Here is a 57,671-nt window from a genome sequence, read left to right on the forward strand (position 1 = left end):
TCTTGACCTTCTCCACGTCCTTGAATTCTGGCTGGGCCAGCATCTTGGTGGCGACGGCGGGGAGGATCCGGTCTTCCTTGTCGTCGTCCACCACGCCCTCGAACACCTTCAGCAGGGGCCATTTTACTTTTGTGCCGAAAATCGCTAGAGTAGGGGAAGCGGAATAGCATGGATTCGGGGAGTGATTGGCATATGGAACAGCAGAAGGAATTGGAGCAGGCGGGAGCAGGACAGATGGGGCACAGCAGCACCAATGAGCGGGCTTGGAACAGCGGGCCGTACCAGGCTTGGGTGTCCCGGTATGGGGAGCCGCCGGAAGCGGCGGAGAAGGTGAAGCGGGATCCGGAGGCCCGGCTGAAGGGCTTGTACCCGTATATGGACGGGCTGCAGGGCAAGAAGGTGGCCAATCTGTTGGGATCCCACGGGAGCAAGGCCGTGGCTATGGCTCTGCTCGGGGCGGAGGCTACGGTGGTAGACATCGCCTCGGAGAATGCCCGGTATGCCCGGGAGCTGGCTGCCGCTGCCGGAGTGCCTTTGCGCTATGTGGTCTCGGACGTGCTGGAGCTTCCGCCGGAAGAGCGGACGGGCGATTATGATCTGGTGCTGATGGAGTTCGGCATCCTGCATTATTTTGTGGACCTGGCTCCCTTGATGGATGTGATCCGGGGGCTATTGAAGCCGGGAGGGCGACTTCTGCTTCAGGATTTCCACCCGGTGACGACCAAGCTGATCAGCTCCAAGGGTACGACCGCCAACATCCGCAAGCACAAGGTAACCGGCGATTACTTCGATGCGTCCATCCGGGAGGTGGACGTGGCTTACGGCAAGTTCCTGTCGGATGAGGAGCGGTCGGCGCTGCCCAAGGTGAAGCTGCGGTACTGGAACCTGGGAGAGATCGTGACCGCCGTAGCCCGCGCCGGGCTCATGATCCGCCAGCTGGTGGAGGAACCGAACCAGTCCTCGGACGTGTTCGACAAGGGCATCCCGAAGTCGTTCACGCTGGTGGCTGACAAAGTGTAAGAAGCGGAGCGGGAAGCGTTTCGCGGTTCTTCCAGCCGTTACATCTGAGGCACGAAGCCGATCAGGCTGTGGACCTTGGGATGCAGGAGAACCACGATGGGGCCGAGCAGGGAGTCCAGCTCCGTATGGAAGGTGACGGAGACCAGTTCCTTGTTCATCAGCCGGTCCCGGTTCTTGGGTGGAAGGAGCAAGGCGCCTTCATACCGAACGATGGTGACCTCTCCCGTCCTCCAATCGATCCCGGATTTGCCATCGGAGATAGCGACTAGACTTTTCCAAGCGGCTTTGAGGCATTCTTGCCTTTCTTTCTCGGTCAACTTGAGTGGCTCCAGGCCGATACCGGCAGGTCCTCGACACAGGAGAACCGCCAGCAGGATTGCAGTCCCGCCCCACAGGAGCTTACGGATCATCGCCTGCACCTCCTATCAATGGGTTGATAACCGATAGACGCAGCTTCTGCGGCAATTGTTACGGGTCTGGAACAAACAGGCATCGGAATCGAACCATTTACCACCAAATAGACGGCTGCTTCTTAAAAGCTGTCAGCGAAAGGCCGCCCCCCGCGTGCAGATGCATGTGCGGGGCGGTTTTTTTGGCATGCCGGAACTCGCATCATCTGTAAATACCTGCCCATAATGTCGGGTTAGCCGCCTTATCCCGGTGCAGCCGGTTTGTTATACTGAGCACGCGAATCCATAGATGATCCAAATCCAGGCAGAGCCCGCGGAAGGAGGAAGGCTGCACACCAAGATGTAAGGGGTTACAGCGAAAGGATATCCGGGTCCAAGGTTCGAAAGGAAAGGGGAATCTGACAAATGCCAAAGCTTAGACAGAGCATAGTATGGTTCATGGTGGTTATGATGGTGGCGGGGCTTATGCCTGCCGCATGGGGGATCCCTGCGTTGTCTGCGGCAGCGGCGGGCAGCGGCTCCGGAGCATTGGGACCGGCCGCCATCTCGGCGTATGCCCAGCCTGCACGTTATGCCGTCTCGACCAACTACAGGCTGAAGGCGAACGGAGTGGAGATCCCGGTCGTGAAGGCCTACAATGACTATGATTACGCCCACTTCTCCGCTTCGGAGGGGCCGATTACGTATGAAGTGACCATACTGAACACGGACAAGGTGCATGAGTATTCCATCAGTCCGAAGAAGCTCGGAATTACCCCCGACAGTGTAGTGGGGACCAAGCTGACCTTCACGACCCAGAAGGATGAATACCTGATCGTGATGATGAACGGCCGGACGACCCGGCTGGTCATTGCAGCGGACCCGGCGGAGACGGATGTGCCGCCCTCCTCCGGCGCCGGGGTGTTCAACATTACCGAAGTCCCATACGGTGTGGCGCCGAATGCCGGAGCTGCCGCTGCAGCGGGTGTGACGGCGGCCCTGCAGCGGGCCATCGATGACGCAAGTGCTTATGGGACGGCCCAGGGTAACGGTATACAAGGGATCGTCTATGTACCGGCCGGAGAGTATTATGCGGGGAACCTGGTGCTGAAGAGCAATATGGCCCTGTACCTGCAGCCCGGGGCCGTGCTGGTGGGTACGGGGAAGACCGCGGACTACACCGAGCACTGGTTCAAGCAGTCCATGGGCCGCCCGGCGACCTGGTGGATCTCTACGGCGTTCGACTCCGACAATATCAAGATCTACGGACGGGGCACGCTGGACGGGAACGGCAAGGCCCTCGTCGATGACAAGACCACCAACGGCAAAGGGATGATCAACAACCTGGTCGTACCGATCGCCACCTCCCGCTTCAAGATGGACGGTGTGATTGTCCGGGAGTCCTCTGCCTGGTCGGTCATGCCGGTCCGCTCCAACGATCTGGAGTTTACGAACCTGAAGCTGTTCAACAGTCTCAGCATGTCGGAGAACGATGGCATCGACATCGTGGAATCCCAGCGTGCCGTCATCCGCAATTCCATCGGCATCGCGCTGGATGACCCTTATTCCACCAAGTCCTGGAAAGAGGATACGGACATCGCCTCAGGCCGGGTGCCGTGGCCGGGCAGTCCGGAGCCGGTCCGGGATGTGGTGTTCGAGGATCTGATCTCGTGGACCGTGTGCTACGGCTATAAGATCGGGCAGGGCGTCATGCAGGATCAGGAGAACATCACCTTCCGGGATGGAGTGGTGTACAAAGCGGCTGTCGGCTTCGCGGTTCATCACAAGTACGGGGCGGGGGCAGTGCGCAACGTGCTGTTCGAGAACATGGACGTGGAGGATATCAGCGGCAAAAATGACGACAACAGCGCGTGGATGACCCTGTTTACCGTCAACAACGGCGGCAATGGGGCTGGCCCGATTACCGGCGTGACCGTGCGGAACATCACGGTGCGGGATGCCGGGGAAAGCTTCGGCAAGATCAAGGGAGTGGAGGGGGCTCTGATCACCGGCCTGACCTTCGAGAATGTCTACATGCCGGGCAGCGTACAGCCGGCTAAGACGCTGCAAGCGATGAATTTCCTGGATAAGGAGTATTACGGCGGCGTCACCATCCTGCCGGTACAGGATCCGGAGCCCCGGCCCAAGACGAATCTGGCGCTGAACCGGCCTGCGGTCATCTCCTCCAATGACGGCTCCGCCGATACGGCTCCTCTGGCGGTGGACGGCAACCTCAATACCCGCTCCGGCACCAAGCGCAACGTGGACCCGGGCTGGATCTACATGGATCTCGGCAGCGTCAAGCGGGTCAACGAGGTCCGGCTGATCTGGGAAGCGGCTTATGGCAAGAGCTATAAGATTCAGGTCTCCAACGACGCGAATCAATGGACGGATGTCTACAGCACTACTGCCGGCAAGGGCGGGACGGAGACCATCAGCATCACCGAGACCGATGCCCGGTATGTCCGGATGTATGGGACGGTGAGAGCCACCCAGTACGGCTATTCACTCTGGGAATTCGAGGTTTACGGGCCTGAGGTGCTGCCGGACCGGATTGATCTGGACCGGACGTCGCTGTCCATGCTTCCCGGAGAGACGGAGCGGCTGACGGCGAACGTGCTGCCCGAAGGAGCCACGAACCGGGGCGCTTTCTGGAGCAGCAGCAATGCAAGCGTCGCCTCCGTGGATGCTAACGGTCTGGTCACGGCCCGTGCGCTGGGCAGCGCCGTTATTACGGCCAAGACCCAGAACGGCGAATGGAAGGCAACTGCAGCCGTTACGGTGAAGGGGCTCGATACTCCGGTGATGTCGGCTCCCGGCGTTGGGGACGGCTACGCCGTACTGAACTGGAGGGCCGTGGATAAGGCGGCGGGCTATCAGATATTCAAGCGGGAGGCGGACGGCACGTACGGGGCGGCGGAAGCCACGGTGAGTGGAAGCGTCTACAGCTACAAAGCGGAAGGGCTTGCCAACGGGACACCGTATTCCTTTGTCATTCAAGCGACTCATCCGTCCGGCAGCAGCGCTCTGTCCAACGAGGTGACGGTCATCCCGCTTCCGCCTGAGCCGGGAGCGCCGGTCTTGACCGCCGCCATACCGGGCGACCGGCAGGTCTCCCTCCAATGGGAGCCGGTGGAAGGCGCATTGGGCTACCACATCTATGCGAGCGAAACCCCGAGTGTCTATGACGCGCTGCCAATAACGGTAAGCGGCTCCGTGTATACGTACCGGGCAGAAGGGCTGGCGAACGGAACTGGCTATTATTTTGCCGTACGGGCATGGAACATCGGAGGTGACGGCCCACGGTCCAATGAAATGTCTGCCACACCGAAAACGGTCCCTGCGGCACCTGTTGAGGTCCGGGCGACCGCTTCCGACGGACAGGCTGTCCTTACGTTTGCAGTACCGGCCGATAACGGGGGAAGTCCCGTAACCGGCTATGAGGCGGTATCCAGCCCGGGGCAGATCACGGCAACGGGGACCGCCAGTCCGATCACCGTGACCGGCTTGACCAACGGGGTGTCCTATACGTTTACCGTGAGGGCGGTTAACAGCGAAGGAGCGGGAGCGTATTCGGCCGCTACCGAACCGGTCACTCCGGCTGCGGCTTCCAGCGGTGGAGGCTCGGGAACAGGGACCGATAGCGAATCGAACAGCGGTCAAGGTCCTGCCGCGACTCCTTCCGGCACGCCGGTGACGAACAGACTGGAGACGGAGTGGGGCACAGAAACTCCAGGCACCTCCAACGGACGTTCGGTGAACGTGATCCGGGTGGACGCGGAGAAGCTGGAATCGAAGCTGGCGAACGTCCGGGATGGCGAGGTTCTGCCGATTTCGGCCATCACCAGAGCGGATCTGATCGTCGGAGAGCTGGACGGTGCGATGCTTCAGAGCTTGGCAGCCCAAAAAGCGGGGATCGAGCTTCAATCGATCTACGGGTCCTACACGCTTCCTGCCGAAGAGATCCGGCAGCAGGTGCTGCAAAACCTGCCCGGGGGGCAAACCGACCCGGGGGCGCTGAAGCTGCGTCTTGAGATCGGCAGGCCTTCGGATCAAGAAGTCCGTAGGGCGGAGCAAGCCGCCTCGCAAGGCGGGTACATCGTGGCGGTTCCGCCGGTTCATTTTGCCGTGAAGGCGGAAGTGAAAGGGCAGGAGGTGGAGATCTCCCGGTTCGAGGGGTATGTGGAGAGATCGATTACGCTGCCGGAGACCGTCGCACCTGAGCGGATCACCACCGGTGTGGTGGTGGAGGAGGACGGAACCATCCGCCATGTGCCGACCCGGATCACTGTGAAGGACGGCCGTTATTACGCCAGCATCAACAGCTTGACCAACAGCACGTATGCCGTGGTCTGGAATCCCGTCCGATTCCGCGATATGTCCGGGCATTGGGCCGAAAAAACGGTGAACGCCATGGGCTCCCGGCTGATTCTGAACGGGCTGGAGGACGGACGGTTCAACCCGGACCAAGCCGTCACGCGGGCGGAGTTCGCCGCTATGCTGGGCAGAGCTCTGGGCCTGAAGCCGGTACAAGATCAGGGTACCGCCCCGTATGCAGATACTCCGGCATCCGAGTGGTACGCGGGGATTCTGCGGGCTGCCGGCACCTACGGGCTGGTTAGCGGGTATGCGGACGGCACGTTCCGTCCCTCGGACACCATCACCCGGGAGCAGGCCATGGTCATGCTGTCAAGAGCCATGGAGCTGACCGGTCTGCGAGGCAAGCTTCCGAAGTCGGAGGGTACGGCACGCCTGGCATCGTATCAGGACCAGGACCAAGCCTCGGCATGGGCGCGGGAAGGGATTGAAGCGGCCCTGCAAGGGGGGATCGCCGGTGGCAAGACGGACCGGACCCTGGAGCCCCTGGACCTGCTGACCCGGGCGGAAGCGGCCGTGATGCTGGAGCGGCTCTTGCAGAAATCCGATTTGATCTGATAAAGCGAACGGCACAGATTGATTGAACAAAAAGAAACAGCCCGCTGCAGATGCAGCGGGCTGTCGTTCATATTCGCTTAGCGCTCCAGATCCTTCACGCCGGAATAGATCAGGTCGTACAGGTGCTCCACCTGATCCTCCTCGATGCAGGAGAAGGCGACGCGCAGGTCGGTCTCGCCCAAGGCGATGGTACCCACGCCGTATTGATCCAAGAGATGGAGGCGAAGCTGCTCGGCATCCACCGTCTTCAGCTTCAGACACATAAAATAGCCGGAGTTGAAGGGATAATAGTCCCAGGCCCCTGCATATTTGCCGCTGTCCAGAACTGCCTTAACCTTGTTGGCCCGGCCCTTCATGATGGCGAACTTCTCCGCACGCTGGGCGGCGAAGTCCGGGGACTGCAGCGCCTTCAGCACGAAGGTCTGGGATGGATGCGGGCCGCTGGAGATGGTGGCGCGGATGATGCCCATGGTCTTCTGCTCTAGCGCAGCCAGCACGGCCTCGTTGGGGTTGGCATAGGTGATGAAGCCGACTCGGAAGCCCCATACATACTCTTCCTTCGTCGCGCCATCCACCTTGACCGCCAGCACCCGGGGATGCAGATTGGCCAGGGCGCCGAACAGCGATTCATGCAGCGATTCCTCGAAGAAGAGGCCGAAGTAGGCATCGTCGGTGACGACGACCACGTTGATCCCCGCTTCCGCTCCAGCACGGATTGCCTCGACGATCCTGCGGCCCTCCTCGGCGCCTGGCGTGTAGCCGGTAGGGTTGTTCGGGAAGTTCAGAACGACGACGGCTTTGCCCTTGTCCTTCTGGGCCAGGATGGCTTCCTTCAAGCCTTGGTCGTTGAACCGGTTCTGTTCGTTATAGAGCGGGTAGTAGACCATCTCGGCGCCGCGGCGGATGGAGAAGGTCAGCTCGTAGTTCTCCCAGTTCTTGTCCGGGATGATGACCGCGTCGCCGGATTTCACGAACAGGTCGGCTACGATGCTGAGTCCATGAGTCAGCGCATTGGTGGCGATGGGATTGCCGAAGCTCTTTCCCTCCAAGGAAGGATTGTCGGAAATCATCTTGGCTCTCCATACGGTGCGCAGCTCCGGCTTGCCCGCGGGCGGAGCGTATTCGTACAGGTCCTTCGGTTCATAAGCGGAGAGAGTTTCCTGTAGCACCTTCAGGTGCATAGGCTTGCCGTTCTCCAGCGCAGTACCGATGGTGGCATTGTAAGTCTTAGCCTTGGCTTTCGCTTCAGCCGATTGGCTCAGAATGCCTTCCTTCGGAAAATAGATCAGCCGGCCGAGACCGGAGAGCATCTCGTGGACGTGAGGGCTGTTTTGCTGGATGGTTTCGTTCAACTTCTGGGCAAGAGGGTGCATGCAGGTCATCCTTCCTCTGATTGGTTAAACATTAGGCAATATTATACCACTTTCGCGTCAATGCGTCACTCTGTTGAAATTGTGAAAAATTGAGACGATGTGGCTTTTCGAAGGGAAATATGGTACCATATGAACGTATAAATATGTTCTTATGAACATGAATGAACGTTCATTAACCTTTTTATTAGGAGGAATTACGGACATGATGGAGATCCGCTACGGCACCCACCCGAATGACGTAAAAAACTATGACACAGACAAGCTGCGCCATGAATTCCTGATCCAGAACCTGTTCGTAGCCAACGAGCTCCGCCTGGTATACAGCCATAACGACCGCTTCATCACCGGCGGCGCGGTTCCGACCACCGGCACCGTGAAGCTGGACGCTCCCAAGAAGGACATGGGCGCGGACTTCTTCCTGGCCCGCCGCGAGCTGGGCATCATCAACATCGGCGCCAAAGGCACCGTAACCGTAGACGGAACCGTCTATGAGCTGGAGAACAAGGACTGCCTGTATGTGGGCCTCGGCGCACAAGAGGTGCTCTTCGCCAGCGCGGACGCCGCCAACCCGGCCAAGTTCTATCTGAACTCCACTCCGGCCCACAAGGAATACCCGACCGTCAAGGCCTCCCAGAAGGAAGCCAACCCGCGCCACCTGGGCTCCATCGAGACCTCCAACGAGCGCACCATCTACCAGTACATCCATGAGAAGGGCATTCAGAGCTGTCAGCTCGTTATGGGTCTGACCCAGCTGAAGCCGGGCAACATGTGGAACACCATGCCTTGTCATACCCACGAGCGCCGCATGGAAGTCTATCTGTACTTCGATATGCCGGAAACCGGCGTTGTGTTCCATATGATGGGCCAACCGCAGGAAACCCGTCACGTCATCATGCGCAACGAAGAAGCCATCATCTCCCCGAGCTGGTCCATCCACTCCGGCGTTGGCACCGCAGCTTATACCTTCATCTGGGGTATGGCCGGCGAGAACCAAGCCTTCGACGACATGGACGGCGTGCCGATGACGGAGATCCGTTAATCCGAGCCGAATTGAAGAGCCTTTCCCGACATCGGGAAGGGCTCTTTTTTGATGGTTGACATGCTTGGGGGATTTGGTATTCTTGGAGGGGAACGGAAGACTCATCGGATAAGGAGAATGTCCATGTCTGCAACACAAGCCTACATAGGCGAGTACCAAGGCGAGAAGGCTGTCTGGCTGAAGGCCGGCCGTTACGAGGCGGCGCTGGTGCCGGGAGTCGGAGGAAACCTGGTGGCTTTCCGCGATAACGTAAGCGGTTACCGGTTCTTGCGTGAGCCGGAGGAGGGCGGAATCGAGGATTTCAAGGCGTCCCCCGGCGTCTACGGCATACCGCCGCTGTATCCCCCGAACCGTTACGACGGCGGCAAGTTCCCATGGAACGGCAAGGTCTACCAGCTGCCGGTCAACGAAGCCAGTACGGGCAACCATCTGCACGGCTACGTTCACACGTCGGAATGGAGCGTGGAGGAGTTCGGAACCGGCGCTGCGGAGAGCTTCGTCACCGTCACCTTGAAGGTGGATGAAGGTCATATCGTCTACAAGTATTTGCCCTTCAAGTTCACCATGAAGCTGTGCTACACCCTGAGCGCGGAGGGGCTGTCCCAACAGCTCTATGTGAAGAACGAGGGAACGGAATCGATGCCCTGCCTGATCGCCTTCCATACGGCCATCAACGCCCCGTTCGCACCGGGCAGCACGGCGGAGGACTGCGTCCTGAAGGTAACGGTCGGAGAGCGCTGGGAGCTGGACGGCCGGATGCTGCCGACCGGACGGAAGCAGGAGCTGTCGGCGGGGGAAGCGGCCATGAAGGACGGGGGCGTGAATCCGTACTTCGCCTCTCTCGACAATCATTACACGGCCGTCCCCCAAGGAGGACGCAACCGCGCGGAGCTGACGGACACCAAGGCCGGCGTCACGCTGGTCTACGACGTGGGGACTTCCTACAAGATGTGGATGATCTGGAACAACAATGCCTGCGGCCGGTTCTTCTGCCCCGAGCCCCAGATCAATCTGGTCAATGCCCCGAACAGCAGTCTTTCGGCGGAGGAGACCGGCTTGTTCGGACTGGAGCCGGGTGAGATCTGGGAGGAGACCGCCAGGCTGTATGTGAAGTAGCGATCTGTGGTGCTGCAGCCAGCCTGCAACCTTCCCTCGTCAGGTGCGTAAGAAATGTAAACATCTGGAACAGGGGGCGGTAGCAATGGCGGAGTGGCTGCTGTATATCGGAATCGGTCTGTTGTTCATTACCGGAATTCTGACAGGCGGATTTACCACGGCGGACCAGCAGCGGGCGAACTTTTCCACGGAATCCTCGGAGGATCGTCTGCAGAAGGACAAGTGGTCCACCTGGACCGCATTGGCGAGAGTCGTATTCCTCCTCCTTGCCGCGGCATGGCACTACGGAGTAACGTAGAGCGGACGGACCGGTTCCTTCGGGACGGACGGTGAAAAAGAAAACGGCGGTCAGAGGAAATCTCTGAACCGCCGTTTTGCTGTAAGGACGTATTCGCTACAGGTCCTTCCGGCTGAAGGCCCGGAACCCCAGCAGGAGCAGAACCGCTGCGTACCCTACCGTGTACAGGAGGAAGGCATTCGAGGAGATGCTCGGCATGGAGAAGGGCCCCATGTCCGCAGTCGCCAAGTCGGCCCAATCCGCCCCGCCCAGAACCTCGTAGAGGCCTCTTCGGAAGACGGAGTCCGTAGGCAGCAGCAGCCCGGTCAGGAGGAGGAATTTCTCCAGCGCAGGAGGGCTCCCTTGATAGGCCGTAATCCCCTCGACCAGCCCACAGAAGAGGGAGAAGCCGTACAGAAGGGCGGCGAAGATCCCGGTCCCCAGCATGGGAAGATAGACGGAAGCCAGCATGGTCAGCGAGAGGAGCAGGAGCGGCATCCAGAGAAAGATGGCCAGCCCTCTCAAGAAATCCCCAGCCAGCAGGGGAAGGCCGGTCACGGCATGGACGGTCCCGGCGACGGATACGAACAGGATGGCGCTGTAGAGTGTGATCCAGACGGCATGGCCCAGCCACTTGGCCAGATAGAGCTTCCACCGGGGCAGGGGGCGGGCGGCCACCGCCAGCAGGAGACCGTTCTCCTGTTCCCCCGTTACGATCCCCATAGAGGAGAAGAGGACGAAGAAGGCCGCCAGGAATTGGGCGAAAAAGAGACCCAGCACCATCATCACCATGCTGGTGAGCAGCGATTCGGCGGGAGAAATCCGCTCCTGAGCCACCGTACCGTTCAGCTCCCGGATGCCCAGGGCGAACAGGATCAGGAAGACGAGGGTCAGGATCAGCGTGACCAGGAAGACCCGCTTGCGGGTCAGCTCCTTAAACGTAGCGGAGATGTACATGGTCATGGTGTGGCACCTCCTTGACGGGACTTGGCCATCCGCAGGAACCAGGCCTCCAGACTGTGGGGCTCGGGGCCGGATTCGTAAAGTGTCAGGCCGTTTGCGATGAATAGAGAGCATAAGTACCCGGCCTGTTCACGGTCGGATACGCGGGCGGACAGAAGGGCGTTGCCGCTCTCATCCGCTTCGGTCAGGCTCAGCTGGCCGGATAGAGCGCCGCCTGCGGCCTTATTCAGCTCCGTCCACGTGTCAGGGAGCCAGCCGCCAAGGCGGAAGCGCCAGTTGCCGCGGCCGCTTCCGCCTTCTCCGGCCATGCCGAGCAGCTTGTGAAGAGGGCCGGCGGCCAGCAGCTCTCCGCCGTACAGGAAGGCGGCCTCATCACATAGCTCCTCCACATCCTCCAACAGATGGGTGTTCAGGAATACGGTGACCCCTCTTCCGCGAAGCTGCTTCAGCAGGGTGCGGATCTCGTAGCGGCCGATAGGGTCCAGGGCGGAGGACGGTTCGTCCAGGATGACCAGCTCGGGCTCCAGGAGCAGGGCGCAGGCCAGGCCGAGGCGCTGCTGCATGCCCTTGGAGAAGCCGCCGACCCGGCGGTTCGCGGCCTCGGACAAGCCGACCAGCTCCAGGGTGTCCCGGATCCGGCTGCGGAAGGAGTCTGCCCGTGTCTCCCGCGGGCGCAAGCCTCCCAGCTGGCCGTGGAAGCGGAGCACCTCCACCGGGGTCAGCCAGTCCTGGAAGCGGAACAGCTCGGGGAGATAGCCGAGCTTGCGCCTCGCCTCCGGCCGGCCCAGAGGCTGCCCCAGCACAGTGGCCTGCCCCGAATCGGGGCGGTGGAGGCCGGCCAGCATCTTGACGAAGGTGCTCTTGCCGGCCCCGTTCGGTCCCAGCAGGCCGAAGATGCAGCCCTCCGGCACCTGCAGGGTGATGCCGCGGCAGCCGCCTCGGCCGTTGTAGGTCTTGGTCAGATCTGCCGTATCAATGATCATCATGGCCGGACCAGCTCCTCCGCAGCCCGCTGGAAGGCGGCCTCCGCGGGGAAATCCTTCAGGTCGCCCACGAGCAAGCCCATCCGGTCGCCCTCGAGCCAGAACAGAACACGATTCGTGCCTCTCACCGTCATGATGGCGTCGTGTCCGCCCAGCCGGAGACTGGTGGTGACCTCATCCTGGGCCGGTACCGGCAGGGTGCTCTGCCAATCGCCGATGGCGGCCAGCTTGGTCCGCAGGTTATCCGGCAGCACGGGCAGTCCCAGCACCGCCTCCCGGACGGCTGCTACATTGATGCCGCTCTCGACCCTCAGCTCCGGCTTGCCGAATTGGAGCAGTCTCATCATCTTGCCGGAGAAGGTTCCCTGAGCGGTCACGCCCTCCGGGACGTGCAGCCGGATAGCCTTGCCGTCGGCTTCAGCCGGCAAGGGCATGCTGCCGCCCAGACGGGTGAAGAGCCGGTTGACCGCCTTGACGTTCAGGTTCAAGGTCAGTGTGCCCGCCGGCTGATAGACGAGGATACTGGGGTTCTGCAGCTTCAGCAGGGGGGCACCCATCCGCTGCTCCGCTTCCTCCCAAGTTGTAAGGCTGATCTTCCCGCCTCCGGATTGGGTCAAGGTACCGTATTGGGCCAGCGCGAAGCTCTGGTCTCCCTCGGGGGAGCCCCGGTCCAGCAGCTCGGAGACGGTCGTCATATCATCGGCCGTCAATCCGACCTGAGCCAGGTGCTGGACCCGGAAACTGGTCTGCATGAAGGCCAGGGCCCGGTCCCCCAGAGGGGTCGTGAATAGGCCGACGATCAGGGCTGCAGCGGCAACGCCGGCGGTCAGCCTCCGAAGTCTGCGCCGGACCGGCTTTTCCGTATGCCAGCCGCCGCCTCCGTTCACGATAGGTCCGTGACTGGTTCTGGTCTGCTTCATCTCCCCTACACCATCCTTCTCGTTATGATCCGGACGTCCGTCCAGTCCGGTCTTCCATCCGCTTGCCTCCGGTCCCGGCTTCTCCTCCGCCTGCCTCCAAAACGCCGGCGCCGGCTCCCGGGCCGCCAGCCTCTCGAACCGGTCCCAAGCCCGGTCCGTATCAAATACCGGCTCCCCGCCGGTCCGTTTCGTTCCGTCCGCCATCGTTCCCGTCCTCCTCCTGCCCGTATTTCTTCTTCAACCGTTCCTCCGCCCGGGCCAGCAGCGTGCCGACAATCTTCGGGTTGACCTCCAGCCGGTGGGCGATCTCCTCGTAGCTGTACCCTTCCTCCCGAAGCAGCAGGGCGGTCCGGTCCCGGTCCGAGAGCTTCCGCAGCACCCGCCGGACCACATCCTTTTCCCACTCGCGGATGACCTCCGTTTCCCCCGAAGGGGCAGAGCTTTCCGTCCAAGCCGCCAAGCGGGCGGATTCCTTTTCCAATAGCGCCCTGCCGGACGCACGCTGCCTTATATAATCGTAGCCCACCCGGGTCAGCACCCGGTGCAGCCAAGCGCCGACGGCCTCCAGCCGGTCCGGAGGGCTGCGGTACAGCCGCAGGAACACCTCTTGGGCCAAATCCTCCGCCGCCGCATAATCGCCGGTCAATGCATAGAGCTTCCGTGCCACTCCGGGGTAATGCTCCCGGAACAAGCGCTGGAACAGCTCGGGTATCTGTGCGCCAGCCTCCATGTTGCCGCCGTCCCCCTTTCATGAATAAGACGGATGCCGGAGCGGTTTTGTAGCAGGTGCTCCAGTATTCCTTTCCTGCAATTGTTAACCTTTTGTGTCAGGAGTAACCATTTTCGGTAATGGTTCGTAATGGAACCCTAAGTCTTGAACCAATAAGAGGGGGAGATCCGGATGGTCCAATCCAAGGGATGGGAATGGGAGAAGGTCGCGAATTCAAGCCCATGGCTGAATCCAAGCGAGGACGGTGTCTATTGCGCCTATAAGTGGTCTGCGGCGGGGAGGAGGAAGGTGCTGGATTTGGGCGCCGGTCTGGGGAGGCATTCCATCTGCTTCGCCAAGCACGGCCTCCAGGTCTCCGCACTGGATCTGTCGCCCTACGCGATAGACCCTCTGAATGCGTGGGCGTCGAAGGAGAACGTCACCGTAGAGACGACGGTCGGGGATATCGCCAGGCTGCCATACGAGGATGAATCCTTCGACGCCGTTTTATTTATCATGCGATCTCGCATTCGGATACGCCGGGCGTGAAGCGGATGATCGCCGAAGTCGAACGGGTGCTGAAGCAGGGCGGAGAGCTCTATACCTCCATTTGCTCCAAGTCCTCTTGGGAGTATGTGCACTCCGGGTATCCCCGGATCGATGCGAACACCCTGCTGTGTACGGAGGATGGGCCGGAGAAGGATGTTCCACACTATTATGCGGATGTGGATGATATTCTGGAGTTGCTCCAATCGTTCACCATCGAAAAAATCCGTCATGTGGACTACTGCTACATGAACGCCAAGAAGCAGGACAGCAAGTACTACTATGTCAACGGCTATAAGAAATAGCCGGATCTTTGCAAATTGGTCCAATAAAAGACCTTGGTATTGGCTCTTTAGCTATACCAAGGTCTTTTTTATAATCAGAACAAAGGAAGGGAGAGAAGAGAGATGAGAAGAACCGAATTCAGCGTGGAAGAGCAGGCGGAGATTGAGGCGTTCCTGAAGGAGTGTTCCTTCGGGTACCTGGGCACCGTCGGGGAGGATGGCTGGCCCCATCTGACGCCGCTTAATTATGTATACCGGAACGGCCACATATACTTCCACGGCTCCCGCCGGGGGGCCAAGATGTCGGAGATCGCCGCTGCCAAGAACGTCAGCTTCGCAGTCGCCCGGGAGTACGCCATCGTGCCCTCCTACTTCTCCGATCCCCGGCAGGCCTGTCCGGCGACTGCCTTCTTCAAGTCGGTCCACATCCGGGGGACGGCGGAGCCGGTGGAGGATCTGGCGGAGAAGGCGGACGCCTTGTCCGGGCTGATGGAGAAGCTCCAGCCTGAGGGCGGCTACGCCCCGATCACACCCGACGACCCAGCCTACCGGGGAGAGCTGAAGGGCGTCTCGGTGGTCCGGATCAACGTCTCGGAGCTGACGGCCAAGTTCAAGTTCGGACAAAACATGGACGGGGAGCGCCGGGAGAAGGTGATGGAGGGGCTGCAGGCCCGGGGCCGTCCCGACGATGCGGAGACGGTGGAGCTGATGAAGAAGTACTGCCCCTACCACCAGGGGGAGGCATAATCCCATCGCTGAACCATTTCGTCACATTCCTTTGCCCAGGAGCTGGTCGCGGTATTCCTGGGGGGTGACCCCGTATTTTTCCTTGAACAGCTTGATGAAGTAGCTGGTCTTCAGATACCCCAGGCTCAAGGCGATCTCGTAGATCTTCTCGTTGGAATTGGCCAACCGGTAGGCGGCCTTCTCCATCCGGAGCCGGTAGAGATAATCGCTGATCCCCTCCCCCGTCTCGGACTTGTAGATCTTGGACAGATAGGAAGGGTTCAAGTATACGTGGGAGGCGATGGACTGCAGGGAGGCTTCTCCCAGGTGTGCCTCCACGTATTCATGGACCTGCTTGACCGTGGCGGAGCGGGCATCCCGGATCTCCCGGTGGAAGCTGGCGGTGAACTGCTCCAACACCCGGAAGGTCCAATCCCGGAGCTGCTGGATGGTATGGAATTCATGGCTGTGGGACAGCTTCCCGTACTCCTGCTCCAGGACCTGGGAGATCCACCGGTTGCTCTTGTGGATGATGCAGGCGAAGGCGCTGGCGATGGCAAAGTACGTCTCCAGGATATGCTCATGGGAGTCGGCCCAGTTCTCGTTCAGCTCTGCGAAGATGGCCTCCAGCTTGGTGCGGACCTGATCCCACTGGCCGGCCTCCAACAAATGCAGCAGGGTCGGAGGCTCGTACAGCCGTCCCAAGGACCGGGCCTTCCCCGGACCGGGAGCCTCGGGGCAGGTCAGGAGCAGCTCCCGCTCCCCGCCGATCTGCTGCCGGAAGGCTTGGAGCGCCCGCCCGTAGAGGGCGTTCACCTCCGCCAGCTCCGGGACCCAGGGGCTCTGCAGCACGGAGATGGTTCCTTTCAGATACAGCTTGGTGTAGTGCTGCAGCAAGGCAGCCATCTGTTCGGCCTGGCGCTCGTAATCCGGCGTCAGGCTGTTTTCTTGTTCCGCCTTGGGCGTCAGCAACAGCACCAAATAATCGTGGATGTCCCGGCAGTGGAGGAGCTGGAATCCCGTACCGAAGATCTCCGCCGCCATATTGAAGATGGCGTACTCGAATAAGGAAAGGCTTTCGGGATCGAACTGCTCGAAGTGATCCTCCATGCGGACCAGCAGCAGGCAGCAGGGGCGGTTCACTGCCAGAGGCAGACCCAAGAGTCCGATCCGCTGCTCCAGCTGGGAGGCGGAGAGCCGCCGGCCGCTCAGGAGATCGCGGAGCAGATGCTCCTTCAGGATCGGCATATTCTCCCGGACGGACTGCTCCAGGCGCTTCTTCGAGCTGATCTCCATCCAGTCGGACTGGAGGCTCGAGATGGCCCGCTGGACCGCATCCAGCAGATCCTCGTCGGATACGGGCTTCAAGAGATAATCGGTGGTCCGGTTCTGGATCGCCTTCTTGGCGTATTCGAAATCGGAGTAGCCCGAGACCAGGATGGTCTTGATCAGCTTGTGATGCTTCCGGATCTCCTCGATCAGCTCGATGCCGGACATGCCCGGCATGCGGATGTCCGTAATGACGATGTCGATAGGATGGGTCCGGAGCAGCTCCAGCGCTTCATATGCGGTATAAGCCGTATGGACCGTGCCGATTCCCAGCGTGCCCCAGGGGAGCATGGCGCTCAGGTCATCGGCCAGGTAGGCTTGGTCGTCGACAACTAGCAATTGATACATATAGGGGTACCTGCCCTTCTTAGATGAATGAATCGATCTTTATGGAGGTGGAGGTGCACCTCTCATCCTCCTTATCCCGCGTCCAGAAGCGGCTTCTCCGCTGTCTTCACCCATCGGACCGTAACCTCGAGTCCCTTCGGATGATTGGGGGAGAACTCGATCTCCGCCGTATCTCCCCAGAACAGCTTCATCCGCTGCCGGATGTTCCACAAGGCGCAGCCGGTCTCATCCGTCGGCAGCATGTGAAGGGCGTTGCGCAGCGATCTCTCGCTGTCCGGCGTCAGGCCGACTCCGTTGTCCCGGACCGTCAGCCGATAGCCGGCGGCCGTTTCCTCCCCCAGGATGTCCAGCTCTCCGTATTCCAGCATGGGCTCGATCCCGTGGAGCACCGCATTTTCGACCAGCGGCTGCAGAAGCAGGCGGGGAATTTCCAGATCCATCATAGTCTCCGGCACCTGGATGCGGTAATCCATGCGCTGCAGATGCAGCTTCTGGATCTCCAGGTAGCTGATGATGAGCTGAAGCTCCTCCCGGATGGAGGAGGTGGGTTTTTCGACGCGGGTGGTGTAGCGGTAATACTTGCTCAGGTGCATGGCCAGGTCCATTACCGATTGCTTCTCGCCCAGCCGGGTCATGCTGCGGATCAGGGCGAAGCAGTTGTACAGGAAGTGAGGGTTGATCTGGGACTGGAGCTGCTTCAGGTTGGCCTCGCGGGAGCGGAGCTGCTCCGCGTAGACCGTCTGGATCAAGTTCTCGATCTCCGCCGCCATCTCGTTGAAGCGCTGGAACAGGAAGGCGAACTCGTTGTTGGGCTTCATCCGGATCCGGGCGGAATAGTCCCCCTTCTTGATGATCTGGACATTCTTCACCAAGGCGCGGATCGGCACCTGCACCTGCTGGTACAGCACGAAGGCGGCGCAGAGCCCCAGCACGAGCAGGGTGGCCATGGCGAAGTAGAACAGGTTCCGAGATTTGACGATGGGCTTGAGAATCTCCTCGATGGGCTCGTAATCCACGAGATACCAGCCGAGGGAAGGGATCTTCACGGCATTCAGGAGATAGGTCTCGTCGCCCAGCTTGATGCTGCGGTTGGTGGCCGTATCCCAGTCTCCGTCAGGAACCAGCCTCAAGAGCTCCGCGATCCGGCCGTTCTCCGCCGAATGGTTCCGGATCGGATCGGAGCCGGGCTTGAAGAAGAAGGGATCGCCCTTGCCCCCCAGCTTGAACTGGTCGAGGGAACGGACCAGCTCCTGGGCGGAGAAGGAGATCTCCACCACGATCCCCGCCTTCGTCACGTCGGTGGCGGCTTGAGCCGGCTGCACGATATGCTTCACGAAGCGGTCCTCGTCCAGTCCCTTGACCCGTCCCAGCTTCCACCGGACGCTGACCTGTTCCTTCAGATACTTCTCGTCGTAAGAGATGCTGCTGGTGGAGATGACGCTCTGGGTCTCCGGCGAGTAGACGCTGATATGGGTTTCCCAACCGGTGGAGACGTTCAAGAGCCGTAAACGCTCATACAGGCGGAGCACGGCTTCGTTCGCTTCATATTTGTTATAGAACATGTCCAGATTTTGCAGCTGCCGGATGTTGATGTCCTCGCTCAGGAGCAGCCCCAGGGTGGAGAGGAGCCCCACGTTGTGATCCACCTGGTCGGCGTAGAAATGCAGGTCCTTCGTCTTCAGGGTCTGGACCTCTTTGTGGACCGTGTCGATGCTGATCCGGTTGGAGACGTAATACAGCGCCATCAGCGGGGCAAGCAGGCACATGATGAGAATCAGGATTTTGGTAAACGTATTCATCTTCACGTTCACGTCGGATGCGCCTCCCGGCAACGCATAATAAAATGGCATCGTTCCAAAGAGTCGGGCATGTCGCAGGCGGCGGCACGCTGGTAGGATATAGGTACGGGGAGCGCACTCTCCCCGGAAGTGTAACCATCATAACATGCAGAGAGGGTTTTGGAAATGGAGATGAAACTGGCTACGGAAGCACCCGGAGAAGAGATGCCGGCCCTGGTGCGGAAGCTGAACAAGCCCAGGCGCAGCGCGACCTGGCCTCTGCACCTGATGCTGCTGCCCGCCGTTGCGGTCGTGTTTCTATTCGTCTATCTGCCCATGGGCGGTCTGGTGATGGCCTTCCAGGATTACAAGCCATTCCTGGGCTTTACCGGGTCGCCGTTCGTCGGGCTGGAGCATTTTCGCTTCATGTTCGAGTATCCGGACAGCAAGCAGGTCATCATCAATACGCTCTTGATCGCCGGTATGAAAATCGTCACGAACCTCGTCGCCCCGTTCGTCTTCGCGCTTCTGCTGAACGAGGTGCGGATCTCCCTCTTGAAGCGGTCGATCCAGACGCTGGTGTATCTGCCCTACTTTATCTCCTGGGTGGTGCTGGGCGCCATCCTGACGGATATGCTGGGCACGGAGGGAATCGTGAACCGGATGCTGACCGGCTGGTTCGGCATCGAGGCCGTTCCCTTCCTGATGAATGGCAACTGGTTCCGGTTTACGGTCATCGTGAGCGACGTGTGGCAGAACTTCGGCTTCGGCACCATCGTCTATCTGGCGGCTCTGACCGGCATCAATCCGGATATGTATGAGGCGGCGGAGGTGGACGGGGCCACCCGGTGGAAGCAGACGCTGCACATTACCATTCCCTCCCTGATGCCTGTCGTCATCGTCGTAGGGACGCTGGCCTTGGGGAATATTCTGAACGCCGGCTTCGACCAGATCTTCAATCTGTACAACACCATGGTATACAGCAAGGGGGACATCATCGACACCTTCGTGTATCGGACCGGTATTCTGAACGGACAGTTCAGCTTCGGGACGGCGGTGGGGCTGTTCAAGTCTCTGGTCGGCATGGTCATGATCGTGACCTCCTACCGGCTGGCTTACAAATTCGCCAACTACAGAATCTTCTAGGGGGGACGTCCTGCCATGTACCATAAATCGGCCGGTTACCGGCTGTTCAGTGTCGTGAACAATGTTATGCTGCTGCTCATATCCCTCTTGTGCCTGCTTCCGCTCGTGCACATCCTGGCCGTCAGCTTCAGCGAAAGCGCGCCCGCCAACGCCAATCTGGTCGGGCTCTGGCCGAAGGGCTTCACCGCCGCCTCCTATGAGCAGACCTTGGGCAATCCCAACTTTACCCGGGCGCTATGGATGGGCATCTACCGGACCATTCTCGGCACCGCCATCACCATGTTCCTGATCACGCTGGCGGGCTATGCCCTCTCGAAGGATTCGACGGTCTTCCGGGCCCGCTCCTACTACACGTGGTTCTTCCTCATCACCATGCTGTTCAACGGGGGCATCATTCCGACGTACATTCTGGTGCGTAAGCTCCATTTGATGAACACTGTCTGGGCGCTGGTGCTGCCGGCCTCGGTGGCGGTGTTCAGCATGGTGCTCTTGATGAACTTCTTCCGTGCCGTGCCGAAGGAGCTGGAGGAGGCGGCCATCATGGACGGCGCAGGCCATCTGACGACCCTCCTGCGCATCTATCTGCCCATCTCCATGCCGGCCATCGCCACCATGTCCCTGTTCTCCATCGTCGGAAACTGGAACGCCTGGTTCGACGGACTCTTGTACATCAACAACTACCGGAACTACCCGCTGGCCACCTTCCTGCAGACGGTCATCGTCCAGCAGGACTTCAGCAAGATCAATCCCAATGTGGCGGAGCTGAAGGCCATCTCCACCCGCACGGTGAAGTCGTCCCAGATCTTTATCGGCATTCTTCCCGTCGTAGCCGTGTATCCGTTCCTGCAGAAGTATTTTGTAAAAGGAATTGTGCTTGGGGCCGTCAAATCATAAAATACCCCCAATAATGACGTACCCACAAAAAATAAGCATCGGGACACAAAAATGAGGCATTTCGGTGGATAAAAAATCCGTTTATAGTAAATCCCGTAAGTCAATCTAATACGAATCGATGGGGGATAGAGGACATGAACAAGAAAAGGGTAAGCCTGCTCCTCGCAACCGCGCTCGGCGCAACGGGAATCCTGTCCGCATGCGGCAGCGACAGCAGTGAGAGCAAGCCGTCCGACGCAAGCACCAGCCCGGCAGCCCATGCAGCAGCCGCCACAAGCGCTGCCGCCGACAAGACCGGCTGGAACGGCAAGAAGTACGATCCGCCGATCACCATCAGCTCCGTGAAGGGCGTCGATCCTTCGGTCCACTTCAAGAAAGGCGAGACCATCGAGAACAACGTCCTGACCAAGATTCTGAAGGAGCAGCTGGGCGTGGAGGTCAAGTATGACTGGACCGTCACCAACACCAACGACGCTTACAAAACCAAGCTCCGCCTCATGCTCTCCTCCGGCGACAAGCTGCCGGACGTGGTGGCCTACCGCGGAGATGTGGAAACCTATAACCTGCTGATCGAGTCCGGTCAGTTCATGGCCGTCGACGAGCTCTTCGACAAGTACGCCAGCGACATCTACAAGAAGGGCGTAGCGGTGGACCCGGCCATGTGGCTTCCGGTCACCAAGGGCGGCAAGAAGATGGCGCTGCCGATTCTCGATTACGCTTACAACGACGATATGGTGCTCTGGTTCCGTCAGGACTGGATGGATAAGCTGAACCTTCAGGCGCCCAAGACGCTGGCCGATCTGGAGAAAATCATGGATGCCTTCGTCAACCAGGATCCGGACGGTAATGGCAAGAAGGACACCATCGGTCTGGCAGCCGGCTTCAAGAACACCTATCTGGGGTGGATGACCGATATCTCTTGGGTCTTCGGCGCGTATGGGACCATGCCGAACGTATGGAACAAGCAGGCCGACGGCTTACTGACCGCCGGTGCGGTCCAGCCGGAAGCCAAACAGGCGCTGGCTAAGCTGAAGGAATGGATGGATAAGGGCTACCTGCATAAGGATTCCGCGCTGAAGGACGAGACGACCGGCGCCGAGTTCTTCACCAAGGGCCAGGCCGGTGCCATCGTCGGTCGGAACTGGCTGCCGGATTGGCCGTTCCCGGATCTGACGGCCAATGTCCCGGGCGCCAAGTACAAGGCGTATCCGATTCCGGCCGGACCCGACGGCAAGGTGGGTGCCCAGAGCGGCAACGCTCCGGTTAACGGCTATCTCTTCGTGAACAAGAGCGCTAAGCATCCCGAAGCCATCGTCCGCTACTATAACTTCTTCTTCGAGAATTATGCCAACCCGCAGAAGGGCGGCATGTTCGAGAACGGCATCGCCGAAGGCTATGACTGGGCGAAGGCGCCGGACGGCACCATCACCAAGGATCCGAAGAAATACCCGGACTTGTTCCCGAACAACGTGGACGACGCCTTGGTCGAGCCGGACCGTTATACGCTGACCTTCGAAGGCGCCCGGATCCCGACGCTGTACGTGGATACCATGGTAAAGCTGGCCGACGGCGGCAAGGCGGAAACCCCGTATGAGCTCGCCACCTCCAAGGTCCGCAAGAAAGAGAACCTGGATGCCATGAAGGTGGTGCTGGCCCAGAAGAACATCCGGATGAAGAACTACTATCAAGGTCCTCTGACCCAGACCATGGGAAGCAAGAACGAGCTGCTCGACAAGCTGGTCCGCGAAACCTACAGCAAGATCATCTACGGCCAAGCGCCTATTGATGAATTCGACAAGATGGTGCAGAGCTGGAAGTCCTCCGGCGGCGACCAGATTACCAAGGAAGTCAACGACTGGTACAAAGCGGCTACGGCCAAATAAATAGAGATTCCCTCCAGGGAAGAGGTTGCTGCGGCTTCAGCGATCTCTTCCCGCTCTTGTAAGAGGGGACTCGAAACGGAAGGAGCTCGCCCTATGGCGCACTATTCATTCGACGGAGCCGACCGGTTCCGGATCTTAGGCTATAACCAATCGAAGCCGTTCGCAGGCTTTTTGCCCGGTATCGCCGGGCTGGACGGCATACCTATGTGGGTTTTCTACGTGAACCGGGGGCAAGGGATCGCCAGCTTCGGCGTTCAGGACAAGGATCATGCCATCATGGAGTTTCAACCCGCCCATAAGGCGTACCAATTGACGCCGCTGCAGGGGTTCCGGACTTTCATCAAGTGGAAGCGGGGGGAGGCAGCGGGCTTTTGGGAGCCCTATGCAGGCCGTAGGGAGCAAGCCGGTAAGGAGATTCTGACGGTGGAGCCGAACGGGCTGTCGTTGAAAACAGAGGATCCGGCCTCGGAGCTGCAGGTGGAGACGGATTACTATACCCTGCCGGGAGAGGAGTTCGCCGCCTTGGTCCGGCATGTGGTCTTCCGCAACTCCGGCAAGGAGCCGGTGGAGCTGGAGGTGCTGGACGGCATGCCGGCCGTGCTGCCTTACGGAACCGGCAACGCCGGCTACAAGGAGATCGGCAACACGCTGAAGGCTTGGATGGATGTCTACAATCTGGAGAACGGCATCCCGTATTATCGGATGCGCTCCAGTACGGAGGATTCAGCGGAGGTTCAGACGGTAACGGCCGGGCATTTCCTCCTGTCCTTCCTGTCCGGGCCGGAGGGGGAGGAGGATGTGCCGCTGGTGGTGGACGCGGAGCGGGTCTTCGGCTGCGGCTCGTCGCTGCGGGAGCCGGACTCCTTCCTGGAGCAGGGCTGGGAGGCGGCTACCGCTTCGAAGCCGGTAACCGCCAACAAGGTGCCGTGCGGCTTCAGCGGCTTCCGCCAGGAGCTTGCGCCCGGCGGGACGGTGGAGCTCTACACGATGATCGGGCATACGGCCGACATCGGGCGGATCAACGGGCGCCGCAAGGAGCTGTCCCGCCGGGAGTATTTGCGCAGCAAGAAGCAGGAAGCGGCGAGGTTGGCGGACGAGGTGACCTCGGCTATTCGGACCCGGTCGGGGATGGAGCGGTTCGACGCCTACGCCCGGCAGTGCTACTTGGACAATGTGCTTCGAGGCGGCCTGCCTCTGGTGCTCGGGCGGAGGGTGGAAGCGGGAGCAGGAACGGAATCGGCCGGCGGCGTGCCGGTCTCGGGAAGACAGGCTCCGGCGGTCTATCATGTCTATTCCCGCAAGCATGGGGATCTGGAGCGGGACTATAACTTTTTCTCCCTGGAGCCGTCGTATTATTCGCAAGGGAACGGCAACTTCCGGGATGTGAACCAGAACCGGAGAATGGATGTGTTCTTCGAACCGGAGGTCGGGGATACCAATGTGAAGGTATTCATGAATCTGCTGCAGACCGACGGCTATAATCCGTTGGTGGTCCAAGGCAGTAAGTTCCGTCTTGCCGACCCGGCAATCCCGCTGGGGATGGTGGAGGAGGACCGCAGGCAGGAGGTCCGGAATTTTTTGGAGGCGGGGTATACGCCCGGGGGTCTCCTGCGGTGGATGGAGCGCAAGGGGATCCGGACCGGCTGCGCTCACGGGGAATGGATCGGGCATGTGCTTGCCTATTCCAGGCAGGAGATGGAAGCGGCGTTCGGGGAGGGGTATTGGATCGACCACTGGACCTATAATATGGACCAGATCGAGTCGTACCTGGCGGTGTATCCGGACCGGCTCGAGGAGCTGTTGTTCGGTGACGGCAGCTACGCGTACTACGACAGTCCGGCCTTTGTCCGGCCCCGGGCCCTGAAGACGGTGCTGGACGGGGATAAGGTCCGGCAGTATGGCGCCTTGGAGGAGCTGCCGGAGAAGGAGGCGCTCCTGGAAAGCCGCGGCGCGGAGCGCTGCTGGGTGAGAACCGCCCATGGCCATGGGGCTGTATACCGCACCCATCTGTATGAGAAGCTGGTGTGTCTTGCGTTACTCAAATTCGCCACGATGGATCCGGAGGGGCTGGGCATCGAGATGGAGGCCGGCAAGCCGGGCTGGAACGACTCGCTGAACGGACTGCCGGGCTTGTTCGGCTCGGGCTTCAACGAGACGGCGGAGCTGAAGCGGCTCGTGGATTTTCTCATGGTGCTGCATGAGCGGCTGCCTGCGGAGAGTCTGGCCCTGGAGCTGCCCATCGAGATGGCGGAGCTGCTGGAGGCGGTGGAGCGGGAGCTGGACGAGTACGGACGGTCGGCGGAGCCCGATCGGGATTTCCGGTATTGGGACCGGGTGTCGGGAGCCCGGGAGAAGTACCGGGAGTCGGTCCGGTTCGGTCTGGACGGCCGGGGCCGGTCCTTAGCGGCAGAGGTCGTGCTCCGGTTCCTCCGAAAGTGCGCCGCCAAGGTCAACCAAGCCTTCGTACGTGCTAAGGAGATCGGCAAGGGGTTGTACCCGGCCTACTTCTACTATGAAGCGGTGGAATTCGAGCGGCTGATGGACACGAAGGGGCAGCTCCATACCGATGCCAAGGGCCGGCCCTATGTCCGGGTCACGAGGTTCCGGCGGTGCGATCTGCCTCCGTTCCTGGAGGGAGCGGCTCGTGCCATGAAGGTGCTGGATTCGGAGGTGGAGCGGCGCTCCTTGTACGAGGCTGTCCGCGAGAGCGGCATCTATGACCGGAAGCTGCGGATGTACAAGGTGAATGCGCCCTTGGCCGGAGAGAGCCATGAGCTGGGCCGGGCCGCCGCCTTCACGCCGGGCTGGCTGGAGAATGAGTCGGTGTTCCTCCATATGGAATACAAGTACCTGCTGGAGCTTCTGAAGGGCGGGCTCTATGAGGAATTCTACGAGGACATCCGGCATGCCTGGATCCCGTTCCTGGATCCCGCCGTATACGGCCGGAGCACGCTGGAGAATTCCTCCTTCATCGCCAGCAGCGCCAATCCGGACCCCTCGCTCCATGGAACCGGCTTCGTGGCGCGGCTCAGCGGCTCGACGGCTGAATTCCTGCAGATGTGGCAGCTGATGATGACCGGCCCCGAGCCCTTCCGACTGAAGGACGGCCTGCTGGAGCTACAGCTTCTTCCGCTGCTGCCGGCATGGCTGTTCGACGGGCAGGGGGAAGTGGCGTTCCGCTTCTTAGGCTGCTGCGAGGTGATCTATGCGAATCCGGAACGGAAGAACACGTTCGGAGCCGATGGCGTATCCCCGCTCCGGCTGGAGATCAGGGGCACGGACGGGAGCGTGCGGCTTGTGGACGGCCCGGTGCTGGCCGGCGAGGCTGCCCTTGCCGTCCGGGAGAAGCGGGCGGCTTCCATCCGGGTGCTTCTGGGGAGCCCGGAGGCTCGGTAGCAGCTTGCGCAGCCGCGGCGGCGGCGAAGGAAGGCCCCGGGGGCGGGGCAGATGCATGATTACATGGCCGGACTCGGGATCACCGATGTCCGGCTATTCGTGTTTCTATTCATCCTTCCGTCCGTGTTGGAATTGACAATCCGCAGGACGCGGTTTAGATTGAAATTATTATACCAATTGTGCAAGTCGAACGGACATCCGACAGGGAGGTGCGCCATGGACTTCATCCTGCCCTATGAGACTTACCGGATCCGCTACCGTCTGAAGGGGGAAGCCTTGTACCACGCCCTAAAGGATGCGGTGACAGAGGGACGGCTGCCAGCGGGAGCGCCGCTGCCCTCCAGCCGGGAGCTGGCCGCACTATACGGCTTGTCCCGGGGCACCGTCAATGCGGTCTACGAGACCTTGGGCGCCGAAGGCTACGTGCTCTCCGAGGTAGGCCGGGGGACCCGCGTCGTCTACGGCGCAGGCCATACCCGCTCCCCGGAGGATGCAGCAGAGGGTAGGCACCGGTTCCGGCTCTCGGACTGGGGTGCCCGGGTAGACCGGCTCCCGCTCAGGACCTTCTCCGCAGGCGGACCCCGCTCTGCTCATCCCGGAGGCGACATCCGCTTCGAGATCGGCATCCCGGATCTGGAGCCGTTCCCGTTCGAAGCGTGGAACCGGATGCTCTACGCCGGTGTCCGGGAGCTGGCCCCCGGCTACGGCCGGGAATGGTTCCAGTCCGCCGGCTATCGGGGGCTGCGGGAAGCGGTGGCGGCCCATCTGAGCCGGACCCGGGGATTGGCCGCCGCTCCGGAGCACCTCGTCATCGTCAACGGGTCCATGCAGGCGATCGCTCTCTTCTGCCAGCTTCTGGTGAACCCCTCTGACGCGGTGGCGGCGGAACACCCCGGCTACAGCGGGGTCCGAAGAGCCATCGCCGTCCAAGGCGGGCGGTTCATGCCCGTGCCTCCGGGCCCGGGTCTCGTGCCGGCCGTCCGGGCATCGGGGGCAAGGCTTGTCTTCGTCACCCCGGGCCGGCAGTTCCCGACCGGGGCCGTCATGCCTCTGGCGGACCGGCTGGCGCTGCTGGAATGGGCGTCCGAGGCCGGGGCGCTTCTCGTCGAGGACGACTACGACAGCGAGTTCCGCCACCGGGGCCGTCCGCTGGAGCCGCTTAAGGCCTTGGACCGCACCGGCTCGGTCGCCTACATCGGCACGTTCACGAAGACGCTGCCGCCCGGGCACCGGATCGGCTACGCCCTCCTGCCGGAGGCGCTGGTAGAGCCCTTCGTGAAGGCCAAGCAGCTGTACGAGCCGCATCCGACGGCCCTTCTGGAGCAGCGGGCGCTGGCCCGCTTCATGCAGAGCGGACATTACGAACGGCATCTGCGCCGCATGAAGCGGACCTATGGGCCCCGGTTCCAACGGCTGAAGGCTGGCCTGGAGCAAGTGCTGGCGGATTGCTGGGAGCCGGTGCCTACAGACTGCGGACTCTACCTTTTCGCCTATTGGAAGGGCCCTCCGGAGCTGTGGCGCCGGTTCGGAGACGCCTGCCGAGCGGACGGCGTGTTCTGGTCCGAGACCGATGGCTACTTCGAAGGGGAGGGCCGCCCGTCGGCCTGCTTCGGCTTCTCCCATCTGACGGAGGAGGACATCGATGAAGGCGTACGAAGGATGGAGCAGGCCTGGCGTTTCATCCGAAGCGCGCGGCAAAATGGTCAAGAAGGAGGAGACCCATGCTGAATGTGTCACCGGAGCATTATATCTTGAAGCCGTCCTTCGCGAAGATTCTGTGCGAGCCGGCTTGGAAGTGGCAGCGGCGGGAGCAGAAGCTGCCCAACTATGACCTCTTCTACGTCTGGAGCGGAGAAGGAGAAGTGTTCCTGAACGGGGCCACATACCCCGTGGGCCGCGGAAGCTGCTTCCTCTTCCGGCCGGGGGACGATACTTACGCCACGCACAATCCGCAGAAGCCGCTGACGTTAACCTACATCCACTTCGATCTGGAACGTCAGCCGGATATGGTGCCGGAGCGTTACCGCATCATCCGGGACACGGTGGAATTCGAGCGGCTTCTGTCCAGCTACGTGCGGCTCTTCCTCGTGGAGATGACCTTCGGTGCGGAGGAGGAGGCCCGGCTGGTCCTGAAGCAGCTCATGATCCGCCTCCTGCGGGAGGACCGGTCCGAGGAGCCGTCCGGCGGGGGCGAGAGCGTGCAGCTGACGGAGGCCATCCGCGAGGTGGCCAACTATATCCGGCTGAACGCCGGGAAGCATCACCGCCTGGAGGATCTGGCGGCAAGGGCCAACCTGTCGCCCAAATATTTCAGCACCAAGTTCAGAGCCATGATCGGACAATCCGTCCAATCGTACATCATTCGCTCCCGGATCGAACGGGCCGAGCATCTGCTGCGGTACGGCGGCATGACCGTCACCGAGGTTGCGGACGTGCTCGGGTACCGGGACGTCTTCTTCTTCAGCCGGCAGTTCAAGCGGCATACGGGCAAGAGCCCGTCCGGCATCCGGTAAATGCAAGAGCGGGCTCCTTCATGAGGAGGCCCGCTCTTTTTTGGCTTCTGCTGCCCGTCTTATTGACACGGGGGAAACGGCAGGATATCCTGAATCTCCTGGAATTCGTAGTGGAATGTGGCGAATTGGAACGCGTACAAATATTGCAGCACATACACCTGGGTAGCATCCACGCTGCAGATGACGCCGGAGACGCCCTTACCGTTCTTCAGGCTGATGCCGACCGGCTGCCCGGTCAAACGTTTGGCCTTCTGCTCCACCGTGGCGGGTATTCCCCCGTTGTAGGACCAGGGGGTCGGAAAAGATCTGTACATGGGAATCCGTCCCTTCTTGTTTACCGTGATATGCCTTATGTATATGGGCGAAGGCCCGAATGGGTGAATGTCTCGGCGCACAAAAAAAACCGCCAACTCGAAGCCCGGAGGGCCTTGAAGTTGGCGGTTGTTCTGGTTAGGCGGGCTGCTCCTCCGACCACTTCCGGATGAGCCGGTCGGCCGGAAGCATGACGGTCAACAGACCCAGCAGCGGAAGGAAGGAGCAGATCTGCATCACGAAGGTGATGCCGGTCCAGTCGGCCATGGCTCCCAGAGCGACGGAGCCCAGCGCCCCCATGCCGAAGGCCAGGCCGGTGATGAGGCCGGAGACCGTTCCGATCTTGCCCGGGACCAGCTCCTGTGCATAGACCACGGTGACCGAAAAGCTGGACAGCAGGATGAAGCCCAGGACGAACAGCAGCGGATAAGCCCAGAACGTATTCGTGTAGGGCAGCAGCAGCGCGAAGGGGGCGGATCCCAGCATGGAGAAGAAGAGTATGTTCTTCCGTCCGAACCGGTCCCCCAAGGGGCCGCCGCAGAAGGTGCCGAGAGCTCCTGCCGCGCCGAAGCAGAAGATGTAATATTGGGCGTCCCGGATGCTGACGCCAAGCGTATCCTTCAAGTAGAACTGGTAGAAGTTCGAGATGCAGGCACCGTACCAGGAGCGGGCGAACACCAGCACCACCAGCAGAATCAGGGCATTGCGGATCCGTCGCTTCCGCTCGGGTGTGAAGACGGCGGCTGTTCCGCTGCGGGCGGTACGGGGATTGCGGATCAGGTATTCTTTATACCAGTGGGCCACCATCCATTGCACTGCGATAGCCAGACCGGCGACCAGCGTGAACCAGATGGCGCCGAATTGGCGCATGGAGACGAAGATCAGGGCTGTCATGATGGGGCCAAGAGCCTGGCCCGCATTGCCTCCGACCTGGAAGATAGACTGGGCCAGCCCCCGGCGGGAGCCTGCAGCCATATTGGAGACCCGGGAGCCCTCCGGATGGAAGACGGCAGAGCCTAGGCCGACCATAACCACGGCCAGGATAACCATCCAATAAGAGCTGGCGAATGCCAGGGTCAGCATCCCGAAGAAGCTGGAGACCATGCCGAGGGGCAGAAGAAACGGCGACGGCTTTTTGTCCGTATACAGACCGACAACCGGTTGCATGATGGATGATGTGACGTTCAAGCCGAAGATGATGAAGCCGACCTGAAGGTAGGATAAGTTCATGTCTTCTTCTAGAATGGGCAGGATCGCTTGGAAGACGGACTGCATGGAGTCATTCAGCAGATGGACGAGACTGATGGTGAATAATATACCGTATAGGGTAGCCTTTTCGGCGGACGGAGCCCCGCGGGACCCCGGCAGCGGCTTCGCCTGTAACGGTGGGGCAGAGCTGGACACAAGAACCTCTCCTTTCGATAACGATGAAGCAAATAGATGTAAACCGGCCCCTCCCAATCCCTGGGTGGAACCGGTTTATCCGTGGTCGGGAAAAACCTGTTATTCGGATTTGGTGTGGAGAAGACCCAAGGCCTGCCCCATCTTGATCTTGCTTCCCAAGCCAACGCCCGGCAGCGGATCGAAGGTGCCGCTCTCGAACAGCAGCACAACGGTCGACCCGAACTCGAAGTAGGCCAGATCCCCGCCCCGCTCCAGCTGGTCCGGAAGAGGAGAGACATATTGAATGCTGCTCACATTCATAGCCCCGACCTTCACGACGGCCAATTCGCCGTATTCGTGCTGGACATAGGTGACGAGGCGCTCGTTGCGGGACAGGACCCGCTTCATATGAAGCAAGCCGAAGTCATTCACCGGATACACGCGGCCCGGGATATGCTCCTTCTCAAGAATTCGTCCGGCCACGGGAGAGTGGATCCGGTGATAATCCGTCGGACTCAGGTACAGCACCATGAAGAATCCGTTCTTATAGCTGACGGTCCGGGGAGACTGGTTCAGCAGCTCCTCCACCGTATAGTCCTGACCCTTGACCTGCAGCATCAGGCCTTCTTGGATGCGGCCGAATCCGGTAATCAGGGAGTCGACCGGACTGACCAAGACGTCGGTGCCCTGGTCGATGGGGCGCAGTCCCGGCTTTAGCCGGCGGGTGAAAAATTCATTCAAGGATTGATAGTCCCGAACCTGCTTCTCCGCGTCCTGTACGGGAATGCCGTAGGTCTTGGCAAACCAGGGAATCAGCCGGCGGCTTGCTTTGGATTTGGCGAATGCACCGGTAATCCTGGATATGCTCTTGCGGGAGGAAAGCTCGGTCATCAACCGGAAGATGGGTTTCGCCATTCGTAAGGTTCACCTGTTCCTTCAATATGTCATTCCAATACCCATACTACCATACCGGACAAAAAAAAGTCACCCATCCTTTCCGATGGGCAAAATATGGATTTATTGTGACATTTTTAACGAAGCTGGAAAGAAGGGGAATCATGAACATTTTGTGACATGGTAGGAGGAAGCGCTTACATGTCGAAATATTCGTATAACTTCTTTGTTAATAAATGGAGGAATGCCATGTATTCTGACACTATTTGCCGAAAGATAGTCGTTTCTGCATAATGCATATGTATTATTGTCTAATGTATTATGGATAGTGAATATTAATGGGCAAGAGAACAAATCCACCAATAAGAGAGTTGAGTACATGGGCGTATTCGCAAGTGAAGTCCAATCAGACACTTTTCACAAAGCAATAGGCGTCAATCATGAGGAACTAGTACGGTTTCACGAGAAGTCGCTGCTTAACGGTGTCCAACGGGACACCATGCGGATCCGCTTCCGGATTCAGGGCAAGATGCTGGAGCGCCTTCTGCTCAAGAACCAATTGTTGATGAATATTGTCCACAAGGAGGGCAATCTCGTCTTTAATTCCTTCTATTTCCCCTACATGTTCATGGTAACGGATGCAAACGGCGTGATCATGTTCATGAGCGGGGATGAAGCCTCCTTGGACAATGTGGAGCGGATCAACAACATCGGCATCGGGTCGTCCATGTCCTTCTCCAGTGCGGGGACGAATGCGATTGCTGCCTCTATCGAACTGCAGCGTCCGGTTTGCTTATGCGGCCCGGATCACTTCCTGCAGACCTTCCATGATTGGACAAGCCTCTGTGTGCCGGTCCGGAATACGGAGAATCATATTGCCGCTTATGTGGCCTTATCCTCTTACTACGAGGTGCCGGCTCTGCTGGTGTACCCTTGTATTGAATCCATCGCTTTCAAGCTGGAGCAAGAGCTGAAGAAGGCGGAGATGCAGAGCAAGAACTGGTTCGTGGAGGAGATGCTGGAGGAGCGCTTAAGGACCTTTCCCTTGACCGCAAGGGAAAAGGAGGTGGCCATGTACTGGCTGCTGGACTACGATTACAAGCAGATCGGCAAGGTGGTAGGCATCAGCGAGAACACGGTCCGGGTCTATATAGCCAGGATAAACGGGAAAATGAGAGTCAATTCCAAGGCTTCCCTGATACTAAGGGTACTTGGGGCCATATGAAAGTCGTGCATTCCATCCTCCCCTTTGCGGGTGAGGATGGTTTTTTTATGTCCGAAGTCCTAAGCGGAATTGCCATTGTTCGCATGCCGTAATGCATATGTAGTACAACGGGTGAATTAAGTATTTCGGCTTAATGATCCTGCATTATTTTCAATCGCTTGGTCGGGCGACTATGATTGTCCAAGGAAGACAGATTTAGCCAATAGTTGTCGAGAATTGATGGATGAAAGGACTTCGAACACATGAGACAGAAGCGGAAGGGCGGTCCATGGAAGACCACCGCCATTGGGTTGGGAGTGGTCGTCTGCTGCGGCCTTGCAGTTCTCGGTCTGGGTAAGGCCGGTATCGTCAACTTGCCGGAGGAAGCTTATCCGGATCATTGGTGGCAGCAGAAATCCACCGCTGCGGCACCTACCGCAGCACCGAAGGCCGAAGCGGCAGCCGGTCAACAATCGGCCAGCCCCTCGACTCCAGCACAAGCGCCATCCGCGAAGCCGGCGGCTACCCCACAGGCCGCATCCGCCGCAGCTGGGAAGACTCAAATCTTGGGACAAGCTCAGAGCGCCGCAGCCCCTGGTGGTACCTTCGAGTTCTGGAACCAGGCGGTTCAAGAGGTTAAGATCGCAGCAGGGCAGCGCTTCTCTATGAATGAATGGGTGAAGCAGATTGTGAAGGACAAGAAGGTGGATCTGGTTGAACAGGATTTGTCCCAGCTCGCAAGCCTGATGTACGAAGCGGCCATCCGGTCCGGTATGGAGGCTGGAGAGCGGTACCTGCACAAGGAGCTTCCTGCTTATGCGAATCCCGGATTCGATGTTGCCTACGAGCCGGACCGCAAGGATCTGACCTTGCTGAATCCGTTCGAGAATGAGGTGCAAGCCGGCATAACCTTCAACGGTTCGCTACCGATTCTACATTGGTCCGGTACTCCTGTCAAAGGATGGGCGGCCCCCGGGCTGGATGTGACCAAGGAAACCTTCGCCCCCGAGCGGATCCTGATGGTGGATTACCAGCTCACCGGTGGCGGAGAGGTTAAACGCAAGGACGGCAAGGACGGACAGCTGGTGAAGGTGTACAAGCTGGGTAAAGACAAAGAGCCGAAGACGCTTCTCTATAAAGATTACTATGCCACACAGCCCGTTGAGTACAGCCGGCCGCCTACGCCGGAAGAACTGAAGGCTGCAGCGGGAACGAAGTAAGACCGGATTTCAGGAAGAGAAGCAAGGAGGGCGAATCATGAGAATTGGCGAGCTGTTGGTCATGAATGGCCTCATCACCGAGGAACATCTGGAACAAGTCCTGAAACAACAAGTGCATACCAAGAAAAAGTTGGGCGAGATTCTGATCGACAAAGGGTTGATCACAGAGCGGCAGCTGGTAGAGGTTCTGGAGTTCCAGCTTGGTTTTCCGGTGGTCAACATGTTCGAGACCGCGCTGGATGTAGCAACGGTCCAGCTGATCCCGGAAGCGCTGGCCCGCAAGCATTGCGTCATTCCTATTGATAAGAAGAACGGCAAGATCAAGGTGGCGATGGCAGACCCTCTGAACTATGATGCGATCGAGGAGATCCGGTTGGCTACCGGCATGAGCGTACAGCCCTTGATCGCCATCCGGAGCGAGGTCGAGCAGGCCATCACCCGAAACTACGGGATGAAGGAATCGCTGGACGAGCTCATGGAAGACCTGTCCAAGCTGGACGGCAAGGATGAGGAGCAGGAAGCGCAGGATCAAGGCTCTCCCATCGTCAAGCTGGTGAACCAGATCATCCAATCCGCCGTTCAGCAGAAGGCCAGCGATATCCACATCGATCCGCAGGAGAAGCAGGTGGTGGTGAAGTACCGGATCGACGGGGTCCTTCGGACGGAGAAGTCGCTGCCCAAGCACATGCAGGGCGTGCTGACCGCACGGATGAAGATCATCGCCAAGCTGAACATTGCGGAGCGCCGGCTGCCGCAGGACGGACGCATTCAGATGCAGCTGGACAATAAGAAGATCGACATCCGGGTATCCACCCTGCCTACGGTGAACGGGGAGAGCGTGGTGCTCCGGATCCTGGACCAGTCGGCCGGCATCAAGCGGGTGGCGGATCTGGGCTTCAGCGAGCATAACCTGAGCGGCTTCGAGAAAATGATCCAGCGGCCACACGGCATCGTGCTGATCACGGGTCCGACGGGAAGCGGTAAGACGTCGACTCTCTATTCGGCTCTGGGGCAGCTCAATACCGATGATGTGAAGATCATTACAGTAGAAGATCCGGTAGAGTATCGGATGCAGGGTGTCACGCAGGTGCAGGTTAACTCCCAGGTGGGTTTAACCTTCGCCTCCGGACTCCGGTCCATCCTGCGTCAAGACCCGAACATCGTCATGGTCGGTGAGATTCGGGATACAGAAACGGCAGAGATCGCCGTCCGGGCTTCCTTAACAGGCCACTTGGTTCTCTCCACGATCCATACCAACAGTGCTGTCAGCACCATCAGCCGTTTGATCGATATGGGCATTGACCCTTACCTGATCGGCTCCTCGCTCTCCTGCGTCGTGGCCCAGCGTCTGGTACGCCGGGTATGCAAGGAATGCGCGGAGGTGGTTCCGGCCCGGGAGGACGAAGCCAGGCTGCTGGAGGCCCACGGTCTGGTGGAAGAGCCGCAGAAGCTGGTGGGAACCGGCACCATGGGCTTCTTCCGGAAGGAAACGGTTCATGAGCATCGGGTCATGGTTACCCGTGGTCGCGGATGCGGCACCTGCAACAAGACCGGCTACAGCGGCCGGCTGGCTGTCCATGAGGTGCTGGTCATCGACGAGCCCCTCCGCCGGCTGATCGTGCAGAATCGTCCGGTGAACGAGCTGGAGGCCCATCTGCGGGAAACCGGCTACAAGCGGATGATCTACGACGGTCTGCTGAAGGTGAAGAGCGGGCAGACCACAACGGACGAGGTGCTGAAGGCCGTCTCCGATGATTAAGCTTAGGAGTTCAGGAGGGAACAGGGCGGCATGCCGAATTATGCATACGAGGCGGTAAATGAGACAGGCAAGAAGCTGAAAGGCGTCTACAACTCCGCCAGCAAGTCACAAGCAATCTCGGAGCTTCGCGCGAAGGGATACATGATCCGGAGCATCTCGGAAAAAGCGGACACGCTGATGGACAAACAGATCAGCATCGGACGTGCCGTCAAGCTGGAGGACTTCGTCATCTTCTGCCGCCAGTTCGCCACCTTGATCCGCTCCGGCATTCAGATCGACCAGGCCGTCGGGATCCTGGAGGATCAGACGGTATCGAAGAGTTTGAAGAAAGCGCTGAATGATGTCCACTCCCAGGTCCTGAACGGCCACCAGCTCTCCAAGGCCATGGGCGAGCATCAGCGGGTCTTCCCGGATATGTTCGTGAACATGGTAGAGTCGGCGGAGGCCGGCGGCAATATGGACGAAGTGCTGGAGCGGATGGCCGATCACTACGAGAAGGAGCACAAGACGATCCAGAAAGTTAAGTCGGCCATGACGTATCCGATCATTATCATCATTATTGCCATAGCGGTCGTCATCTTCCTTCTCATCAAGATCGTCCCCACCTTTGCGAACATGTTCCAGGAGCAAGGCGCCGAGCTTCCATGGATTACCCAATTTGTTATGAAGGCAAGTGACATTGTTACTTCCTATTGGTGGGTGTTTCTTCTTGTGGTAATTGGTTCTGGCCTGGCCTATAAGATCGTGTTCTCAAGAGATGAGCAGGTCCAATTCCTAATCGATAAGGCAAAATTTAAAATACCGGTATTCGGTATCGTACTCAAAAAAGCAGCTATCGCACGCTTAACTCGAACCATGTCTTCCTTGTTCGTCAGTGCCGTGCCGGTACTGCAAGCGCTTGAGGTCACAGAGAAAGTGGTGGGTAACCGGGTCTTGGCCAAGGTGCTCAGAGACGCAAGAGATAGTTTGTCCCAGGGGAAACCTCTTAGCGAACCATTTACGACCAGCGGACATTTTCCAAAGTTAGTTCTGCAAATGCTGTACATCGGGGAGGAAACCGGCCAAGTTGATAAGATGCTGATGAAGATTGCCGATTTCTATGAAGCCGATGTGGAACAGAGTGTAGATAGATTAAAGGCTGTCATCGAGCCCCTGATGCTGCTTATGGTTTCAAGTGTCGTGGGGATTATCGTAGCAGCCATTATGTCTCCCATGTTCAAGATGTATGAAACCTTCTTGAAATGAACGCGGGAGATCTTGTGGGGAGGTGATATAAACAGAATCGAGCACGGAATGATAACTACTTGATATCAAAAGCAAAAAACTAAAACAAATCAAAGGGAGGATTTTATTCAATGGAATTAGTAACTACGCAGTTTCGTCATTTTACACAAAAAGGATTTAAGAAGCTTCACAAGGATGAAAAAGGTATGACTCTGATCGAGTTGCTTGCTGTTATCGTCATCTTGGCGATCATCGCAGCAATCGCGATTCCGTCTATCTCCGCAATCATCCGCAACTCGGAGCGCAGCTCCCAAAGAGCGAATGCTCATACGGTGGTAGATGCAGCACGTCTGGCAATCGCGTCGAGAGGGGTTTCCGGAATTGGTGCTGATGAAACAGCAACACATGCCAACATTACCTCCCCCGGAACTGGCGGACAAACACGGAAAATCACTTTGCAAGAATTGATTGATAGTGGTTATTTGAGTGAAATCAAAGATCCGTATCGTAAAGGTACTACATACAATCCCGCTTCTTCTTATGTAATTGTAACTCGCACAAGCACTACATCTGGCTCTATTACATCTGATGTCTATAAATATTGGGTTTACATCATGCCTGGCGGTACTGGTGCACCTACCACTCCTTACTTTAATGATACTGAAGAAAGTCTGATTGACGAACCGAACCAAACAACTGCACATACCAACCTCTAAGCTAATACAGTTCCCCTACACTGCCTAAGGGCGGTGTAGGGGGTTCACCTTATGCCTACCGAGAGGAGCACTCTTATGTTCGGGCTTGACCGATTGTTTAAGTTAAAGCGAAGCAGCACCTGCATCGGCATGCATATTATGGACAAGCAAGTGAAGCTGATTGAAGCAACAATGAGTTCTCGTGGTGTGGATATCCACCAACTGCAAACCATCTCCCTCCCGGAGGGAACGATCCGAAATGGGAAAATAATCGACGAGGAATCGGTTGTATCACGACTCGGGGAGGCGGCACGTCAATACGGACTAGCAGGTGCAAGTGTGAACCTGACCGTGCCTACCGCCAATGTGGTCCTGCGCAAATCGGTTTTTCCGTCTTTAAAAGATAAAGAGCTCCGTAACATGATCGATGTGGAGCTTCACAGCGGAAGTCAGATTCCGTTCAAGAACCCCGTGTTCGACTACATCCGGTTGGGTGCGCCCCAGAACGAAGCTGCTGCCACTGCAGAGAAAGGCAAGGGTTCCAAGAACCAGGAAGAGGTCCTGATCTTCGCCACACCTATTGACATGGTGGAGAGCTACAGCAATGTTGTATTCCAGGCGGGTATGGTGCCCCAAGCTGTTGAACTATCGTCCCTTGCACTGTTCCGGTTGTTGGCGGCCAACCGTAAGCTTACCGGACTAACCGTGTCGGATTCCTTCATGATCGTCCATGCGGAAGCGGATTATGCCGACTTCAGCATCTTCGCAGAAGGGATACCGGTCTTTATGCGGTCCCACTCCATGAACAGTGGCTTCATTTTGGAAACGGGTACTGAAGCGAATGAAGCATATGGGCGGAATCTTTCCATGGAACTCGGGAGGGTTCTGAACTATTACAAATATTCGGTTTCCCTGCAACAGCAAGATGTCAAGCAGATGTTTCTCGTCGGTGATCATGAACTGACGGCCACCTTGGCAGAGCAATTAAGGAATTCGTTCGATGGTGAGATTATCAACTTACCCTTGGAATCGGTGTTGCGGAGCCAGGATACCCGATACAAATCTTATGCCGTTCCCATCGGATTGGCCATGAAAGGAGCATGACCTAGTGAGCCTAGCATCCCACAACTACGAGCCTATAGAAATCAATCTGCTGCAGATGATGCCGAAGGCCGAGAAAAAGCCAAGCAAGATTGTTCCGATTCTCCTAATCGGGGCTATTCTCTTGGGTACTATTTCACTAGGTGGTGTATGGTACTCTGCCAAGTCTGAGACGAAGCAGTTGACACAGGACATCGCAGCGACCGACAAACAAATTGAGGCGATGAAGACACAGCTGGCCCAGACGGCACCAGCCACAGCTGCAGATTTCATTGCAATCCCCACTGCTCTAAAGGCTAACAAGCCAGCGATGACTACAGTCTTGGATAAACTCTCGAAGTATATGCCTAAAGACGCCAACATCAGTTCATTAGCATTGGAAAGTACATCGAGCGTCAAGCTTACGGCGTTGTTCTCTTCCACAGAAAGTGTCATCTCTTTCACCCAAGCGGTGAATGCCTCAAAAGACTTTCAATTGGTATCCATGGCGGGGTTAACCAAGGTTGCAGATGGTAAGGATAACTCAGGCAATCCGCCACTGGCCCCTATACAGGTTTCATTCGAACTTAAATTGAAAGAGCCGCCGAAAGGAGGCGGAGCGTAAATGTCCATTCTATCGAATCGAAAAAATCTGCTGTTTATCAGCATTGTCTTGTTACTAATCCCTGTTGTACTTTATCTTAATTTCCTCTCTCCCGTATTAAAGGAGCGGGATTCGCAACGGAGTACGTTGAACCAGAAAAAGCATGAGTTGGCTTCCCTTCAGCAGCAGATGACCCAATCGAGAGAAGCGACTCCACCAGAAGCGGTCAAGCTTGCACAGCTTCGGAGGGCCATACCGGAAGAGCCGAATGTCGAGGGGTTAATTCGCGATATGAGAATGTTGGAGACTGTATCAGGGGTAAAGTTCGAAGTAGGGTATTCCTTCGATACGGCTTCGGCCCAGTCCGATCCCAACGCACCCAAAACAGGACAGTCGGCAGATAAATCCGTATTGTTAGCCTCTCCGATCCAGATCAACCAAACTGTAAAGGGCGATTACAAACAGATCTACAGATTGTTGGAGGAAATTCAGTCAACTCAACGCTTAATCCAAGTGGATAAGGTTACCTTTAACACTACAATTTCTCCTCCGGTAAAACTTAATGCAGCGAAACAGGAGCTTAATAGCAGTTTATCTATGACCGCATATTATGCCTCGGGTTTAAAGCGGTACTTTAAGAATCCGATTCCCATTGACGCAAGCGCGGTTGAGGGACGAAGTAATCCGATTTATTAGGAGGATCACATATGGAAGCACCTCCAATCGACAATCAGACGATATCAGTGAAGCATCTGCTTAAGCTGGCCTATACCTCCAATGCATCCGACTTGCATATCAACAGCGGAACAGAGCCACTTATGCGGCTGCATGGAAAGTTAGTCAAGGCGGTCCATCATGTACTGGGACCGGAGGATACCATGCGGATGGCCAAGGAAGTATTAAGTGAGAAGCAGTGGGAGGAATTGCAGAAGAAGGGGGAGGTCGACTTCTCCTTTGCTCTTCCGGATCTTTGCCGGTACAGGGCCAATGTATTTAAGCAGAAGAGGCACATCAACATGGCGTTCCGTGTCCTCTCTACGAACGTGCCCAATCTGGAAAGACTGAATCTTCCCCCTGTTGTTCGCGAGTTCGCTATGAAGCAGCAAGGACTGATATTAGTAACCGGTCCGACAGGTAGCGGTAAATCCACGACACTAGCCGGGGTCATCGACTATATTAACCGGACCCAGCAGAAGCATATCATTACCCTGGAGGATCCCATCGAGTATCTGCATCCCAGCAAGCTGTGTCTAGTGGCGCAGAGGGAGGTCGGCATTGATACACTATCTTTCTCCAACGGATTGCGGGCGGCCCTTCGTCAGGACCCGGACGTCGTGCTGGTAGGGGAGCTTCGGGACCTGGAGACGATCCGGATTGCGATTACTGCTGCGGAGACCGGTCACTTGGTTCTGGGAACGCTCCATACCCCGGATGCTCCGCAAACCGTAGACCGGATCATCGACGTATTCCCGACGGAGCAGCAGCGTCAGATTCGCATCCAATTGGCTTCCGTATTGATCGGAGTATTATCTCAACGCTTGATCCCCCGAATGGACGGCAGCGGAAGAGCTATGGCATTGGAAATACTGGTGAATACCCCGGCCGTAGCCAACCTGATCCGGCAAGAGAAGATTTACCAGATCAAATCGGTACTGCAGACAAGCCGTCATCTAGGCATGCAGACCATGGCCTCCAGCTTGAAGCAGCTGATTGAAGAAGGCCAAATTGATAGAAATGCATTGAAAGAATATGAAATGAGTATTGGAGAGGATTAGATTGAAACCAACCTGGTTCAGAACACAAGCGATGACCCTCCTGGCTGCAGCCACTCTGTTGTCCGCCGTCGTCCCATCTGCTTATGCCGTTGAAGGCGCTGCCGCAAGCACCTATGCAAGTACGGTAACGACCTGGCTCCAAGGCACCAAGGGATTGCCGGCTGCAGAGCGGGAGAAGATGTATCAATCGCTCACCTTCGATCTGAAGAAGCTGGCTTACGGCGATTCCTTATCGTTGGAGCCTTATGCAGTCGTAACCTATTACAATCCGTCTCACCCGAATATCAGCGCAAGAATCCGAATCTGGACGGGAATGATGGTCCGTAACGGCTCCGATCTGGAGACCACGTGGGACGAGCTTTGGCTGGACCCGCAGGGGCGGGTGGCTTTTGCCTCGACGGATAAAGATGGCTATATTCCGAATTATTTCTCAAGCGCCTCCCAATCTGACTTCCGTAAGGTGGATTACCTGGGCATTGCTCCTTGGGGAGCCAATATCCCCACAGATGCGGAATCCAAGAGCACAGGCTCCGGGAGCATTCCGTCCGACGGCATGATCAGTGCCTACGGCGTGGATCTGAGCGAATTGGGAGTAGAGAGCTCATCTTCTCAAGTAGCGGTGAAGCCTGCATCGGCTCTTCCCCAAGTATTCAGTGGAATCACGCTTCCCAAGGACGTCAAGGGACACTGGGCGGAGGTCTACATCCGCGAGCTGCTGATCCGCAAGGTCGTCAAAGGGTATGAGGATGGAACCATCAACCCGGATGGGACGTTAACCCGTGCCGAATTTACGGCCCTTCTGGTCCGGATCCTGGGCCTCCCTGCCGGCAATACGGTTTCCGGTGCCTATTCCGATCTGGAGAAGCATTGGGCTAAGAATGAAATTGCAGCAGCTTTGGCTAACCACCTCCTGACTGCTCCGGCCGAAGAACAACCCTTCCGCCCGGATGAAGCCATCACCCGTCTGGAGATGGCACAGATCCTGGCCAATACACTACAGCAATACCAGATGAATTATCCGGCTGCTAACAAGACCTTCACGGACGCAGAGCAGTTGAGTAAGACAGAAAAGAAAGCCCTTAAGGCCGTATCCGATGCCGGCTTGATTAACGGGTATGAAGACGGAACCTTCAAGCCGGACCATTCGTTGGCCAGAGCGGAAGCCTTCAAAGTCTTGAACATCCTGAATCATATGAAGAAGTAGAAGGGAGTGTAACTGCATGAACGTCAAGGGAATCAAACGGGCGGTATCCGCCGGAACAGCGGCTGCCCTGCTCTTGGGAATGCTTCCGGCTGGTGTATCCCATGCGCTTAGCGGAAATTATCATCTCGTCGGGAGCCGCAGCACAGACCAAACCAATATCGAGATCGGGAAGCCCTTTAAGGTGTCCTACTGCTTGAAGCCGGAGGGTGAGGCGAAGAGGCCGAATATCGATCTGGTCATGGTGCTGGACACCTCAGGCAGTATGAATGATCCGGTATCCTTAGGCAGCACGAAGAAACGTTTGGAAGCGTTGAAGACAGCCTCTAAGATTGTAACCCGGAATTTCGCGAGTTCGAATGCGGCGGGGGCACAGGACCGAATCGGTGTTGTGCAGTTTAACACTTGGGCTACAACCATGCGGAACTTCACCCAGAACTTCACGGATGTAGACAATGTAATCAACGGCTTCACGTCGGGCAACAGCACCAACATCGATCATGGCTTGACACAAGGCGAGAATATGTTGAAAGGCTCGATGTTGCTGTCTGGAGGCAAGACCGTGAGGGCTTCCAGTGGTACTGGAAGTAATGCAGTGGACAGGAACCGTTCCACCTCCTGGGTCAGCAATTCGACCAACAGCGAGTGGATCGAGGTGGATCTCGGAGCCTCCTACAGCTTGGACCGGATTGCCCTGCAGTGGGATGCCACTTACTATGCCAAGGATTATACGATCAAGACGTCGGAGAACGGATCCAGCTATACCAGCCTGTTCACCAAGACCGGCGGGGACGGCAATATGGATACCTTCAACATCAGCGACTCTTCTCCGAAGACAGCCCGTTACATTAAGGTAGAGGCCACGAAGAGAAACAATACGGGTAAGGGATATACGTTGATGGAGCTTGAGGTATACGGGTATCCGGTCACAGGACGGGTCAGCAGCCTAAACCGCCCTTCGGAAGTGACCCCGAACCTGATCCTTCTGACCGACGGTTATGCCAACTATGCCTTCGATGAAGCAACGGACAAGAACATCAGCAGCCGGGACACCGGTGCTAAGGATGCCATGGCACATGCCGCTGTGCTTAAGCAGATGGGCATCAACGTCTTCACGATCGGTCTGGCCGAGGAAGGAGCCGACGGCATCGATATTCCGCTCCTGAAGGCGCTGGCTTCCACGCCATCCGATTATTTTGAGGCCAAGAACTCCCAAGAGCTGGAGGCAGCCTTTAATGAAATCACACGGAGAATCGAGCCTTCTGTTGAAGCCATCTCCGTCACTCATAAGGATCATCTGCCGAGTAATTACAAGCTCGCAAGCGAAGATGTCAATGGGAACGAAGAAATCAACCGAGGGACCACGTTAACCAACGGCGAGTTAAGCATTCCCTTCGACAATATTCCATACAGCAACCGTGGAGTCAGCGTCTGTAAGGATGTATGGCTGGTCTATGAAGGGGAACCCGCCATTCATGAATTCCCGGAAGGTCTAGTGGATTACACGGTCGATGGCGTCCATATGACGACCCCGATCAGCGATCCGATTCATCTGAACTTCCTGGATAAGACGCCACCGACGGCGGAAATGACGATTTCCGGATCCGTCCAGCATCCGAGATACAAGATTACCACAGATCCGAATCCGACAGTAACCCTGAAGGTCAATGAGGATTACAGCTTCATCAAGACCGCCCAGTATCAATTCGAGAATAAGGGTTGGGTCAATCAGAATAAGGACTATTCCGCTGACAAGCTTCGTACGGTTACCCAGAGCTTCAAGCTGGGCGACTATATCAGTGATCCGAATGCAGCGGCAGGTAAGCATACCGTTTCGGTTCAAGGCAAGAACACGGTCGGACTGGTCAGCCAAGTGATCCCCTTCGATTTCTACGTAGAGAATCCGCCGGAGATCAGCTTCGCCTATGACACGAATGATAGAACCGGCAATCCTACGATGACCATCTCGGCCGAGGAGAACCTGACGGAGATTAAGACGATCCGTTACAACTTTGCAGGCTTCTCGGAGCCATGGGTGCATGAGGAAAGCTTCAATGGTACGAAAATGAAGGAAACGATCACTCCCCGATTCCGGGATTACAATTTCAATGGCCGGACAAGCAACGGACAATACACGATCTATATTCAGGCGATCAACTCTGTGGGCCAAGTTCAAAACTATACTGGTACCTTGACGGTGGATTCCACGGCACCGGTTTTAAGCTTCGATATCAATGATGCCGATGAGAAGATACCGAACGGGGATCCGCTGGTGGTCACGGTGAGTAACCCCCGGTTTACGATTACCGCTCAGGAGGATGTCTCTTCCATCACCTCAATCAAGTATCGCTTGGACGGGGCAGGAAGCTGGACGGAGAGTAACTATTCCTCGGAGGGACAGACTCAAACCGTTACCCTTCGCCCGGAACTGTCGAATGGATGGCATAAGCTGGAGTTCACCGCAACGAACAGCGTCGGTCTGACTTCGAATGTCGAAACTCGCTATATCTTCGTCAATACAGGGCCGGATGCTACACTGACAAGCAGTGTGCCAGCGGGAACCATCTCGAACAAGCCGGTTCGCGTATCCGTATCCGGTTACGAGACGGTCATAGACGGAGCCTACGGCAAGCCGGCAGTGAAGCTGTCTCAATTTAAATACGCCATCGGCGATGATGACTGGAAGGATCTGAAGTCCAACAACATTACCGTGTCGGTCGAATCGCCGAACAACGGCAGCACCCCGGTAATGGTCAAGGTCAAGCTGGTTCAAACCTTCGAGAACGGACAATACCCTGACTTAACCTTCGAAACAGTGAAGGAGCTGCCGGTCCAAATCTTCTATGACCAGAACCGATACTAACACGGGAAGGAGGAGATTCCCCTTGCATTCGGTGTCCCGCTTGCGGCTCATCCGTGATGAACGGGGGATCTCCTTGGTGGAGATTCTCATTGCCGTCACGATTATGGCCTTCATAACCGCCACCCTGATGGGGTACTTCATGTCAGCGATGGAGAAATCGGCGGATCAAAGCCGCAGGGTCATTGCGGCCAACCTGGCGCGATTGAAGGTGGCGGAGATAAGGAAGGTATTCCAGGAGAGCACAAAGTACGAACTTCTGGAGCCGTTTCTCAATGCAAATACCCATTACGTGAAACTGACGTCGAACAGCGTATCGGGGCTCATGTCTTCAGCGGGGGTAGCGCCGTTGTTTGGGCCGAACTACATCGATTTAAGCCCAACTCCTGCCATTAACGGCACGGTATATCACTATAACCTGGAGATAGACGACAAGGATGAGGGACGGAACCTGAGTATGGAGGACCAAATGGTTCCTTCAACCGATTTGACTGATTACCTGATCTCTATGAAAGTTACTGTCTATTGGACGGCGGCTGAAACTGCAACACCCTCCGGTGCAATGTCCACCTTTCTAGAATCCTACATTCGGAAGGGGGATGCACCGTGATCCGATTCTCCGGACTCAAGAGGAAGCTCTCTTCCATTCATCAAGATGAGAGAGGCATGACCATAATAGAGCTCTTGGCCGGCCTGCTCATCATGACTATGATCTCCTCCATTTTATATGCTTTTCTGCTAATGGGCGTCACGATGTATAAGCGGGTAACGACGGAAACCCAGCTTCGGAACCAAGCCAATTTGGTGTTTAGTCAACTGGTGGATGGTGTGCGTGACGGAATATATGTACAGGGAGTCGGTACACCGTTGAATATAGCTCCAAATGGAGACCGCACTTATAAAAGTATCCGTCTGATCAAACGTGCAGCCCCCGGTGACGAGCAAACCAATTATATTGATGCATACGAGGTAACGTTCAATTCGGTAGCTACAGGCAATGATTCCTTGCTCATGCCGAAGAAAGGCTCGGCAGCGGGCATGAGAGAAATCAAGATGGTCGGGCAGAATTTCAAAATGGCTGGTAGCTTCGTGGTTAACCCCAATATTACCGATGTTTTCGAGGTTCAGATTGACTTCTCAGGATCTCCGGCCAACCGAACCACTGGAACCGAGGACACTGCTCTTTCGGTGAAACGTAAAATCCCATTATTCCGCAGTGAGTAAGAAAGGAGCGGCTTATGAGTCGGCTGCCTAGCAGCAATCGTACACCACAGAACCCGATCCATAATGAACAGGGCGCGGCCTTGGTCATCGCCCTTCTGGCGGTTGTGATGATGACGATTATCGGTTTGGTTATGTTGAATGTGGTTCGTAACGGATTCATTAATTCGGCGTCCTCCGAAGCGGAGATCCAAGCGGATATGTTAGCTCAAAAGGGCCTTGACGAAGCCCTGGCACTGATAAAGAATGCAGTAAAGGAAGGCAATGCCAGTACCCTGAATTATCGGAGCAAAGTGGCAAACGTCGAGACGAATTTGAATGAGAACATTGACCGTGCTGATGGAACATCGAATGATGGCATCTATTCCGTTGAAACATCCGTTGGTGATTACAAGGTTGATTTCTCTCTCGACACCTCTCTGGATGCGGCCAGCCGCACCCAGGTCATTCGGAACCCGAATGACCTGGGCGTCGTTGTTCCATTTCCTGATGATCCGTATGTTCATCAGGTTATTGTCACCTCCACGGGACATACCGGCAACGGCCGGCCGAACCGGACGGTGACGAAGCGGATGAAGGTCTACGTTAGCAGCATACAGCCTGTATTCCGCTATCCTCTCTCAGCAGCCGGGAATCTCAAACTGCAAGGCGCTACCGCCATTACCGGAGACGTGTTGGCCCGCATTCCGTCGGGATGTCCGGCTCCTTGCGGAGACATCCGTGTCGGAAATGTGGCATCCTTCGTTAAGGGGCCGGGCACTTCGTACACTATTAGCAGTGACCTCCCCTCGATCCGGGGCTTCATCCGGGCACAGGGCTCCTATTACTTGAATAACACCTTAACACCCTTTGCCCCGACTCTGTTTTCCGGCTCCTACAAGCCCTTCGAAGACCGGAACTTAACCCCTGACCAGGACATTGACGTAGAAGCCTACGTTGGTAAACAGGTTGACGACATACGGCTTGGTCAATTATCCGCTACGGCCACTGAAACCATGGACGCGGAACAGTTCGGCGGTTATAAAGCGGGGGCATCGAATGGACAGCCCACGATCCCCGTAAGCCGGCTATACGACGAGCAGTGGCTGGATGTGACCGGAGATCTTCAGGTCAACGGCAACTTGATTCTTAACGAGGGTGTGCTGACGATCAACAAGGTTAGCGATACCCAAGCCACCCACGTCACCATGCAGAACGGAAGCATTTACGTGAAGACTCCCGACCCGCATCTCGTTGCGGCTGATCTGACGGGGTCTGTGAATCTGGTAAACCGCAGCGCATCCATGGCTGTGGAGGGGAATACCACACTGACCAATTTCACCTTGAACGGCAATCTGTTTGTGCATGGAGATCTGAAGATCATTGGCAATCTGAACGTGACGAACGGTTCCATATTCGTAGACGGGAATGTTGAGCTGAAGGAGATGACTTCGATCAACCAGGGTACGGACCGGCCGGTCATCCTTGCTGCATCCCGAAGAATCATCATGTCCGACAATCAATCGAGCACTCAAGTCAGAGCATTCTTATATTCCCGACTCGAAGACCTATCCCTCTATGGGGTTCTGTCCAAGCTCGAAATTCGGGGCGGCATTCACGGCAAAAATGTGGAATTGAATGCGGTCAAAGGAGATGCCTCCAAAACCAGCATGGCCGGAACGGTAGCTCACCCCAGTTCCGGGTATTTCTTCTCGGCTAATCAAACCTCTTTGCCGGAGGATCGGTCCAGATTGAAGGTAATCTACGATAATTCGCTCTATACCAATCCGCCGATAGGGATACCAATTACTCCAAACATCTCAGTGTATGTGAAGGAAATTACTTATCAGTAAAGGAGGAGAAGATCCATGTCATACAGGATTCTGGTTGTAGATGATACGAAGTTCATGCGGAAAATGCTTACGGACATGTTGAAGCAATTCGGCTATGAGGTGGTGGGAGAGGCGGATAACGGAAGGCAGGCGGTGGAGAAATTTGTCGAACTGCGTCCGGATGTGGTCATGCTGGATATCACGATGCCGGAGATGGACGGTATCGAAGCGATGCGCGAAATGCGCAAGATTGACCCTGAGGTCACCGTCCTGATCTGCTCGGCCATGAGCCAGCAGGATCTTATATCCGACGCTTTGAAGGCCGGCGCCAACGGATATGTCATGAAGCCGTTCAAGCCGAACCGGGTCAATGAGATCATCCGCAAGTATGCCATTCCCAAGGCGCCCGCTCCGGCGCCGAAGCGGACGGAGCCTGCACCGGCACCGATCGTAGAAGAGGCGGTGCCGAATGTGCTGCAGTTCCCCAAGCAGGTACAGGAAGCGGCGGCGGAAGAACCGGAGGAGCAGCAAGTTCCGATTCAAGAACAGGCGGTGGCTGTAACCGAGCCCGCCGCGGAGGAGGTCGTAGCGGAGACATTTGTCGCAGAAGTAGTTGAAGAGGTTGCAGAAATTGTAGATGAGGTTGTCGAAGAGGTTGCAGAGGTTGTAGAAGCTGCCGTTACGGATATGCCGGAGCTGGAGGTTCAGACACCGGAGGCTATTATGGAGCCTGCCGCGGAGCCCGTAGAGGAGCAGCGGATGCAGCAGGAGATAGAATCGCTCCCGGATGTGTTGTCGGTGCCTATGCAGGACCCTGTCCATAAAGTCATGACACTGGATAGCACGGAGCTCCCGCTTCCGAATGTAATGGATCTGGAAGCGCCCGAAACGGTTTCCCTGCTTACGGGAGAAGAGAAGGAGCTGCTGATGAACATCAGCATGGAGCAGGAGGCTGAGTTGGAGCCCGTACAGGAGTCCGTACTGGAGCCTGAGCTTAGCACGGACCTTGAGCCTTCAGGGGATGGGGAGGAAGATCTATCCCTGGATGATCTGCAGGAGCTGACGATGCTGATGACGGACACGGAGAGCGTGCCCGTTGCGCAGACGAGCTCCAACCGGCAGGAATCTGTGAGCATGCCGAACGACGACGCAAGCAAGGTCATAACCTTAAACTGGAGGAACAACAACGTGAAGAACTTTACCAGCAGCTACATGTGCAATTGGACGGAAGATCAGAATGGGGACTTGAACAGCTTCTTGGTGATCTGTACAGAAAGCGAGAACCGGATCTCCATCGAGTGTGCCAACAAAGAGAACCAGCGCCAGCAGCTTAATATCACGCTGGATGGTTTTAAGCAGCTGATGGCATGGCTGGAGGACAAGCTGGCATCCAATTCCACCATTCGGGAGCTTCCGAAGAAGGCGGAGATGTAGAATGGTGGATTGGCCGGTGCTTCTGACGAGTATTCCGGGGGCCGTCTTCCTGTTCGCAGTAGGCGCGTCCTTCGGCTCCTTCTTCAACGTAGCCGGGCTGCGCCTACCGGCGGGACAATCGGTAATCCGTCCGCCTTCCGCGTGTCCATGCTGCGGGCACCGGCTAAGCCCCTTGGACCTGATTCCGGTCTTGGGCTGGCTTCTGTTGCGGGGGCGCTGCCGATATTGCGGCACTCCTGTATCCAAGGTATATCCGGCGGGGGAATTGGCGACAGGGATCCTGTTCGCCATTCTTCCCTTCGCTATTGCTGATCATCGGGAATGGGCGGTTGCCTATTCCCTGGTATCGCTTTTGGCTGTGCTGACGGTCAGTGACCTGAAGTACCGCCTTCTGCCCAATCTTCTCCTGTATCCGGCCATCCTGTGGTTTGGACTGCTGCGTCTCTTCGTTAGCCACCCGCTCCCGGCTTCCTCCTATCTTATCGGCTTCCTGTTAGGAGGCGGAATGCTGTGGGTCATCTCCTTTGTATTCGAGCGGATGGGCAAGCACGGCATGGGGGGAGGAGACGTGAAGCTGATGGCGCTTCTCGGGCTGGTTTTGGGTACGAAGCTGGTCTTCATCACCATCTTCCTGTCCGCCCTCATGGGCAGCGTGGTAGGGATGGCTCTGATCGGGGCCGGACGGCTGGACCGGAAGACGGGGATGCCCTTTGGTCCGTTTATTGCTGCCGGCGCACTGTTCGCCCTCATGGCCGGAGACCGGTTGGCCGACTGGTACATGGGTCTGTTCCTATATTAACTACCAATAGAGGAGGAAGATGATGAACGAGTTTCGCTCCAAATCCTTTAAAGTCAAGCTGCAAATCGGGTATTATGCGATTGTTCTCTTTTTCAGTCTGATCGTAATTGTCCTGATGTGGACCTCTGGTGTCTCGTTAATCTACGGGCTGCTGGCACTGCTGGTCCTCATGGGGGTTAGCTTCCCCTATGTGAATTGGCTGGAACGGGTGCTGACGGAGCCGATTGCCGATGTGTCGAGGGCGGCGCTGAACATCGCCAAGGGGGATTTCACCCAGAAGGTGGATTCGCTGTCGGATGATGCGCTGGGTCTCTTGTCCCGCTCCTTCAACAGCATGACGGATAAGCTCAAGGAGCTCTTGAACGATACGATGCGGATGAGCAAGCATGTATCCGGTGCCGGCAATGAGATCTACCGGAAGAACGAGGGCATCGAGCGTCTTCTCGGGGAGGTGGCCAGCTCCATGTCCGACTTGGCGACGGGAGCCAGCCAGATCTCGGAAGGGGTGGCGGCCAGCTTCTCTTCCGTCAAGGAGATCGAGAAAAAGGTGGAGCACTATACCCTTGCGACCCGTGAGATGAGCAAACGTTCCTCCGAGGCGCTGGGCTTGGTGGAGCAGGGCATGTCCGCCGTGGAGAGCCAGGCACAGAGCGTGAAGCACAACGTCATCGCCACATCCAATGTGTCGAACACCATCTCCGAGCTGGCGAAGGAAGCCGACGGCATCGGCAAGATCACCTCGACCATCAAGGATATTGCGGAGCAGACCAACCTGCTGTCCTTGAATGCTTCCATTGAAGCGGCGCGCGCAGGCGAGCACGGAAGAGGCTTCAGCGTGGTGGCGCAGGAGGTACGGAAGCTGGCTGAGCAGTCCACCCAATCCGCCAAGGAAGTGTTCCATCTGGTCAATAACATCGATAAGGGCATCAAGCAGGTGCTGACCAATATGGAGATTAACGAGTCCATCGTCCAGCGCCAGGCTCAATCTATCGAAGACACTGAACAGGTATTCCGTAAGATCGTGGACAGCATCCAATACATCACCCAGGAGATGAACGCCTTCGCCAAGGAGAGCGGCGAAATGCTGAAGTCGACCAAGGATATAGCCTCCAGCATGGAGACCATCTCGGCCATCACCCAGGAATCCGCCGCGGCGACAGAGCAGGTGTCCGCATCGCTGTCAGAGCAGACCGGTTCCGTCAAGGAAGTGGTGGAGAGCAGTCAGGAAATGATGAACATGGTATCGCAGCTGAACCGGACCATCCAGGTGTTCAAGCTTCAATAAAGAGTGGAGAGCGTCCAATAGGTGTGCATCAGTAAGATCCCGACGTAGATGAAGGCGGCAGCGGAGACGAGGCTGATCAGGGAGCGGGAGGGGCGGCGGAGGAACAGAATGCAGGCAAGAATGAGCGGGAGCAGAATCTTGACGATATAAAACCCTGCGACGGTGGAATGATACAGCTGGCTCATCAGAGGATTGGCTTCTGTAATGAGGCCCAATCGAAGACCGAGATCGGTTAAGCTGGCGTCCACTATGCCGGCTATCACCAGAAACAGGGACGCTTTGTGATAATAAGCGGTTTCTCTCATAACGCTCTTCCCTTCCATGAAGAATGTATGGTTACTTATTACAATAACTCAAATGAAAAAGAATTGCCAAATTTGCGAAGATATTTTATAGTAATACCTAATTGAATATGTTCGCGGGGGCTGGATAGAGTCCGGCTGAGATTGGAACCGTATGTTCCTGACCGTTTAATCTGAACCAGGTAATGCTGGCGTAGAGAATGAAGCGAAAACTCACCATTCGTGTCTATTCTCGAATGGTTTTTTTGCTGTTCAGGATGCCCAGCCCGGGAAGTGGAGAATGGAGGATGCGCGTGGACAGTGAGCTGAAGAGAAGAATCGAGTGGGCGGCGGATCAGGCGGCCAACAGGCAGGAGGAGCTGCTGGCCCTTCTGGACCGGCTGGTGTCGTACCCGACGGTCAGTCCGCCGGCACGGAACACGGCTCTGGCTCAACGCGAGATGACCGGCCGGCTGGAGGAGCTGGGCTTCCGGGTGGAGGCTTGGGAGCTGTATGCGGGGGATCCGATCGTGGTCGGGACCCGCAAGGGGAGCGATTCCTCCAGGTACCGGAGCCTGATCCTGAACGGTCATATGGACGTGGCGGAGGTGGGGGATCCCCGGGAATGGACCAAGGATCCCTTCCGCATCACTGTAGAGGACGGCTGGGCATACGGCCGGGGCACTGCCGATATGAAGGGGGCTATGGCCGCCGCCCTCTTCGCCCTTCAGCTTCTGAAGGAGGCCGGGGTGGAGCTGGGCGGAGATCTGCAGTTTCACAGCGTTACCGGGGAAGAAGCCGGGGAGGCGGGTACCCGGTCGGTGACCGAAAAGGGCTGCACCGAAGGCTATGATTACGCCTTGGTCATGGATACCAGCTCCATGGCCATCCAAGGTCAGGGCGGCGTCATCACCGGCTGGGTAACGGTCCGGAGCCCGGTAACCCATCACGATGGGATGCGGTCCCGAATGATTCACGCCGGAGGCCGGACCTTCGGGGCCAGCGCCATTGAGAAGATGATGAGGCTGGTGGCGGCTCTCCAAGACCTGGAGCGGCATTGGGCAGTGATGAAGGCTTACCCCGGATTCCCGCCCGGCTCCAACACCATCAATCCGGCGGTGATCGAGGGCGGCCGCCACGCTGCCTTCATCGCGGATGAATGCTCGCTCTGGATCACGGTGCACTTCTACCCGGATGAGGAGTACGCCACCGTAACCCGGGAGATCGAGGAGCATCTGAATCGGGCCGCCATGGCCGATCCTTGGCTCCGCGAGCACCCGCCGGAATTCCGCTGGGGCGGCCGATCCATGATCGAAGAGCGGGGGGAGATCTTCCCCTCGCTGGAGCTGGATCCCTCGCATCCGGGCTTCTCGGCGCTGGCGGCGAGCCACCGCAAGGTGCTGGGGACCGGCCCGGAGGTCGGGATGAGCCCCTCGGTGACCGATGCGGGCTGGATCGGACGGACGGGGGTGCCGACGGCCATCTACGGGCCCGGCCAATTGGCGCATGCCCATGCGGTGGATGAGCGGGTGCAGGTGGAGGAGCTGGTGCGCTACGTCCAAGTGCTGGTCCGGTTCATCGCGGAGTGGTGCAATACGCCGAAGGCGGGCGTTTGACGCGTTCATAACGGTTTTCCGTTTTTCTGGGGAAGAATGTGTTTCATAGGACCATAGCAGAAGGAGGCAATCCGGTATGACCCGATTCTCGCAAGTGCTCTACGAACGGGCGAAGCCCATATGGGAGGCCAGCCACAAGCATCCGTTCCTGACGGAGCTCCGGGACGGTACCCTGTCCCCGGACCGGTTCGCCTATTATATGAAGCAAGACTACGTGTATCTGATCGATTACGCCAAAATATTCGCTTGGGCCAGCATCAAAGCCCGTGATCTGGAAACCATGGGCATGTTCGCCCGGCTGTTGGACAACACCTTGAACGTGGAGATGGAGCTGCACCGCCAATATGCGGAGAAGTTCGGCGTTACCCGCGAAGAGCTTGAGGCCACCCGCCCGTCACCGACGACCGTCGCTTATACCAAATACCTGCTTGATGCGGCAGGAAGCGGCTCCTTGGCGGAGCTGACCGCCGTGCTCCTGCCCTGCATGTGGAGCTACTGGGAGATCGGGACGCGGTTCAACGCCTACCCGGGTGCAGCGGATCATCCGCTCTACGGGGAGTGGGTCATGATGTATGCGTCCCCCGAATTCGGCGAACTGGCGGAATGGTGCATCGAACTGATGGACCGGCTGGCGGAGGGACTGCCCGAGCGTGAGCTGGATGGTCTTGTGGACCGCTTCAACATGGCGTCCCGGTTCGAGTACCTGTTCTGGGACATGGCCTACCGCCGTGAGGAGTGGCCGTTGTGACGCGCCGGCCGGAGGACCTTGCTCCCCGTGAGGAGCGGCCGGTGCTGTCGGTGGACCGCTTGACCTACCGGTTCGGGACGGAGGCGCCCATGTTCGAGGATCTGAGTCTTGAGATCGGGGCAAGCGAATTCGTCTCCTTCCTCGCCCCCAGCGGACTGGGCAAAACCACACTGTTCCGCATCATCGCGGGGCTGCTGGAGCCTGAAGCGGGGCGCATCGAGCTGAACGGCACCGCCGGCAGTGCGAAGACTCGCCTGGGCCGGGTGGGGTACATGCCCCAGCGGGACTGCCTGATGCCATGGCGCACCGTCTGGGAGAATGCGGCCCTGGCCCTGGAGGTGGCCGGTACGTCCAAGCGGGAGGCCAAGCGGCAGGTGCTGGAGCTGCTGCCGTCCTTCGGGCTGCAGGGGACCGAGATGCGCTTCCCCGATCAGCTGTCCGGAGGCATGCGGCAGAGGGTCTCCTTCCTGCGGACACTGCTGGGCGGCGGAGAGCTGCTGCTCCTGGATGAGCCCTTCAGCGCCCTGGACGCCATCACACGCCTGGAGATGCAGGAGTGGCTCCTCGAGGTCTGGGAACGCAACCGGAAGACCATCCTCTTCATCACCCATGACGTGGAGGAGGCCCTGCTCTTGTCGGACCGGGTGCTGGTGGCTTATGAGGCTCCCATCCGCGAGCTTGTGGAATTCCGGGTGCCTCTATCGAGGCCGCGCAGCTTCGGAATCGCCACGGATGCAGCCCTGTCGGAGGCCAAGGCGGAGATTCTGAAGCTTCTCCGCGGCACAGGCGGGACCGGCCGGAGCAAGGCCGGCTTACCGGTATTGACGGCGGCGGGAGGAATCGGCCGGTGAGAGCATTCTGGATAAAGTACGGTCCTGTCGCTCTGTTCCTGCTGCTGCTGGCAGCCATGTGGGAGCTGTCCGCACGATGGTTGGAGCTGCCGCATTACATCATTCCGAAGCTGTCAGACGTCTTCCTCTCCATGTGGAAGACGCGGGGGCTGCTGGGGAAGCATGCGCTGTATACGCTGCAGGAGGCTCTGCTGGGGCTGGCGGTCTCCCTCGTGTTCGGCGTTCTCTTGGCGGTGTGGGTGGAGGGCTCGAGCCTGGCCCGGCGGGTCCTCTACCCGCTGGTGATCGCCTCCCAGACCATCCCCATCGTGGCGCTGTCACCCATCATGGTCATGTGGTTCGGCTACTCCATCTGGAGCAAGGTGGCGGTCGTAGTCCTGTTCACCTTCTTCCCCATCACCGTCAATACGGTGGATGGCTTCAGGCAGACCGATGCGGCCACCCTGGAGCTCATGCGAACCATGGGAGCCGGACGGCGCCAGATCTTCCTGAAGCTGAAGGTCCCGTCCGCACTTCCGGCCTTCTTCACGGGTCTGAAGGTGGCGGCCACCTTCAGCATCGGAGGCGCGACCATCGGGGAATGGCTCGGGGCGGAATCCGGGCTGGGCATGTATACGAAGCGTTCGTCGGGCATGCTGCGGGCGGATGCGGTGTTCGCAGGAGTGCTGCTGTTGTCCGTCATGGGAATCCTTCTGTTTCTAGCCGCCCGTTTGCTGGAGAAGAAGGTCCTGGAGCGGGGACGTCGGTCCACGCTATAGAGAAGAATAAGCGATGAGAGGGAGAGAGATTCCAATGTTCAGAGGGTTCAAAAAAGGGCTGGCCGTCACACTGGCCGGCATGCTCGCACTAACCGCCGCAGGCTGCGGCGGCAAGGATTCCGCTTCGGGGGAGAAGGAGCAGGAGCTGACGGTCCTGCTGGATTGGTACCCGAATGCGGTGCATACGTTCCTGTTTGCAGCAGAGAAACAGGGCTATTTTAAGGAAGCGGGGCTCAAGGTGAAGCTCGAAACCCCGGCGGGTACCGATGACGCCATCAAGCTGCTGGCGGCCGGCAAGGCGGACCTGGCCCTAAGCTACCAGACCGTACTGGCCATCTCCAGATCGGAGAAGATTCCGGTGGTCTCCGTTGCGGCGGTGGTGCGCCATCCGCTGAACCAGCTGATGACCTTGGATTCCAGCGGCATCAAGCGTCCGAAGGATCTGGAGGGCAAAAATATCGGCTACCCGTCCATTCCCTACGATGAAGCGATCGTGAAGAGTATGGTGGCGGCGGACGGCGGCGATCCGGGCAAGGTCAAGTTCACGGACATCGGCTGGGACCTGATCCCCGCCATGACGACCAAGAAGGTGGACGGCATCATCGGCGGCTACATCAACCATGAGAAGCTGCTGATCGAGAAGGAGGGCGCCAAGCTGACCGCCTTCGATCCCTCCAAGTTCGGTGTGCCGGATTACTACGAGCTGATTCTGGCCGCCAGTGAGGACGGGCTGAAGAAGAAACAGGACCTGTTCAAGAAGTTCTGGGAAGCAGCGGTCAAGGGACAGGAGTACACGGTTAAGAATCCGGATGAATCCCTGAAGAACCTGCTGGCGCAGGAGAACAAGGAATTTCCGCTGGATCCGGAGGTGGAGAAGAAGAGCCTTCAGATTCTGCTGCCGCTTATGGACGCGGGCAAAGAGACATTCGGCACCCAGTCTGAGGCCTCCTGGAAATCCGTCACCGACTGGCTGAAGGAATCGGGCCAGATCAAGGAAGCCGTCGACCCTAAGGCTGCCTTCAAAAATTTGTAACCAATGGATATGCTTACAGACCCTTTCGACCCGGATTTCCGGCAAGAAAGGGTCTTTTTGGCTTAGGGTCAGATCCTTCCTGCATATGCTATAATGAAAGCAAAAACGACAAAGATCTGCATGAAACGGAAACACATTAGGGGGAAACACGAATGCCGACAGAGAGAAAATCGAGATCCCGGGGGCTGGAGCTGGATGTGTCCTGGATGCTGGGCGCACTGGTGCTTCTGATCTCCAATGCCACCATATTCAAGCATCTGAATGCCAGCGTTGGAGAGCCTTGGCTGAACCTATTCCTTTCGGGGATCATCCTGATGCTGCTGGGCCGGATCTCCATCACCTTCTACCGAATCCAGCAGGAGGTCAAGCTCAGCAATTCCAGGATCGACCGGGTGGACCAGCTGGGCCAGGAGGAGTTTGCACTCTATATGCAGGAGGTGTACCGCCTCCAGGGCTGGAACGTCTCTGCACCGAAACCTCTCTCGGACCAAGGGATGATCCCGCACGGAATGCTCTTCCGCTTGACCTCCGTCAACGGCAGGGAAGCCGTGGCCGCCCTTCATGCCGGCCGCCGTAAACTTAGCAAGGAATACATAGCAGCGGCTTCAGCCAAGCTACAATCGGAGTCCACCGGGTCCAAGAGACGCTTGGAGCACTGGCTGGTCACGAACGTCAGTCTAACCCCCCAGGCCGTACGGGAAGCATCCGGCAGGGGGCTGCGGCTGGTGGACCGGAAGGCACTGATCGATCTGCTGGCGGGGGTGCCGGCTGCCCCCGCTCCAGCACCCGTTAATCAGCCCGGAGAAGTGGTTAGACTCCCTGTGTCCCGCAAGCATGGAGGGGATGCGGATGCCTCTTCGGAGCCCCTGCTCCGGCGCCGCAGAGCCGCAGAATAGACGGGAGGAACCCGGTCTTGTACATACATAGGGATCCAAGCGCCGCGTCGATTCGCGGCGTTTTTTTTGTGGCCGAATGGTGACGTCCGGTTGAACGTTCGCAGATTTGTAATATTTTGTCCGACTCGAAAGTGACATATATCATAGTTTGATGTATCAC

The 57,671-nt window shown here is 57.8% G+C and carries 48 protein-coding genes and 1 pseudogene; 37 read left to right on the forward strand and 12 right to left on the reverse strand.

Features of this window, described 5'->3' with window-relative positions; genetic code table 11:
* The first annotated feature begins 234 nt into the window (after positions 1–234).
* A complete protein-coding gene (locus ACSEXW_RS20960; protein WP_438448253.1) occupies positions 235–1,020 on the forward strand; it encodes a class I SAM-dependent methyltransferase in 786 nt (261 codons plus the stop codon).
* Between the two features lie 38 nt (positions 1,021–1,058).
* Here the strand turns inward: ACSEXW_RS20960 and ACSEXW_RS20965 are convergent, their stop codons facing one another.
* Complete coding sequence (locus tag ACSEXW_RS20965) at positions 1,059–1,430, reverse strand: hypothetical protein (RefSeq protein WP_438448130.1); 372 nt, start codon at positions 1,428–1,430, stop codon at positions 1,059–1,061.
* A gap of 405 nt (positions 1,431–1,835) precedes the next feature.
* On the opposite strand from ACSEXW_RS20965, the gene ACSEXW_RS20970 reads away from it, so the two are divergent.
* A complete protein-coding gene (locus ACSEXW_RS20970; protein WP_438448131.1) occupies positions 1,836–6,344 on the forward strand; it encodes an S-layer homology domain-containing protein in 4,509 nt (1,502 codons plus the stop codon).
* A 77-nt stretch (positions 6,345–6,421) separates the two neighbouring features.
* Here the strand turns inward: ACSEXW_RS20970 and ACSEXW_RS20975 are convergent, their stop codons facing one another.
* Positions 6,422–7,717 (reverse strand): aminotransferase class I/II-fold pyridoxal phosphate-dependent enzyme, encoded by a 1,296-nt coding sequence (locus ACSEXW_RS20975; RefSeq protein ID WP_438448132.1) that lies wholly within the window; start codon positions 7,715–7,717, stop codon positions 6,422–6,424.
* A 205-nt stretch (positions 7,718–7,922) separates the two neighbouring features.
* Here ACSEXW_RS20975 and kduI point away from each other — a divergent pair, with 205 nt between their 5' ends.
* The 3 genes from kduI (at position 7,923) to ACSEXW_RS20990 (ending at position 10,170) form a co-directional block, all read left to right on the forward strand.
* Positions 7,923–8,756, forward strand: a complete 834-nt coding sequence (kduI, locus tag ACSEXW_RS20980) for a 5-dehydro-4-deoxy-D-glucuronate isomerase (RefSeq protein WP_438448254.1) — start codon at positions 7,923–7,925, stop codon at positions 8,754–8,756.
* 123 nt (positions 8,757–8,879) lie between these two features.
* On the forward strand, positions 8,880–9,872 hold the full coding sequence (locus tag ACSEXW_RS20985) for an aldose 1-epimerase (protein WP_438448133.1): 993 nt from the start codon (positions 8,880–8,882) through the stop codon (positions 9,870–9,872).
* Positions 9,873–9,957: 85 nt separating this feature from the next.
* Positions 9,958–10,170 carry a DUF5316 family protein gene (locus ACSEXW_RS20990; protein WP_438448134.1) on the forward strand — a complete coding sequence of 71 codons (213 nt, stop codon included), beginning with the start codon at positions 9,958–9,960 and terminating at the stop codon, positions 10,168–10,170.
* A 96-nt stretch (positions 10,171–10,266) separates the two neighbouring features.
* Here the strand turns inward: ACSEXW_RS20990 and ACSEXW_RS20995 are convergent, their stop codons facing one another.
* The 4 genes from ACSEXW_RS20995 to ACSEXW_RS21010 are packed head-to-tail and all read right to left on the reverse strand — an operon-like array spanning position 10,267 to position 13,745.
* Positions 10,267–11,112, reverse strand: a complete 846-nt coding sequence (locus ACSEXW_RS20995; RefSeq protein WP_438448135.1) for an ABC transporter permease subunit — start codon at positions 11,110–11,112, stop codon at positions 10,267–10,269.
* On the reverse strand, positions 11,109–12,098 hold the full coding sequence (locus ACSEXW_RS21000; RefSeq protein ID WP_438448136.1) for an ABC transporter ATP-binding protein: 990 nt from the start codon (positions 12,096–12,098) through the stop codon (positions 11,109–11,111). Before ACSEXW_RS21000 ends, ACSEXW_RS20995 begins: the two co-directional genes overlap by 4 nt.
* Entirely contained in the window at positions 12,095–13,219 is a 1,125-nt protein-coding gene (locus tag ACSEXW_RS21005) for a hypothetical protein (protein ID WP_438448137.1), read from the reverse strand. The genes ACSEXW_RS21000 and ACSEXW_RS21005 overlap by 4 nt, the downstream gene beginning before the upstream one ends.
* Positions 13,176–13,745 carry a sigma-70 family RNA polymerase sigma factor gene (locus ACSEXW_RS21010; RefSeq protein WP_438448138.1) on the reverse strand — a complete coding sequence of 190 codons (570 nt, stop codon included), beginning with the start codon at positions 13,743–13,745 and terminating at the stop codon, positions 13,176–13,178. The genes ACSEXW_RS21005 and ACSEXW_RS21010 overlap by 44 nt, the downstream gene beginning before the upstream one ends.
* A gap of 171 nt (positions 13,746–13,916) precedes the next feature.
* Between ACSEXW_RS21010 and ACSEXW_RS21015 the strand changes: the two genes are divergently transcribed.
* The 3 genes from ACSEXW_RS21015 (at position 13,917) to ACSEXW_RS21025 (ending at position 15,301) form a co-directional block, all read left to right on the forward strand.
* Positions 13,917–14,273, forward strand: coding sequence for a class I SAM-dependent methyltransferase (locus ACSEXW_RS21015; RefSeq protein ID WP_438448139.1), 357 nt, complete (start codon positions 13,917–13,919; stop codon positions 14,271–14,273).
* Entirely contained in the window at positions 14,270–14,575 is a 306-nt protein-coding gene (locus ACSEXW_RS21020) for a hypothetical protein (protein WP_438448140.1), read from the forward strand. The genes ACSEXW_RS21015 and ACSEXW_RS21020 overlap by 4 nt, the downstream gene beginning before the upstream one ends.
* 102 nt (positions 14,576–14,677) lie before the next feature.
* Positions 14,678–15,301 (forward strand): pyridoxamine 5'-phosphate oxidase family protein, encoded by a 624-nt coding sequence (locus tag ACSEXW_RS21025; RefSeq protein ID WP_438448141.1) that lies wholly within the window; start codon positions 14,678–14,680, stop codon positions 15,299–15,301.
* A 21-nt stretch (positions 15,302–15,322) separates the two neighbouring features.
* Here the strand turns inward: ACSEXW_RS21025 and ACSEXW_RS21030 are convergent, their stop codons facing one another.
* Both ACSEXW_RS21030 and ACSEXW_RS21035 read right to left on the reverse strand, forming a co-directional pair.
* A complete protein-coding gene (locus tag ACSEXW_RS21030) occupies positions 15,323–16,957 on the reverse strand; it encodes a response regulator (RefSeq protein ID WP_438448142.1) in 1,635 nt (544 codons plus the stop codon).
* A gap of 71 nt (positions 16,958–17,028) precedes the next feature.
* Positions 17,029–18,768 carry a sensor histidine kinase gene (locus ACSEXW_RS21035; RefSeq protein ID WP_438448143.1) on the reverse strand — a complete coding sequence of 580 codons (1,740 nt, stop codon included), beginning with the start codon at positions 18,766–18,768 and terminating at the stop codon, positions 17,029–17,031.
* Positions 18,769–18,960: 192 nt separating this feature from the next.
* On the opposite strand from ACSEXW_RS21035, the gene ACSEXW_RS21040 reads away from it, so the two are divergent.
* The 6 genes from ACSEXW_RS21040 (at position 18,961) to ACSEXW_RS21065 (ending at position 28,567) form a co-directional block, all read left to right on the forward strand.
* Positions 18,961–19,881, forward strand: coding sequence for an ABC transporter permease (locus tag ACSEXW_RS21040; protein WP_438448255.1), 921 nt, complete (start codon positions 18,961–18,963; stop codon positions 19,879–19,881).
* Positions 19,882–19,896: 15 nt separating this feature from the next.
* Complete coding sequence (locus ACSEXW_RS21045) at positions 19,897–20,775, forward strand: carbohydrate ABC transporter permease (RefSeq protein WP_438448144.1); 879 nt, start codon at positions 19,897–19,899, stop codon at positions 20,773–20,775.
* A 134-nt stretch (positions 20,776–20,909) separates the two neighbouring features.
* A complete protein-coding gene (locus tag ACSEXW_RS21050; RefSeq protein ID WP_438448145.1) occupies positions 20,910–22,658 on the forward strand; it encodes an extracellular solute-binding protein in 1,749 nt (582 codons plus the stop codon).
* Between the two features lie 93 nt (positions 22,659–22,751).
* A complete protein-coding gene (locus tag ACSEXW_RS21055) occupies positions 22,752–26,054 on the forward strand; it encodes a cellobiose phosphorylase (protein WP_438448146.1) in 3,303 nt (1,100 codons plus the stop codon).
* A 216-nt stretch (positions 26,055–26,270) separates the two neighbouring features.
* Positions 26,271–27,782 carry a MocR-like pyridoxine biosynthesis transcription factor PdxR gene (pdxR, locus tag ACSEXW_RS21060; RefSeq protein WP_438448147.1) on the forward strand — a complete coding sequence of 504 codons (1,512 nt, stop codon included), beginning with the start codon at positions 26,271–26,273 and terminating at the stop codon, positions 27,780–27,782.
* The gene (locus ACSEXW_RS21065; protein WP_438448148.1) at positions 27,776–28,567 is read left to right on the forward strand and encodes a helix-turn-helix domain-containing protein; all 792 of its coding nucleotides are present in this window, start codon (positions 27,776–27,778) and stop codon (positions 28,565–28,567) included. The genes pdxR and ACSEXW_RS21065 overlap by 7 nt, the downstream gene beginning before the upstream one ends.
* A gap of 59 nt (positions 28,568–28,626) precedes the next feature.
* Here the strand turns inward: ACSEXW_RS21065 and ACSEXW_RS21070 are convergent, their stop codons facing one another.
* The 3 genes from ACSEXW_RS21070 to asd all read right to left on the reverse strand — a co-directional run bounded on the left by ACSEXW_RS21070 (position 28,627) and on the right by asd (position 31,177).
* Positions 28,627–28,881: an LSm family protein gene (locus tag ACSEXW_RS21070; RefSeq protein WP_438448149.1), complete on the reverse strand. Its 255-nt coding sequence runs from the start codon at positions 28,879–28,881 to the stop codon at positions 28,627–28,629.
* 136 nt (positions 28,882–29,017) lie between these two features.
* Positions 29,018–30,283 carry an MFS transporter gene (locus ACSEXW_RS21075; protein WP_438448150.1) on the reverse strand — a complete coding sequence of 422 codons (1,266 nt, stop codon included), beginning with the start codon at positions 30,281–30,283 and terminating at the stop codon, positions 29,018–29,020.
* 99 nt (positions 30,284–30,382) lie between these two features.
* Positions 30,383–31,177, reverse strand: coding sequence for an archaetidylserine decarboxylase (gene asd, locus ACSEXW_RS21080; protein WP_438448151.1), 795 nt, complete (start codon positions 31,175–31,177; stop codon positions 30,383–30,385).
* 358 nt (positions 31,178–31,535) lie between these two features.
* Here asd and ACSEXW_RS21085 point away from each other — a divergent pair, with 358 nt between their 5' ends.
* The 17 genes and pseudogenes from ACSEXW_RS21085 (at position 31,536) to ACSEXW_RS21165 (ending at position 51,328) form a co-directional block, all read left to right on the forward strand.
* Positions 31,536–32,381, forward strand: coding sequence for a helix-turn-helix transcriptional regulator (locus ACSEXW_RS21085; RefSeq protein WP_438448152.1), 846 nt, complete (start codon positions 31,536–31,538; stop codon positions 32,379–32,381).
* Positions 32,382–32,623: 242 nt separating this feature from the next.
* Positions 32,624–33,580, forward strand: coding sequence for a VanW family protein (locus ACSEXW_RS21090; RefSeq protein WP_438448153.1), 957 nt, complete (start codon positions 32,624–32,626; stop codon positions 33,578–33,580).
* 37 nt (positions 33,581–33,617) lie between these two features.
* Positions 33,618–35,339 (forward strand): GspE/PulE family protein, encoded by a 1,722-nt coding sequence (locus tag ACSEXW_RS21095; RefSeq protein ID WP_438448154.1) that lies wholly within the window; start codon positions 33,618–33,620, stop codon positions 35,337–35,339.
* Between the two features lie 30 nt (positions 35,340–35,369).
* A complete protein-coding gene (locus tag ACSEXW_RS21100; protein WP_438448155.1) occupies positions 35,370–36,584 on the forward strand; it encodes a type II secretion system F family protein in 1,215 nt (404 codons plus the stop codon).
* 110 nt (positions 36,585–36,694) lie between these two features.
* A complete protein-coding gene (locus tag ACSEXW_RS21105) occupies positions 36,695–37,279 on the forward strand; it encodes a prepilin-type N-terminal cleavage/methylation domain-containing protein (protein WP_438448156.1) in 585 nt (194 codons plus the stop codon).
* 75 nt (positions 37,280–37,354) lie between these two features.
* A complete protein-coding gene (gene pilM / locus ACSEXW_RS21110; protein WP_438448157.1) occupies positions 37,355–38,362 on the forward strand; it encodes a type IV pilus biogenesis protein PilM in 1,008 nt (335 codons plus the stop codon).
* A gap of 4 nt (positions 38,363–38,366) precedes the next feature.
* Entirely contained in the window at positions 38,367–38,963 is a 597-nt protein-coding gene (locus ACSEXW_RS21115; RefSeq protein WP_438448158.1) for a PilN domain-containing protein, read from the forward strand.
* Positions 38,964–39,638: a type 4a pilus biogenesis protein PilO gene (locus tag ACSEXW_RS21120; RefSeq protein WP_438448159.1), complete on the forward strand. Its 675-nt coding sequence runs from the start codon at positions 38,964–38,966 to the stop codon at positions 39,636–39,638.
* An 11-nt stretch (positions 39,639–39,649) separates the two neighbouring features.
* Positions 39,650–40,717 (forward strand): type IV pilus twitching motility protein PilT, encoded by a 1,068-nt coding sequence (locus ACSEXW_RS21125; RefSeq protein WP_438448160.1) that lies wholly within the window; start codon positions 39,650–39,652, stop codon positions 40,715–40,717.
* Position 40,718: 1 nt separating this feature from the next.
* The gene (locus tag ACSEXW_RS21130; RefSeq protein WP_438448161.1) at positions 40,719–41,921 is read left to right on the forward strand and encodes an S-layer homology domain-containing protein; all 1,203 of its coding nucleotides are present in this window, start codon (positions 40,719–40,721) and stop codon (positions 41,919–41,921) included.
* 16 nt (positions 41,922–41,937) lie between these two features.
* Positions 41,938–44,781 carry a discoidin domain-containing protein gene (locus ACSEXW_RS21135; protein ID WP_438448162.1) on the forward strand — a complete coding sequence of 948 codons (2,844 nt, stop codon included), beginning with the start codon at positions 41,938–41,940 and terminating at the stop codon, positions 44,779–44,781.
* A 31-nt stretch (positions 44,782–44,812) separates the two neighbouring features.
* A complete protein-coding gene (locus tag ACSEXW_RS21140) occupies positions 44,813–45,388 on the forward strand; it encodes a type IV pilus modification PilV family protein (protein ID WP_438448256.1) in 576 nt (191 codons plus the stop codon).
* Positions 45,385–46,002, forward strand: coding sequence for a prepilin-type N-terminal cleavage/methylation domain-containing protein (locus ACSEXW_RS21145; RefSeq protein ID WP_438448163.1), 618 nt, complete (start codon positions 45,385–45,387; stop codon positions 46,000–46,002). The genes ACSEXW_RS21140 and ACSEXW_RS21145 overlap by 4 nt, the downstream gene beginning before the upstream one ends.
* Positions 46,003–46,016: 14 nt before the next feature.
* Positions 46,017–47,831: a hypothetical protein gene (locus ACSEXW_RS21150; protein ID WP_438448164.1), complete on the forward strand. Its 1,815-nt coding sequence runs from the start codon at positions 46,017–46,019 to the stop codon at positions 47,829–47,831.
* Between the two features lie 15 nt (positions 47,832–47,846).
* A pseudogene (locus ACSEXW_RS21155) lies at positions 47,847–48,197 on the forward strand (response regulator); the annotation flags it as partial.
* 1,048 nt (positions 48,198–49,245) lie between these two features.
* On the forward strand, positions 49,246–50,043 hold the full coding sequence (locus ACSEXW_RS21160; protein ID WP_438448165.1) for a prepilin peptidase: 798 nt from the start codon (positions 49,246–49,248) through the stop codon (positions 50,041–50,043).
* A gap of 22 nt (positions 50,044–50,065) precedes the next feature.
* Positions 50,066–51,328, forward strand: coding sequence for a methyl-accepting chemotaxis protein (locus tag ACSEXW_RS21165; protein WP_438448166.1), 1,263 nt, complete (start codon positions 50,066–50,068; stop codon positions 51,326–51,328).
* Here ACSEXW_RS21165 and ACSEXW_RS21170 read toward each other — a convergent pair.
* A complete protein-coding gene (locus ACSEXW_RS21170) occupies positions 51,322–51,633 on the reverse strand; it encodes a DUF5658 family protein (RefSeq protein ID WP_438448167.1) in 312 nt (103 codons plus the stop codon). The two genes, ACSEXW_RS21165 and ACSEXW_RS21170, sit on opposite strands and share 7 nt — an antisense overlap.
* A 284-nt stretch (positions 51,634–51,917) precedes the next feature.
* Here ACSEXW_RS21170 and ACSEXW_RS21175 point away from each other — a divergent pair, with 284 nt between their 5' ends.
* The 6 genes from ACSEXW_RS21175 (at position 51,918) to ACSEXW_RS21200 (ending at position 57,511) form a co-directional block, all read left to right on the forward strand.
* Entirely contained in the window at positions 51,918–53,225 is a 1,308-nt protein-coding gene (locus ACSEXW_RS21175; RefSeq protein ID WP_438448168.1) for an acetylornithine deacetylase, read from the forward strand.
* 76 nt (positions 53,226–53,301) lie between these two features.
* Positions 53,302–53,973, forward strand: coding sequence for a thiaminase II (gene tenA, locus ACSEXW_RS21180; protein ID WP_438448169.1), 672 nt, complete (start codon positions 53,302–53,304; stop codon positions 53,971–53,973).
* Between the two features lie 89 nt (positions 53,974–54,062).
* Positions 54,063–54,824, forward strand: coding sequence for an ABC transporter ATP-binding protein (locus ACSEXW_RS21185; RefSeq protein WP_438448257.1), 762 nt, complete (start codon positions 54,063–54,065; stop codon positions 54,822–54,824).
* 56 nt (positions 54,825–54,880) lie between these two features.
* Positions 54,881–55,582 (forward strand): ABC transporter permease, encoded by a 702-nt coding sequence (locus ACSEXW_RS21190; protein WP_438448258.1) that lies wholly within the window; start codon positions 54,881–54,883, stop codon positions 55,580–55,582.
* A gap of 34 nt (positions 55,583–55,616) precedes the next feature.
* A complete protein-coding gene (locus ACSEXW_RS21195) occupies positions 55,617–56,615 on the forward strand; it encodes an ABC transporter substrate-binding protein (RefSeq protein WP_438448170.1) in 999 nt (332 codons plus the stop codon).
* A 152-nt stretch (positions 56,616–56,767) separates the two neighbouring features.
* Positions 56,768–57,511 carry a restriction endonuclease gene (locus ACSEXW_RS21200; protein WP_438448171.1) on the forward strand — a complete coding sequence of 248 codons (744 nt, stop codon included), beginning with the start codon at positions 56,768–56,770 and terminating at the stop codon, positions 57,509–57,511.
* Positions 57,512–57,671: the final 160 nt, after the last annotated feature.

The organism is Oryzibacillus soli (genome assembly GCF_051594765.1).
Taxonomy (GTDB): domain Bacteria; phylum Bacillota; class Bacilli; order Paenibacillales; family NBRC-103111; genus Paenibacillus_AR.

What these genes read in the sequence shown, in the direction of transcription:
- ACSEXW_RS20960 (WP_438448253.1), top strand. Translation starts at nt 235, where the DNA reads ATGGGGCACAGCAGCACCAATGAGCGGGCTTGGAACAGCGGGCCGTAC.
- ACSEXW_RS20965 (WP_438448130.1), bottom strand. Translation starts at nt 1,430, where the DNA reads ATGATCCGTAAGCTCCTGTGGGGCGGGACTGCAATCCTGCTGGCGGTT.
- ACSEXW_RS20970 (WP_438448131.1), top strand. Translation starts at nt 1,836, where the DNA reads ATGCCAAAGCTTAGACAGAGCATAGTATGGTTCATGGTGGTTATGATG.
- ACSEXW_RS20975 (WP_438448132.1), bottom strand. Translation starts at nt 7,717, where the DNA reads ATGCACCCTCTTGCCCAGAAGTTGAACGAAACCATCCAGCAAAACAGC.
- kduI (WP_438448254.1), top strand. Translation starts at nt 7,923, where the DNA reads ATGGAGATCCGCTACGGCACCCACCCGAATGACGTAAAAAACTATGAC.
- ACSEXW_RS20985 (WP_438448133.1), top strand. Translation starts at nt 8,880, where the DNA reads ATGTCTGCAACACAAGCCTACATAGGCGAGTACCAAGGCGAGAAGGCT.
- ACSEXW_RS20990 (WP_438448134.1), top strand. Translation starts at nt 9,958, where the DNA reads ATGGCGGAGTGGCTGCTGTATATCGGAATCGGTCTGTTGTTCATTACC.
- ACSEXW_RS20995 (WP_438448135.1), bottom strand. Translation starts at nt 11,112, where the DNA reads ATGACCATGTACATCTCCGCTACGTTTAAGGAGCTGACCCGCAAGCGG.
- ACSEXW_RS21000 (WP_438448136.1), bottom strand. Translation starts at nt 12,098, where the DNA reads ATGATGATCATTGATACGGCAGATCTGACCAAGACCTACAACGGCCGA.
- ACSEXW_RS21005 (WP_438448137.1), bottom strand. Translation starts at nt 13,219, where the DNA reads ATGGCGGACGGAACGAAACGGACCGGCGGGGAGCCGGTATTTGATACG.
- ACSEXW_RS21010 (WP_438448138.1), bottom strand. Translation starts at nt 13,745, where the DNA reads ATGGAGGCTGGCGCACAGATACCCGAGCTGTTCCAGCGCTTGTTCCGG.
- ACSEXW_RS21015 (WP_438448139.1), top strand. Translation starts at nt 13,917, where the DNA reads ATGGTCCAATCCAAGGGATGGGAATGGGAGAAGGTCGCGAATTCAAGC.
- ACSEXW_RS21025 (WP_438448141.1), top strand. Translation starts at nt 14,678, where the DNA reads ATGAGAAGAACCGAATTCAGCGTGGAAGAGCAGGCGGAGATTGAGGCG.
- ACSEXW_RS21030 (WP_438448142.1), bottom strand. Translation starts at nt 16,957, where the DNA reads ATGTATCAATTGCTAGTTGTCGACGACCAAGCCTACCTGGCCGATGAC.
- ACSEXW_RS21040 (WP_438448255.1), top strand. Translation starts at nt 18,961, where the DNA reads ATGCCGGCCCTGGTGCGGAAGCTGAACAAGCCCAGGCGCAGCGCGACC.
- ACSEXW_RS21045 (WP_438448144.1), top strand. Translation starts at nt 19,897, where the DNA reads ATGTACCATAAATCGGCCGGTTACCGGCTGTTCAGTGTCGTGAACAAT.
- ACSEXW_RS21050 (WP_438448145.1), top strand. Translation starts at nt 20,910, where the DNA reads ATGAACAAGAAAAGGGTAAGCCTGCTCCTCGCAACCGCGCTCGGCGCA.
- ACSEXW_RS21055 (WP_438448146.1), top strand. Translation starts at nt 22,752, where the DNA reads ATGGCGCACTATTCATTCGACGGAGCCGACCGGTTCCGGATCTTAGGC.
- pdxR (WP_438448147.1), top strand. Translation starts at nt 26,271, where the DNA reads ATGGACTTCATCCTGCCCTATGAGACTTACCGGATCCGCTACCGTCTG.
- ACSEXW_RS21065 (WP_438448148.1), top strand. Translation starts at nt 27,776, where the DNA reads ATGCTGAATGTGTCACCGGAGCATTATATCTTGAAGCCGTCCTTCGCG.
- ACSEXW_RS21070 (WP_438448149.1), bottom strand. Translation starts at nt 28,881, where the DNA reads ATGTACAGATCTTTTCCGACCCCCTGGTCCTACAACGGGGGAATACCC.
- asd (WP_438448151.1), bottom strand. Translation starts at nt 31,177, where the DNA reads ATGGCGAAACCCATCTTCCGGTTGATGACCGAGCTTTCCTCCCGCAAG.
- ACSEXW_RS21085 (WP_438448152.1), top strand. Translation starts at nt 31,536, where the DNA reads ATGGGCGTATTCGCAAGTGAAGTCCAATCAGACACTTTTCACAAAGCA.
- ACSEXW_RS21090 (WP_438448153.1), top strand. Translation starts at nt 32,624, where the DNA reads ATGAGACAGAAGCGGAAGGGCGGTCCATGGAAGACCACCGCCATTGGG.
- ACSEXW_RS21095 (WP_438448154.1), top strand. Translation starts at nt 33,618, where the DNA reads ATGAGAATTGGCGAGCTGTTGGTCATGAATGGCCTCATCACCGAGGAA.
- ACSEXW_RS21100 (WP_438448155.1), top strand. Translation starts at nt 35,370, where the DNA reads ATGCCGAATTATGCATACGAGGCGGTAAATGAGACAGGCAAGAAGCTG.
- ACSEXW_RS21105 (WP_438448156.1), top strand. Translation starts at nt 36,695, where the DNA reads ATGGAATTAGTAACTACGCAGTTTCGTCATTTTACACAAAAAGGATTT.
- pilM (WP_438448157.1), top strand. Translation starts at nt 37,355, where the DNA reads ATGTTCGGGCTTGACCGATTGTTTAAGTTAAAGCGAAGCAGCACCTGC.
- ACSEXW_RS21120 (WP_438448159.1), top strand. Translation starts at nt 38,964, where the DNA reads ATGTCCATTCTATCGAATCGAAAAAATCTGCTGTTTATCAGCATTGTC.
- ACSEXW_RS21125 (WP_438448160.1), top strand. Translation starts at nt 39,650, where the DNA reads ATGGAAGCACCTCCAATCGACAATCAGACGATATCAGTGAAGCATCTG.
- ACSEXW_RS21135 (WP_438448162.1), top strand. Translation starts at nt 41,938, where the DNA reads ATGAACGTCAAGGGAATCAAACGGGCGGTATCCGCCGGAACAGCGGCT.
- ACSEXW_RS21150 (WP_438448164.1), top strand. Translation starts at nt 46,017, where the DNA reads ATGAGTCGGCTGCCTAGCAGCAATCGTACACCACAGAACCCGATCCAT.
- ACSEXW_RS21160 (WP_438448165.1), top strand. Translation starts at nt 49,246, where the DNA reads ATGGTGGATTGGCCGGTGCTTCTGACGAGTATTCCGGGGGCCGTCTTC.
- ACSEXW_RS21165 (WP_438448166.1), top strand. Translation starts at nt 50,066, where the DNA reads ATGAACGAGTTTCGCTCCAAATCCTTTAAAGTCAAGCTGCAAATCGGG.
- ACSEXW_RS21170 (WP_438448167.1), bottom strand. Translation starts at nt 51,633, where the DNA reads ATGAGAGAAACCGCTTATTATCACAAAGCGTCCCTGTTTCTGGTGATA.
- ACSEXW_RS21175 (WP_438448168.1), top strand. Translation starts at nt 51,918, where the DNA reads ATGCGCGTGGACAGTGAGCTGAAGAGAAGAATCGAGTGGGCGGCGGAT.
- tenA (WP_438448169.1), top strand. Translation starts at nt 53,302, where the DNA reads ATGACCCGATTCTCGCAAGTGCTCTACGAACGGGCGAAGCCCATATGG.
- ACSEXW_RS21185 (WP_438448257.1), top strand. Translation starts at nt 54,063, where the DNA reads ATGTTCGAGGATCTGAGTCTTGAGATCGGGGCAAGCGAATTCGTCTCC.
- ACSEXW_RS21190 (WP_438448258.1), top strand. Translation starts at nt 54,881, where the DNA reads ATGTGGGAGCTGTCCGCACGATGGTTGGAGCTGCCGCATTACATCATT.
- ACSEXW_RS21195 (WP_438448170.1), top strand. Translation starts at nt 55,617, where the DNA reads ATGTTCAGAGGGTTCAAAAAAGGGCTGGCCGTCACACTGGCCGGCATG.
- ACSEXW_RS21200 (WP_438448171.1), top strand. Translation starts at nt 56,768, where the DNA reads ATGCCGACAGAGAGAAAATCGAGATCCCGGGGGCTGGAGCTGGATGTG.